Raw genomic sequence first — 50484 nt, forward strand, 5'->3', positions numbered from 1 at the left:
ACTCATGGATAGAGATAAGTCTCGTGTCAAATCAAAAATTGGAATTGTGTCTCAGCACACCAATTTAGAATCAGAACTTACAGCTAAACAAAATTTAGAACTTCATGGAAAGCTTTTTAGAATGCCTAAAGATGTGCTCACTAAACGAATAGATGAATCGCTTGAATTTACCAATTTAAGCAATAGAAAAAATGACATTATCCGGCATTTTTCAGGTGGAATGAAAAGAAAACTTATGATTGCAAGGGCCCTATTGCACAGTCCGGAGGTCTTATTGATGGACGAACCTACAATTGGGTTAGACGTGACCGCAAGACGAAAATTATGGGATTTGATGAAAAGATTGAACAAAGAAGGGATGACCGTAATTTTAACAACTCATTATGTTGAAGAAGCAGAAGCTCTTTGTTCAAGAGTGGGTTTTCTTAACTTTGGCAAAATCATTGCTTTGGATACACCGACTAACCTTATTCGAGCTTCCGGCGAATTTGCATTGGAATGCTTTGATGAACGGGTGAATGAAACAAAAAACATGTTTTTCAGTGATCGAGAAACTGCCTTGGAAAAAGCCAAAAGCCTTTCAACCAGCGTGAACATCCGTCCCACAAACTTGGAGGATACGTTTGTACTACTAACTAATCGAAAGGTAGGAGAAAATCATGAATGTTTTAACCATTCTCTGGCATGAACAAAAAATCTTCAAACAAAAGTTTTGGACTATCACCAGCAGTTCAATGATTTCTCCTCTTCTATACCTTATTGCTTTCGGGTGGGGTCTTGGAAGTGAAGTCATCATCTCCGGTACCAGTTATATGAATTTTGTAATGCCGGGCATCGTAGCAATGACTACCATGACTGTAAGCTTTGGAACCGTCGCAAACAGCCTAAACATTTCCAGGACTTATGACAAGACATTCGAGGAGTTCATGACATCACCTATTCGCATATGGGAATATGCAATTGGAAAAATTACAGCAGGCGCTCTGCGTGGTATGTACTCCGCAGTATTAATAATTATAATCGCCCTCTTTTTTAAGGCAAATATAATCGTAACAGGGTTCTTTGTGTTAGTGGCATTTCTAAATGCACTGGTCTTTTCTTCCTTGGGATTTGTTGTTGGAATGGTCATTGACTCTCATTTGGAAATGAGCAAATTTACTAGCTTTATCATTACTCCTATGGCCTTTTTGAGCGGAACCTTTTTCCCCATCGAAAAAATGCCTTTTATCCTAAATGAACTGATACGAATTTTACCACTTACCCAATCGACTATTGGAATGAGGACCGGTACCCCATTATCACAAAATGCATGGATATCTCCCTCAATTTTGATCACATATTTCCTTCTATTCCTGTTTTTAAGTATTCGATTATGCAAAAGAGCAGAATGATAAATAACCAAAATAAAGAAATGAGGTAAAAAAATGTCAATAGAACGAAACATCTATCCTTTCACGGCAATTGTGGGGCAAAACAAAATGAAAACAGCCTTAATTTTAAATATCATCAATCCATCCCTGGGAGGTGTTTTGATTAGAGGAGAAAAAGGAACTGCAAAATCAACCGCTGTCAGATCTTTAGCAGATCTCTTGTCCAAACGGGCTCAAGTTAAGGACTGCCCTTTTTCATGCAATCCGTATGATTTGGATCATGCCTGCCTAAGATGTTCTGAACTGATGAAAAACGAAAAAAAGCTGGATACTATAAATACCAAAATGCGTGTCATTGAATTGCCCATCAGTGCAACAGAAGATCGTGTCGTTGGGACAATGGATATTGAACACGCCATTCAAAAGGGAGAAAAGAAATTTGAAACCGGTATTTTAGCACAGGCAAACAGAAATATTTTATATGTGGATGAAGTGAACCTTTTGGATGACCACGTGGTAGATATACTGTTAGATTCAGCCGCAATGGGAGTCAACACTATAGAACGGGAAGGAATTTCTTATACTCATCCGGCAAAATTTACTTTGATTGGGACAATGAATCCTGAAGAAGGTGATCTACGTCCACAACTACTAGATCGATTTGGTTTAGTTGTTGACGTTACAGGGGTCACAGATACTTCCAAACGTGTCGAACTGATCAGGAGAAGGATCGAGTTTGAAAAGAATCCGTCAAACTTTTTAAATGATTATACATTTTCCCAAGAACAATTGGCTCACAAGATTCAAGAAGCCATAGCCCTTCTTCCCGAAGTAACTTTCAGCGATGAACTACTGGAAATGGCTGCTAAAATCGCCGTTTCTCTTGGCGTAGATGGTCACAGAGCCGACATAGTCATGATTAAAACTGCCATAACCATAGCAGCCTACAACGGAAAAAATTCCGTCTCTGAAAAAGAATTGGAAGAAGCTGCTTCATTTACCCTGCCTCATCGAATGAGAAAAATGCCCTTTGACGATTCTTCGATCGACTCGCAATTTATTTTGGAAAAAATCCAAGAAGCCATTCGCTAAAAGTGGCGCAAAGGAGTACTATGAATAAAGTTTTTATTGTCCTTTGGACAACTAGTGAATGTAATTTATCGTGCAAATACTGTTATGCTACGCAAGTTCAAGAAAAAACACATATGGATTTTGAAACTGCAAAAAAAATAATAGACTATTTTAAAAATAGTAATATGAAAATTCAATTTACAGGTGGAGAACCACTACTCAACTTTGATTTGATTAAACAAGTGTATTCTTATATACAAGAAAAAAAATACAAGGCCTCTTTCCAAATGCAGACCAATGCGACTTTGATTGATAACCTTATGGCCCGAGAACTAAAGCAAATGAATATTTCAATAGGAGTAAGTATGGATGGCCCACCTGAAATAAATGAGGTTTTGCGCGGAAAAACAAACCACTTAATAAAAGGAATGCACCACCTTGCCCAAGCAGGAATAACCGTCAATTTGAACAGTGTAGTGACATCAATCAATGTATCTCGCCTTTCCGAGTTAGCCGATGTAGCTTTATACTTTGGTAACGTTGCAGGAGTCGGATTAGATTTGCTGCGCCATACCGGCAGAGCAAAAGATAGTGATTCAACAGTTAAAGACGTTACCGAACGGCAGTTAACAGAGGGTCTTGTAGCATTACATGAGCGGTGCGAAATATTATACAAATATTCGGGTAAAAAATTATATATTCGATCCATTCAAGAGGCCAAAAAACGTCTGACATCAAATGCCTGTGTTTACAAAAAAGCATACTGCTATGCTTCTACTGGACAATCTTATGTTGTTTTGCCAAATGGCAAAATATATCCCTGCGGCTCTTTAACTGATCACCCAGAGTATTATATAGGCAACTTAAACATTGACGAAAATATAAAACAAATTTCTTTGCCGAGTCCGACAGCAAATGAATGTGAAAAATGTAAGTATAACTATTTTTGTACAGGAACTTGTCCTTCAAGATCCATAATTAATGGTAGTTTCCGCTTAGAAAATTCACTAGACTGCGCATTGAAAAAAATATCTTTTAAAATAGCTGAAAAGTTGATCTCCAGTTAGATAGTGTTGAGACTTTTACGTGCATATTGCTAAATTGAAAATGGCATCATGAATTTTAAATTACTTTAGTCTCCCATTTACAATGGGATGATCAAAACAGAGCCTGAGGGGGACAAAGTGTCAGCTCCAGGCTCCTATTTATATCATTGATAAATTTATTTTTTTATAGGACCGATTTTCCCTTTGCGATAGGCATTGGAATATTTTCTGCATAATTTGTCATTTCCCATCAAGGCTTCAGTTGCATAAATGGCTCCCATCAAATCTCTGCTTAACGGATCCAATACTGCAGAATCCATTCCTACGAACATGGAAAGAGTCATGAAATTTTGATTCATCAACTTTCTTACGGGCATACCAAAGGAAATATTACTTAGGCCTGATGTTATATGAATTTCCGGATATACTTCCCTGATTGCTTCGATCTCTCTTTTAAAATTCAGAAAACTAAGATTATCGGTAGACAAAGCCATAATACACGGATCTATGTGGATCCTGTCAGGAGTCAATCCGTATTTCTTCGATTCTTCAACCATCATTTTTGTCAATTCCAGCTTTTTTTCCACAGTATTGGGTATGCCTTGATTGTCACAAGTCATTATTACCAATTCCCATTTTGGATCCGCTTCCTTAAAGAGTGGAAGCAAAACTTCCATCTTGTTCCCCTCTCCGGACATGGAATTTACCAATCCAGGTTTATTGCACCTGGGAAAAACGGCCTTTAGTATCTCAGGATCCGGGCTATCGATGCACAGTGGCGTTTCCACTGCTTCCTGCACAATGTCTATCATCCAATTAAGGGTCCTCAATTCAACATCAGGAGCCGTTCCTGCACAAACATCTATGAAATTGGCTCCCGCCTCTGCCTGTGCTATGGCTTTCTCTCTTATAAAATTTTCATCTTTTGATTCTATTGCCGATTTTACGGAAGGAATGGCTCCGTTCAGTTTTTCTCCGATTATGATCATCTAAATCCTCCTTGTTTTACTTTATATTCGTTGCATTGGTTTCAACTTGCTATTTTTTCGCTCAGGTTCTTCTCTTTTGATTTTTTAAGATATCTCATGGTCAAAACGCTGAAACCTATTGCAGCAAGAGCGCTTGCAGTCAATATTCCAAAGATTATCGTATATCCATCATTGGCATATTTGTCTATGTAACTTCCAAAAAGTTGGTGCATAAAGCTTTCCGGCAAAAATCCTATTACTGACAAAAGTCCGGTAGCGGCACCAAATATATGTGCTGGCACGTGTGTTTCAGTTAATACCGACGAAGCTATGCCATAACCGCCATTTGCAACAAATCCCAAAAGGATTATTATTACAACCGCTGAAGTAAGGAAACCGGCAGCTGTCGGCAACCACAACAGTGCTCCGCAGCATATTCCCGCTGCAATCATGGAGTATGCAATTATCCTCGAAGGTGATCCGGTCTTCTTTGCAATGCCGCCCAGTATGGGTGCGGATATCAACGCTATACCGTAGTAACGGATCATTCCTACTATTCCTGTAACTGTCAGTGATGCAGAAAATACATCCGTTAAATATGGAGTTGTGTAGTTCATCCCCATATAGACGATCATCACGAAAAACAATATCGAGCTTGACATCCAGACTCCCGGATGCTTCATCGCTTCCTTCAATTCGTTGACATTGAATTTTTTATCGGGATCAGTAATTATTTCATCTTTAAATTTCGGGATAGCAAAGTATGCCAAGACACCAAGAGCAAGAATAACGCTTCCTAAAAACATCAAAGCGTACTGCACGCCTTTTACATAGTCAGGAGTCATTCTAAAAATCAAAAGGGCCACCGCATTGATAGACAATCCACCAAGCCCATATAATGCATAGCTAAAACCCACTACAGCCGGATAATTCTCTTCAGAATCCGCAAACCTCAGCAGTTTGTACCGGCACCCCCACCAGATCAGGATAGTAGTCACTGCAAACAGTGCAAAAATCAATACCAGCGTCGAATAGGAAGGCATGGATGAGTACCAGAACACCAGTACAGCCGTGCTTGCAAATCCCACCCAGCACATGGTCCTGAGCCGTAATTTATCCGCAACGATCCCACAAGGTATATACAGTATGGTAGCCATTATTCCATACATTCCCGATAAAAATCCAAGTTGAGCATTGGTTATGTCAAGGCCTACCAATAGAGGTTCGTAGAACACATTTTTCATATATATGGGTACATAAATTATTCCGCTTCCACACCCTGAAAGAAATATCAGCAACAACCGATGCCATTTACTAAGGTCTTTATACGTTATTTCGTTCTTATTCATATAAATTCTCCTTTGCGGTTTGATCCCCGGGGCAGTCAACATGCCCCAGGGAGTTTTGAGATTTTAGTATTGATACTTCTTGGGGAGGTGTGCGTTAAGAATATCTTTTTGTTTCTTGGTCACATCTGGAAGCTGATAGCTGGCTATACGCTCATCGTAAACAGCTTTTGCCCTTGTCAATATGTCTCCGGCTGCGGCACGGCCCTGTTCATTGCAAGTACCTCGATTGAAAACGGGAGAAGTAAGATAAGTCTCTTCTCTGTAGTCTTTAGGAGTCCTTCCCTGAAGGAAATTACCTCTAGGTCCCACTTTTTTCAACAGGTCTATGCTTGCCTTTTCTTCAGAAATCATGACTCCCTGTCTCAATCTCTTCATGTATCTCAGCATTTCTTCATCCATCATAAATTTGGGGAAGCTAAGAAGATTGAAGTTCGACAAGTCTCCTGAGGCATGGGGCAAAATACATCCGTTTGTCAATGTTATGGTCAGGGCTCCCAAGGTGCTCTCTACTCCAGCCTGGTAATCATAGGTAAATCCATCAGCCAGTGCTCCACCGCATCTTATCGGGATCTGATAATAATCTCCCATGGCTATATGTCCAAGACACATCATCAGAAACTCAGGTGCTCCAGTCATCAATCTTACTTCACGCATGTCTGTAATGGACGAGAACGGACTAAATATTATGGGCAATCCGGGTTCTTTCAATTGTATTAGAACACCTACTGCCAGCATGTTGGCAAAGTCTGCAACTATGGATCCCATGAGTGAAGGCGGCGCAGTCATATTTGTCATTGAACATGTCGTGATCGTAATAGGTTGCTTTTCTTCTGCAAATGCCATGTAGTGTTCTATTGCATCTCCTCCTACTGTAAGCGGAGGCAATACACACATTCCACTATAGCAAACATAGTCGTCGAAATTGTCCATATATTTCTTGATCAATTGTATGCATTCGCGAGCGCCTTCCTTGGCACTTCCTCTTTTGTAGTTGTGCGGTGTTACACCCAGTATGTTATATACAGGCTTTTTGGAATACTTTGCCAGCATGGCCATTTGTGCCAAAGCCGACTCTGTAGGGCTGTCTTCAAATCCTGGAATGTCTGCCGAAACCATGCTGGAAATTCCATATACGTCACTTGTGTTTATGATTTTATAGAAATTTTCCAAATCATCGGAGTTTACTCCCCTGTATGTACCGTCCCAGTCTTCAAGGTAAGGACATCCGTTTGTTGGAGCAACAACGAGATCTTTTCCAATTCCTATCTCCAGTTTGTTTTCCAACCCTACAAGTTCAAAAGATTTTGGAACCGTAGACAAGGCTTTGTCCAGCAACTCTTTTGAAATGAAAACCAGATCCCCTTCAACTCTGGCACCGTGTTTCCTAAAAATATCCAGTGCTTCTTCATCTTCGATCTTGATCCCAATTTCTTCAAATACCCTTAAAACGCTTTCGTGTATCAATTCAATGTCATCTTTTGAGTAAAACGTCGTAAACATATTGCCTTTTAACATTTCTCTTCCCCCTTGAATTTTATTATACGGTCCAGCTTTGAATTATTTTTACTCCTTCAGCAGCGTTTGTAGTAAATGCGTCAGCACCTATGTGTTCGCAAGCTTCTTTAGTTACAGGATTACCTCCTATGATCACTTTCACATCATCCCTGAGCCCTGCTTCCTTGAACTGTTCTACTGTGTCTTTCATGGATTCCAGTGCTAGAGTCAACACCCCGCTCATTCCAACTATCTGGGCATTGACTTCCTTGACTTTATCTATAAATGCTTGTGTTGGAGTATCTATGCCTAAATCGTAAACCTCAAATCCTGCGGCTTCAGCCATGCTCTTGAATATGTTCTTTCCTATGTCGTGCAAATCTCCATGCACCGTACCGATCACCATGCTGCCTGCTTTTTTTGTTTCTCCCGAACCCAACACCGGCTTTAAAATATCTATGGCTTCTGTTAAAAGCTCTCCTGCAAAAATCAAATCTCCTACAAAATAATCTCCCGTTTCAAATAATTCCCCAACGCTGGCCATTCCTTTTTGACATGCCGCCACCGCTTCTCCCGCTTCCGCTTCGCTTGGATTTCCTGCAACAAATTCCTTTAGTATTTCGATTACCCTTTCCTCTTCCAATTCTCCTACTGCTTGTGTTAATTTTGTCCAATCCGCCATCTACTTTTACCTTCTTTCTTTTTTTTATGATTTCTTGGTTCACCATTTATATAGCAATTATCGTGCCAACTTTGATTGTTCGTTATTTTGTCAATGGAGGAAATCCTTATCCGAAGGATCTTAATAATGTTCTATCATTAAAATAATTCTTTCACTTCGCTCAAGATAAACAACTTTGAGTCAAAACCACCTAAATCCCCTTATTTTTATAACATTCACGAGTCGTTTTCAACTCACTTTTTCTTTTGGTTTGAAACACAGCGCCCTTTATAGTACAATGACTTTGAATTATAAATTTAAACTTGAAGAATAGAGGTCGGAATGTATTTATGGAGAACACGGAATTTCGTCACTGTAAAGAATACTTGGAATATTTGGATAGCCTTGGATCGGATTTTTATCTTGAAATTCTTGAGAATAGCCACAACGAAGTATATGTTACTGACAAAGAAGGCAAAATCATTTACGTCAATCCAAAATCCATCAGCAACTACGGCCTAAAGCCTGAAGATTTGATAGGTAAATATAACTCCGACATCTTTAAAGGAAAGTGGAATCCTGAAGTGATCCCCATGTGTCTGGAAAAAAAGAGAACCATTTTTGCAGAACAGACATATCTTTTGACAGGGAAAACCATCGCTACAATAGTTACACCCATTTTTGACAAAGAAGGCGAGATCAAGTACATTTCCTGCATCGTACAGGAACCTCTGTCCCAGTACGATATTAGCTATAAGAACTTAAAAGCAGAATATTTTGAAAAGAAAAACCTGGAAAAGTCAGAAAGCAAAAGTAAATTTGAACACGAAATAATTTCTTACGATTATGACTTCTGCAAAATTCTGGTTCACTTGAAGCGAATTGCAGACTCTTCGATCCCAGTGCTTATTTTAGGAGAATCCGGAACCGGAAAGAGTCTTTTGGCGGGATATATACACGAAAACAGCTCTCGTAAAGATAATCCCTTCATAACCATAAATTGTTCTGCAATACCTGAGAATCTGTTGGAATCTGAGCTGTTCGGCTACGCACCCTACGCATTTACCGGAGCCAACCCCAAAGGAAAGATCGGTTTGGTTCAATTGGCTCACACCGGCACTTTGTTTTTAGATGAAATAGGAGATCTTGCTCCCAGTTTGCAAGCAAAATTACTTGACGTACTGGAAAACAAGCGTTTCATTCCTGTAGGCGGAAACGAAATGAAATACGTGGACATCCGAATCATAACGGCAACTAATAAAGACTTGAAAAAATTGGTGGCAGAAAACAAATTCAGGGAAGATCTATTTTGGCGCATCAGTGTCAGCACTTCTACGATCCCCCCTTTGAGAGACAGAAAAGATGACATACTACCCTTATTTTCATTTTTTCTTAAAAAGAACGGTGCAAAATACGGAAAGATCAAAGACTTCTCGGCAAGTGTTATCGAAGTTATGATTCAGTACGACTGGCCCGGCAATATCAGGCAGTTAAAAAATCTGGTGGAGCTAATTTACATCACAGCCAGCGGAAATTTAATAACTACAAATCATCTGCCCGAATATGTTTTTGACGACAATAAAAGAGTTGAAAACTCCAGTTCCTCATCATACGATGGTATCATGTCAAGCATGGAAAGATCCGTAATAAGGCATTATTACAAAAAGAACCCCAATAGCCGTTCTCTGGCCAAATCTCTAAACTTGAGCCAGACTAAAGCAAACAGATTGATCAATATCCACTGCAAGGATTTGGTGGGTAAAAAATAACATTGATCGAACAATTGCTAATCAACTGCATTTTTTGTAGTTGATTATTTTTTTAGCTGGTATAAAAATTAACATAAATTCTTAAATATTGATATTTATTTGTGATAAAATAGTTAATGTTGCATTTAAATTCGTACTGAATGGAGGGACATATGGCTTTCAAAGACTTAAAAGAATTTATGGACGAACTTAACAAAAGAGGAGAGCTGCATATTGTTGACTTGTCGGTTTCATCCTACTTGGAAATAACCGAGATAACAGATCGCATTTCAAAATCCTACGGTCCGGCGTTATTGTTCAAAAAAGTGGAGAACTCACCCTATCCTGTTTTGATCAACGCAATGGGCACATATAAGCGTATGAGTCTTGGGCTGGGAGCCGATTCTTTGGACGAGATCGGCAGCAAGATGGAAAAATATTTGAATTTTAAACGATATTTTTCTATCAAAGGATTGATAAGCAGCATTCCAATGTTTTTTCAACTTTTACACGTTTTTCCTTCAAAAAGTAAAAGAACGGGGCCTTGTCAGGAAGTCATTGACAATGAGGTGGACCTGTCCACATTGCCTGTATTGCATTGCTGGCCCGAAGATGCAGGACCCTTTTTCACTCTTCCACTGGTATTTACCAAGGATAGAGATAATAAAACACAAAATGTGGGCATGTACAGAATGCAGGTTTTGGACAAAACAACTACGGGCATGCATTGGCACAAGCATAAAGACGGCTCAAGGATTTATCAAAGCTATGCAACGCACAACGAAAAGATGCCTGTATCTGTAGCATTGGGTTGCGATCCCGCCATAACCTACGCTTCTACTGCCCCACTCCCTAAAGATTTGGATGAAATGATGCTTGCAGGATGGCTTAGAAAATCCAGGGTTAAGATGGTAAAAAGTCGAACCAATGATATTTATGTGCCCGCCGATGCTGAATTCGTTTTGGAAGGCTATATTGACCCAAACGAAGACTTGGTACTGGAAGGTCCTTTTGGAGATCACACTGGCTATTATTCCCTGGCAGATTTTTATCCTAAATTCCACGTGACCTGCATCACACATAAAAAAGAACCGATTTATCCGGCCACCGTAGTCGGAAAACCACCGATGGAAGATTGTTACATGGCAAAGGCAACGGAAAGGATATTTCTTCCCATATTAAAAATGCAAATGCCTGAGTTGGTAGATTTGAACCTACCTTTGGAGGGAGTTTTTCATAATTGTGCCATAATCTCCATAAAAAACAATTATCCCGGTTGCGCCCACAAAATGATGAATGCCATTTGGGGCATGGGACAAATGATGTATACAAAAATGATAGTGATCGTAGATGAGCACGTGGATGTACAAAACATCCGGGAGGTTTCGGATGAAGTACTTAAAAATGTAGTCGCCAGCGAAAATCTGATCCTTTCAAAGGGTCCTCTGGATGCCTTGGATCATTCGTCGAACGAATCTCTGTTTGGGACCAGGTTGGGAATAGATGCAACTTCTTCCGACAAAAGCAGAAGTGCTCCAGCTTCATACAAGATATTATCTGCCAATAAAACTGCTCCGTTTCAAGGGATCGAGATCTTAAAAGAAGCCATGGCCGCCGGTTCTGATGATTTCTTCATTTTGGTAGACTCAGACGTGAATACCTCAGATTTATCTACGGTTATGTGGAAAGTCTTCAACAACATCGATGCACAGCGCGACTTGGTAATAAATAACGGCAAATTCGGTATCGATGCAACGAAGAAGCTTAAAGAAGAAGGACTGAAACGTCCTTGGCCAAACGACATAGTAATGTCTGAGGAAGTAAAGGAAACAGTTTCTAAAAGGTGGGAATCATATGGTTTTAAATAGTATCATCAAGAAAATTCAAGATTACGGCATACTCGTCATGTTTTCTCATACCATTTTTTCCTTGAGCTTTGCCTTCGTTTCAATGCTGGCAGCGTCAAACGGTCTTTTGGAGGCAAGACTTTTTTTCTGGATTTTAGTATGCTTTATGGCCGCACGTACAGGAGCAAACGCCATAAACAGGGTCATAGATTCAAAATTTGATGCTCTGAATCCCAGAACAAACGGACGTCAAATCCCCCAGGGAACAATGGACCCAAGGGAAGTAGTTGTTTTTTCATCGATCTGCTTTGTCATATTACTTATCGGAGCTTATCAAATCAATTGGATCTGCTTTATATTGTCACCAATAGCCTTGTTTTTATTAGCCACCTATTCGTATACTAAACGGTTCACATACCTCTGTCACTTATACCTTGGTCTGACAAGTGCTTGTGCGCCCGTCGGGGCGTGGTTGGCAGTGACTGGTCGTATCAGTTTGATCCCAATAATCCTTGGTCTGGCAAATATGTTGTGGGTGGCCGGATTCGATATAATTTATGGTGCGCAGGATGTTGAATTTGACCGCAATAACGGTTTGAACTCGATCCCGGCAAAATTCGGGGTGAAGCGTGGATTGGAAATAAGCAGGGCTTTTCATTTCACAACCTTGATATTATTATCAATTATTGGTTCTTTGATCAACGATTTCGGAATAATATATTTTATCGGCATCGGCGTGATCGCCATGTTGTTTTTCCAAGAATACAGAATGGTCTCGCCAAATAATCTTAAAAACGTAAACATAGCCTCGTACAGCATCAACCAGTTGGTTAGCTTGGCCTTATTGGTGTTTGCGTCTATCGATATCTATTTATAGGGGGCAAAACAGTGAAAAAGATCATAGTGGGTCTTACAGGAGCAAGCGGAAGCATCTATTTTTCGAGAGTAATGGATTTATTGATGGATTTTGATTTGACCATACATGTCATTTCTACAAAAACCGGAAGTGAAGTTTTTGAATTTGAAACTAAAAATAAGCTTATGGACAAACTCACCTTGTGGAATAAAGGACGGGCGACAGTTCTTCTGGAAGATAACGAAGATCTGTTTTCAAAAGTCGCCAGCGGCAGTTATCGGTCTGATGCAATGGTGATAGTTCCATGTTCCATGTCGACTCTGGGAGAGATTTCGAACGGAATAACCAAGAACCTGTTGACTCGGGCGGCAGATGTAATGATCAAAGAAAAGAGACCGCTGATCTTAGTCCCTCGGGAAACACCTTTATCGAGCATACATTTAAAAAACATGAGTATTTTGTCTGATTTGGGCGCTACGGTACTGGCAGCCATGCCCGGATTTTACGGCCACCCCCAGACACTACAGGATATAGTTGACTTTATGGCCGGAAAAATTTTGGACGCTTTGAAAATAGACAATGAAATTTATAAAAGATGGGAAGGAAAATTAAAATGAAAAATAAATTTACATGGTTTTTTATGATATTGATTTTAGTTGCATTAATGGTTTCAGGATGTGCAGGAGAAGATACCAATGCATCTGGATCTGAAGGATCGGACCTTGTGGAACCAACCACAATTAACATTGGCATGATGTCTTCTTCCGACGTCATTCCCTACGTTTTGATCAATGAATTGAAACTATACGAAGATTATGATTTTAAACTGAATTTGGAAGTATTCATGTCTGCAATCGATCGCGATGCTGCATTTCAGGCAGGAGAACTGGATGGTGTATTGACTGACTACATAGGGGTCACCATGTATCAAAATGCCGATTTTGACGTAAAAATAACCGGGATCACCGATGGTGATTACATCCTTATGGCAGGCAAAGACACCGGTATCCAATCCTTGGATCAACTTAAAGATAAGTCCATTGCAATTTCCCAAAATACACTTATAGACTACAGCTTGGATTACATCTTGACTGAATCAGGCATCGACCTGGACAGTATAGAACGTGAGGTAGTGGCAAGGATCCCGGACAGATTGGAGCTGCTAAGAAACGGCCAGATCGATTTGGGCTTGATGCCCGAACCCTTTGCCACATTGGGTCTGAATAGTGGAGCAATTTATTTAAAAAGTGCAAACGATGTTGGTCTTTATCCAGCTGTTTCAGCATTTTCACAAAAAGCTCTTGATGAGAAAGAGGCGGCTATTCGCCAGTTATACCAAGCATATAATCGTGCAGTTGAATACATGAACTCAACACCTTTGTCCGAGTACGAAGCAATAGTCATAGAAGCGGTTCGATATCCTGAAGAGATGATCGGCCAGGTAGAAATCGATGAATTCAGACAAAGCCAGTTGCCCGATAAAGATGCCGTGGAAAAAGCAATCGCCTGGTCCATAGAACGTGGCCTGACCAAATCTGATCTTACATACGATGACATTGTTTATGATGTCTATGAATAATGGAACAATTTAAACTTTATTTGAGTGATCTGAACCTGTCATACAAAAGCAAGGATCTTTCAGTACCGGTTATCGAAAATTTAAATTTGACTTTGACAAGCGGGCGCATAACGGTCATCCTCGGACCATCAGGCTGTGGAAAAAGCACCCTGATAAATGCATTGGCGGGCAATCATCCCTTGGATGGTGGATCCATTACATTTGAATCCGGCAAAAACCGCATTCCCTTGCACCCTCAAACTCAACGAATTGGAATAATTCCCCAAAACTACGGTCTGCTTCCATGGAAAACCGTTGAAGACAATTGCGAGCTGTTACTGAAAATAAAGAATCTGGAAATAGATGAAAAACGTTCGGAATTTCTCGGTGAACTGTACGAGCGTCTTGAAATATCCTCTCTTTTAAAACGCTTTCCCAAGTCATTAAGTGGAGGGCAAGCTCAGCGGGTAGCAATCGCCAGAGCTTTTGCTCTCCAACCGGAGGTGTTGTTGATGGACGAACCTTTTTCAGCACTTGACGCCATAACTAGGGAAAATGCCCGTGAAATTTTTCTAAAGGAATGGGAAAAAAACAAACCAATCGCCCTTTTAGTAACTCACAGCATCGAAGAAGCATTGTATTTGGGCAATGAAATCATCGTTATGAAAAGTCCAAAGGGTCATGTGGGGTTTCGAATGGATAATCCATACTTTGGCGCTTATTCAAAAGAGTCAAAGTATCTTGAAACTGTTGATAAATTGCGAAATATGTTGAGAAACCCACAAAAGAAGGAGCTCGATGACCATGTTTAAAGAAAAAAATCAACAATATCGACTTTTTCTTTTTGGATTCTTAACGACGAACTTCATTTGGTTCCTTTTCTCCCTGATTTACAATACTTCTATAATTCCTGATCCTATTGAGGTTTATAGAAGGATACCAGTTCTTCTAGGCGATGGTATAGCCGTCCACATCGGATATAGTCTGTTTAGAATTGGCACTGGGATACTACTGGCTTTGCTTGTAGGAGTTCCCACAGGAATTTCAATGGCATACTCCACTCGAATTCAGCGCTATTTGTACCCGTTTATCTACTTTAGCTATCCAATACCCAAGACCGCCCTTCTTCCTGTAGCGATGCTCTTGATGGGTATGCGGGACGGATCCAAAATAAGTATTATTTTTTTGATACTGGTTTTTCAAGTAGTGGTCTCTGTAAGGGACAGTGTTGAACAAATCGACATCACCACTTATCAAGTGATTCGAAGTGCCGGAGCCACTCGCAGAGATGTCGTAAGACACGTTACTTTGCCTGCCATTTTGCCCAATCTGTTGACATCCATCAGGATTTCTTTGGGCACTGCCTTGTCTGTCTTGTTTTTCATAGAGGGATATGGAACCAAATTTGGTATGGGATACTATATCTTGGATGCATGGTCTAGAATCAATTACATTCAAATGTATTTGGGGATCTTAGTCTTGGCACTTGTAGGTTTTCTGTTGTTTTTAATGATGGATCTGTTGGAATCCTATTTATGTGTTTGGAATAAAAATTAACACAAAGGGATGTCTCCTTAACTGGAAACATCCCTTTAATTTACTCTATATCACTGACCGAGTTAATTTTTTCCTTCATCTTCATTGCTTACAAGGGCTTCATCTTGGACCGCTGCAGTTATGGCTTCATTCAAGAAATGAGCTTCCTCAACTTCCCGCAATCTTTTTCTGACTGCCTCTTCAACTTCGTATTCCTGGCTAAATCCTACATTCAAAGAATAAATCAAAAGCAAAAGTATTATAGCAAATGGAAGTCCGGTCAATACCGAAGCTGTCTGCAAAGCCGAAAGCCCTCCACCCATAAGAAGTGTTGCAGCTACTACCCCTTCCATTACTGCCCAGAAAACTCTTTGTGGCACAGGTGAGTCCAACTTGCCACCTGACGTAAGATGATCGACTACCAATGACCCTGAGTCTGATGAGGTAACGAAAAAAACCGTAACAAGGATAATTCCTATAACTGAGAGAAACTGGGTCCAAGGCAGATACTCAAGCATTGAAAAAAGCGCTATGGATACATCCTTAGACACTGCTGAAGCTATGTCCCCTATCCCATTGGTCTGAAGGTAAATGGCTGTTCCACCAAAAACGCTCATCCAAAGAAAAGATAAAAGAGAAGGTATCAATAAAACTCCCAGCACAAATTCTCTGACTGTCCTGCCTTTTGATATACGTGCTATGAACATTCCCACAAAGGGTGACCAGGAGATCCACCATGCCCAGTAAAATATAGTCCAGGCACCCTGCCAATTGGTATCCCGAAAGGTTTCAGTCCAAAGACTCATTTCCATTAGATTAGAAAGATAATACCCGATGTTTTGAGTAAATCCGCTTAAAATATATACTGTTGGACCTACTATAAGTATAAAAAACATGAAAACTCCCGCCAAGATCATGTTGATCTCGCTAAGGCGTTTTACTCCTCCATCCAGGCCCATAACTACTGAAGTCGTGGCTAATCCGGTTATTCCTATGATCAATGCTACTTGTACTCCTGTACTGATATTTATGCCGAACAGATAATTCAGACCTGCGTTGATCTGAGCTACCCCCAATCCCAAGGATGTTGCCAAACCAGTCAACGTTGCCAAAACCGACAATACGTCGATCAGATTGCCCCAAAATCCATAGATCTTATTTCCAATCAGCGGATAAAAAACCGATCTTATAGTCAAGGGCAATCCTCTGTTAAATGCAAAAAATGCCAATCCAAGACCAACTACCGAATATATTGCCCAAGGGTGGATCCCCCAATGGAAAAATGTAGTTGCCATTGCAGCCTGAACTGCTCTTGGTGATGCAGGGTCAATATTTCCAAACATGGGCGAAGGTGTTAGCAAATGACTTATAGGCTCCCCTACACTCCAAAATAGAAGGCCGATACCCATCCCTGCACTAAGCAACATTGCGTACCATCCAAACTTGCTAAATTCAGGTTGGGCGTCATTTCCCCCAAGTTTAATGTTTCCAAACTTGCCAAAGGCAAAGTACAATGCAGCAATTATAAAAACATTAGCCGCAAAGATAAAGAACCAACCTGCATTTTTAGTGATCCCATCCATCAATCCCGCAAAGGATTTTTCCGCCAATTCAGGATATAACAAAGTCAATGAAATGAAAACAACAAGTAAAACTGCTGATATCAAAGTTACCTGGGGATGAATGTCAAATCCAAATCCTGTCCAGTTGTTCTCCCCTGGCTCCTGTCTGCCTGCCTTGTCAAATAGTGACGTTGTAGGCCTGATTTGCAGCCCCTTGAATGGCTGTCTGTTTTTGATGGCTTTCTTTCTGGCTTCAATTTCCGCTTTTCTCAATTTATTGGCCAATTCCCGTTTGGAGTCCAATTTTCTTTGTCTCTCATCGTCCATAAATATTCCTCCCGCTTAGTTATTTTCCGTATTAAATATAGACTTTATACCCCTTCATTATTCTGCAAAACCGATATAACTCCGGTTATGCTTGAATTAAGATATTTTTTTGCCCACCTGCACCAAACCCTATAATTTTAACCTTTTGATGCCTCTTCTGTCAAATAACCATGGCCATATCATGTCTAATATCTATCTTCGCCAATGACTTTGTCATTTTTAAAATCCTCACCAAATATTTATTTTAATTTCATTTGATTTTACAATCACACTTATCTATAATTTAGATAAGTTACTTAAACGAGGAGGCCTATCCGTGTTAAAAGAATTCGTTGAGAATCTCGAAATGAATCAAATACGTAAAGAAGTGGATAAATTGCTGGCTGAAGGCGTCCATCCGAAAGAGATCCAGAGGCAGCTGCTGGAAGGCTTAAAGGAAATCGGCAAGAAGTACGAAAGCGGCGAATGTTTTATCGGCGATTTGATCGTCTCCGGTATGATGATGAAAGAGATCCTTTCCATGGATCAGATGAAGACCTTGCTGTATGAAGTCGACAAAACCTACACCGGCAAAGTCATTCTGGGCACCGTTAGTGAAGACATACACGATATCGGAAAAGACATAATGAAGGAGTTCTTGAGTGCCGAAGGTTTTGAAGTCCTGGATCTGGGTGTTGATGTATCACCGGAAAAGTTCTTGGAAGCCATTAGGACATTCAAGCCCGATATAGTAGGCATAAGCTTTATTTTAACTACCTGCCTCAACAATGTATTTAAAACTATTTCCGCCATCGAGAATTCCGGTCTGCGCGATAGTTTGAAGATAATCGTTGGTGGAGCGGCTATTAGTAAAAAATATTCCGCCATCAAAGGTGCCGATGCCTATACGGACGATGCCTACGAAGGTTTGAAAATCTGTGAAACCTGGATGCTTAGCAAGCAACTCCAATCCTAGATGGGGGAACTGACATGACAAAAGTACTTTATCTTTCTGTAGTCGAAGACATAAAAAAGAAAATAATCGCAGCTCAACTCAAACCGGGCGATATGCTAAAATCCGAATCCGAGCTTATGAAGGAATACAACGTTAGCAGGATGACTTTGAGAAAAAGCCTTTCCCTTCTGTCAAATGAAGGATATATTTACTCGATTCCGGGCAAGGGGAATTTTGTATGTCAACCGGATACGGACGTGTTCCAGTTCCGCTTTGATGATTACAGCAGCTTTATTCCACAAGTGGAAGATATCGAGTTGTTATCAGTTACTGTAGAAAATCCTGAACCTGCATCATCAACTTACGAAATTTTTAAAGACCGGCAACTTATAAGGATAGACCGTCTGATTTTGAGCGAACAAATCCCCGTAGCTTTGGAAATCGTATATACTCCTTACATTCCCAATAAACCGGTAGTTGAAGACAAGCTACATTTCGCCAACTATTCAAAAGCGATAGAAACAAAATATGCTTTTGCCCTTAAAAAGACACTCAAAATCACTTTTAACAATTCAGATGAGTATGTCTCCAAAAAATTGAATATCGATGAATTTTCAGAAGTTGCAAAACTTGAAAAAATGATCGTCAACAAGGAAACAAGTGTGCCTCTCACTTTTTCCATCTTGTACCTTAAAAAAGAGTATTTTTCCCTCACTGCAACCACACCCGAAGATGATTCCAGCAAAAAAATATTTTAAAGCACATTATTTTGTAAATATGATGTGCTTTTTATTTTTATATACGTATTGACTTTTACAATTAATGATGTTATTCTTGATTTAACTTATACGTACAAGTACAGATTAAAGAGGTGATAACTTTGAGCAAAGTATTTTTGGTATCAGGCTTTCTTGGTTCCGGCAAGACTACATTCATAATAAAGCTAATGAAGTATCTTTCCAAAAAAAATTTAAAGGTCGCTTTGATCGTCAACGAACTGGGAGAGATAGGCATAGACAATCAATTTATGACCCAACTCGGTTACAATGTCTGGGAACTCTTCGGCGGATGCATATGTTGCACTCTTTCATCTAATCTTGAGACCACTCTACAAGAACTGGAAGAGAATTATCAGCCCGATATAATTCTGGTTGAACCAAGCGGTGCTGCCGAACCAAAATCCATTTACGATTCTTTCTTGAACTTGGACATACCGGTTGAAAATATCCACAACTTTCTTATCCTTGATCCTACCAGGATAGACATGTTTGTTGAGATTTTGACGCCCCTGCTCACATCCAGTTTGAACATATCCGATACTGTCTTGATAAACAAGTTGGACTTGGCTGAAGAATCTGAAATCGAAAGATGCAAAAGCGTAATATCGAAAGCGGACAAAGATCTAACTGCATTTTTTCTAGATTTTCATAATGAAGATTATCCTGAAAAATTCAGAACCTTCATCGATCGATTGGTTCTTCCGGGAGGTGAATAAATGTATCAGTCGGAATTCAATCCTGTCACCATTGAAATGCAAATGACCCTCAGTGAAGAAGCCAGCTTAAATCATTGGGCTGAGATCAGCAGGTACTACTTCAACGCCTACGCACAAGAAATCACTAAAGGAGAAAAAATATATATCGGTCATATAAAGGTCTTTGCAACTGTAAATGAAAGTTCATATTTCAAGCTCAGCATTTTTAAACCCACTATCCCTGCTGAAGTAGACATTCAAGGAGACGCATGGACTTCAAAACTTTCCCTCCTGGTGAATTCATTCGTCTATGGGATCGATGAAGAAACAACAATGAAAGTATTGGAATCAGTTTCAGAAAAAATGGAAAAGGAATTTATGGTCAAAACCAAATTTACATTAAAACCGGTTCATATGCATGGTCATCACCACCATGAGCACGACCACTAAATAAAATGCCAAAAAGGAGGCTTTCCATGATATTTATTGGAGAGAAGATCAACGGAACCAGAAGCATCATAAAGGATGCCATTATTGAACGAAATTCAGAGTACATCAAATCAATAGCTGTCTCACAGGCGGAATCGGGCGCAGATTACATAGACATCAATGCTGGAACAGACCCAGACAGAGAAACCGAAGATCTATTGTGGTTGATCGATATGGTCCAGTCTGTGGTTGATACACCCATATGCATCGACAGTTCCACTCCCGGTGCAATCAAGGAAGCCATAAAAAAAGTAAATAAAACACCCATGATCAACTCCATTAACGGAGATCCTAAAAGATTGGAAGATTTTCTTCCATTCATCAAAGAAAAAAATTGCTCGGTCATAGCTTTGGCTCTTGACGAATCAAAATCCGGAATGCCAAAGACTGTTGAAGAAAGATTGACTGTTCTGGAATCTATATTTAAAGCCACCAGAAAAATTGGAATAGATGACGATAAAATTTATATAGATCCTTTGATAATGTCTGTAGCCACTGATCAAAGTGCTGGAATCGTTGCCTTTGACTGCATAAGACAGATACACGAAGCTTATCCAAAAGCTCATATCACCGGGGGACTTAGCAATATATCCTTTGGACTCCCCAACAGGGCCTTGATAAACAGGACATTTTTAACTCTTGCAGTTGCAGCCGGCATGGACAGCGCAGTAGTGAATCCTTCAAACACAGCATTGATAGAGTCTCTATACGCCACAGAATTGCTCCTTGGGAGAGACAAATTTTGCAGGAAGTATACGGTAGCTTCGAAAAACGGTTTTACAGTTAAAAAGTGATCTTTATGCAACAAAACATATGGATGAAAAATTTGAGGAGGTAATGAATATGAGTATTGCTGAAATGTTGGCAAATTTGGAAGACGAAGCGGTGATGGCAGAAGTCAAGAAACAAATATCTGACGGTGTGGAACCTATGAAAATTTTCGAAGCCTGTCAGGAAGGCATGAACATCGTAGGTAAAAAGTTTCAGGACGGAGAATATTTCGTATCAGACCTTATGATGTCCAGTGCTATCTTTAAGGATGTCAGTGATGTTATCAAACCCCTTCTTGGAACTGAAGGAGAAGCTACTATTGGCAAAGTGGTCCTTGGAACCGTTGAAGGCGACATCCACGATATCGGCAAAGACCTTGTACACGCTATGCTTAGCGCCGGTAACTTTGAAGTTATAGATGTTGGTATAGATGCACCTGTAGACGCATTTGTAAATGCCCTAAAAGAAAATCCTGATGCAAAAGTCCTTGCTCTTTCCTGCCTGCTCACTACATGTTACGATTCCTTGAAAGCTACTGTTGAAGCGGTAAAAGAGGCTGGACTTACTGATGTTAAAATAATGATCGGCGGCGGACCTGTAGATCAGAGCGTGGTAGATTTCAGCGGCGCTGATACTTATGGAGAAACTGCCCAGGATGCAGTTTTTATAGCAAAGGAGTTGATGTAGATGCAAACAAATAAATTATATGATGAAAGGCTGGAACTTTACAAAAAAACCATTAAATTCGAAAATGAGAGACCTTCCACAGCATATGGCGGTCCTGCTACTCCAGCCGCTCACATGGGAATGACCATCAAAGACTATATTTTTGATACGAAACGTGGCTTCAAGGCATATATAGACTACATAAATCTTCTCAACAACGAAGCTCCTGTGGATGTCATCAACACACCTTATGCTGGATTATTCCACATCCCCATCTCCATGATGTGGCTTTCCAAGGTAAAAGCTCCCGGCATAGAGTTACCCGACAACTCACTGTGGCAGGTAATGGAAAAAGAGATGATGAAGGTAGAAGATTATGACAAGATCCTGGAACAGGGTTGGGCTGAATTTCAACAAGAATTTCTTCCCAAAGTATTGGACATGAAAGATCTTCAGAAATTCATCGAATACCAAATGGCTGAAGGTCCGGAACAGGCAAAAGCCATGATAGACAATAGCTATCCACTAGTTAACTCTATGGGATTTACTCCTCCCTTTGAAGCACTTTGTGGCGCCCGTTCCATGACCAAGTTCTTCATGGATTGCTACAAGTTGCTTGATAAAATAAAGGATGTACAAGACGTTATGTTCCCAGTGCAAATCGAAGGCGCACTACAGGCGATGAAACAGTCTAATGCAATAGGCGGCTGGGTCGGAGGATGGCGTGGAGCTTCAGGTATGGTATCTCCAAAAATCTGGGATACTCTGGTATGGCCTTACATGAAGAAAGCCGGAGATAAATTGTTGGAAAACGGATTTATTCCCATATTCCACCTGGATCAAAATTGGGATAGGGACATTGAAAGGTTCCTTGAAATGCCTCGTCAATCTTGCATCCTAAATACTGACGGAATGACCGATCTGAAGAGAGCAAGAAAACTTTTGGGAGACCATGTGGCATTTATGGGCGACGTTCCCGCTCCCCTTCTTTCAAACGGCACACCTGAAACAGTTTCCGATTATGTTAAGGAATTGCTGGACAGTGTAGGACCAAAAGGAATGATGATAACTTCCGGATGCGACACTCCTGCCAATGCAAAATTTGAGAACGTTGTCGCAATGTATAAAACTGCAGTAGATTATAAGTAACCCCAGACAATTTGATCGATCCATCATAATAGAGCCGGTTATCAACTGGCTCTTGCTTGTTCAAAAGTTAGTTATTGACCATGAATGCATGGTAAAAATTTGAGGAGGTAATGAATATGAGTATTGCTGAAATGTTGGCAAATTTGGAAGACGAAGCGGTGATGGCAGAAGTCAAGAAACAAATATCTGACGGTGTGGAGCCTATGAAAATTTTCGAAGCCTGTCAGGAAGGCATGAACATCGTAGGTAAAAAGTTTCAGGACGGAGAATATTTCGTATCAGACCTTATGATGTCAAGCGCTATCTTTAAAGATGTCAGTGATGTTATCAAACCCCTTCTTGGAACTGAAGGAGAAGCTACTATTGGCAAAGTGGTCCTTGGAACCGTTGAAGGCGACATCCACGATATCGGCAAAGACCTTGTACACGCTATGCTTAGCGCCGGTAACTTTGAAGTTATAGATGTTGGTATAGATGCACCTGTAGACTCATTTGTAAATGCCCTAAAAGAAAATCCTGATGCAAAAGTCCTTGCTCTTTCCTGCCTGCTCACTACATGTTACGATTCCTTGAAAGCTACTGTTGAAGCGGTAAAAGAGGCCGGACTTACTGATGTTAAAATAATTATCGGCGGCGGACCTGTAGATCAGAGCGTGGTAGATTTCAGTGGCGCTGATACTTATGGAGAAACTGCTCAGGATGCTGTTTTTATAGCAAAGGAGTTGATGTAGATGATACCCGATCAGCTGTTCTTGGATAGAGTTGAAAGGATCAAGAGGACTATCGCTTTTGAAAACGACAGGGCCACAACCTGCTATACGGGAGTAGCTACCCCTGCAGAACACATGGGTGTGAAAATGGCTGATTTTGTGAGCAATTCTGACTTAAACTTGGATACTACACTTGCTTATATAAACGAATTGAATGAAATTGCCCCTATAGATTGTCTGAACATAGGAGCGGGTGGAAATAAAATAAATGTCATTTTAACAATGATTTGGCTGTCAAAAGTCAAGATGCCCGGAAGAGAGCTCCCTGAAAATTCCTTGTGGCAAATTGAAGAGAAAAAAGTTCTAAAAGACGAGGATTATGATCTGGCCATAGAGCAAGGCTACGATGCACTGGTTCAAAAAATATTACCCCAGGTTCTTGATATGGGAGAACTTCAGGAATTTATGGAGTATGCACAAAAAAATGGACAAAAGAATGCCGAAAAGGTAATTGCCAACATTTATCCTTCTGTAAACAGCAACAACGCCAGTCCGCCTTTTGAAATTCTCTGTGGTGCAAGATCCATGTCCCAATTTTTTATGGACTGTTACAAAATCCCCGACAAAGTCAAAGCTGCTCAAGATGCAATATTTCCAGGAGTACTTGAAAATATGGTGGCGACTACCAGGCAAACCAATGGAATGGGCAGTTGGGTCGGTGGTTGGAGAGGTGCCAGTGCATTGGTGTCCCCCAAGATTTGGGACGAGTTGGTTTGGCCATATATGTATAAAATGGGAATGACTCTTCTTGAAAACGGAATAACTCCAACTTTTCACCTGGATCAAAACTGGGACCGTGACATTGAAAGATTCCTTGAACTTCCCGAAAAGAAATTCATCTTAAATACCGACAGCATGACCGATCTTAGAAGAGCAAGAAAGTTATTGGGAGAACACGCCGCTTTCATGGGAGATGTTCCTCCACAATTGCTTGCCACAGGCACTCCACAACAAGTTACAGATTATGTCAACCGATTGTTGGATGACATCGGTACTAAAGGCGTCTTCATAACTGCCGGTTGTGATGCTCCAGGCAATGCAAAATTCGAAAACATGGCAGCGATGTTTAAGGCTGCTTACGAGTACAATTAAGAACCTTTTTTTCTATAATAGATGTTTCTTATTTGAAATATGTTTGCATATTCCTATTGATAAGGAGTTGAACTAATGAAAACAAACAAAATATTCGATGATCACTTAGTTAAAGCCAAAGATACCATTGCATTCAAAAATAACAAGCCAATGAGTTGCTTTTCAGGTTCTGCAGTCCCACCAACGTATATGGATATAACCCTAGCCGACTACATCTTTGATACTGATAAAGGATTTCAGTATTTTATTGAGTTTGTAAATAAGATAAACGACGAAGCTCCAATAGATTGTATGAATTTCGGCTATCCGGGGATGCTCCCCATAGGGACTATCCTAACCTGGTGGTCCAAAGTCAAGATACCCGGCAGAGAATTGGATGAGAATGCTCTTTGGCAAGTTGAAGAGAAAATGACCATGACAGAAAGTGACTACGATATTCTTTTAAATGAAGGTTTTGACAGCCTGTTTGCAAAAATCGTTCCCCAAGTAGGTGATATGGCAGATATTCAAACTTTCATAAAATATCATATGGAAAGTGATGTAAAAGAAGCTCAAGGTTATATAGACAATGGTTATCCAGTCCTTTGTTCCGGAGCGGTTGTGCCACCTTTTGAAACCCTATGCGGCGCTAGGTCCATGAGTCAATTCTTTATGGATTGTTACAAGTTCCCTGAAAAGGTGAAGGAAGCCCAGGACATTATGTTGAATAAAATGAAGGATGACCTTACGAATCAGCAGTTTCCCGAATTTGTTATCGGCAATTGGGTAGGAGGTTGGAGAGGTGCCAGCGCTCTAGTTGCACCTAAGATATGGGACAAACTCGTTTGGCCTTACATGCTCGAACTTTCAAAAATTCTTATAGAAAAAGGTATCACACCCATACTTCACCTCGATCAAAGTTGGGATAGGGATATCGAAAGATTCCTTGAGCTTCCCGAGAAAAAATGCATTTTGAACACGGACGGTATGACAGATCTAAGAAAAGCCAGAAAAGTTCTCGGCGAACATGTCGCTTTCATGGGGGACGTTCCAGCACAGATGTTGGCTACCTCAAAACCTGAAGCTGTAAGTGATTACGTCAAGCGACTATTGGATGACATCGGTGTAAAGGGTGTATTCGTAACCCCAGGCTGTGATGCTCCAGCAAACTCAAAGTACGAAAATTTGGTGGCATTGCATAAAACCGCATCTGAATACAATTAAAAATTGCTAAAGCAACAGCTCTTACCGATCAAGTTGAATCGGAAAGAGCTGTTGCTTGATTTATATTCGTTTTTACTCCACTCCACGTACTAGAAAATGTTGTCTCAACAACGGCAACTTTGGCCAAGCCCAAATGCTTACCTTCTCTTTTGTCTTCACAGCCTTCAGTATGTAAATGGTAATGCCCTGGTGCTCATAAATATCGTAGTGAAACTTATATCTGTCTTCCGGTTCTACCGCCCCTGACCAGAGGCGCGTAATGCAACCGCCGCTTCAGGTAGTGCCTGCAGGAACGATATCGATCACAAAATTTCCTCTATTGTCTTTGATAGCTTGCAATGTTCTCTCGCTTATCTGAAACGTCAAAGCTCCGCGCTTATAAGTCGCTTTTTTCTTACTCATGTCTTTACCTCCCAAATCGATTAGTGTAATAACTTTTTACCCGAAATATGGCCAAACAACCATATATTATATCTGACTACTCAAATCATCGGTACAAATCGATCACTCGCCAGGATCCATGTTGTCAAACTCTTCACTTATCACATTCCCCATTATTGTATAAGTAAAACTGTAATGGTCGGGAATTTGAGTTAACGGATCCGGATAGCTGATGATCCCGACAAAATCCATGCAACCGCCTGCATCGATTATAACTTTTTCCATATAGGCTTGATCCCCGTATCTGTTTAAAGTACTGTTTTGCGGAGTAATGTTATAGGCATTTGCCACACCCCCAAGTGCATCCCCTATTACGTGTCCTTCGTCAAGATCCCGGCTCTCGACTCCAAGAACTTTTGCTTCATCTTCATAATACCTGCCGTTTGCCAGGACCGGCTCCAATTTTTCATCTTGAAGGACAATTTCTTTTGCAACGACCTTTATCAGTTGACCGTATTCGTTTGTAAAACCATAGTACTCTCTTTCGCCAAAGCCTATATCTACAACTACATTTGGCTGCCTTGTTCCCGAGATGTCACCCCCATCAACTTCTAAAAGAGTATAACCTTCAAACAGAAGATCCTTGTTGTCAAAGTGGATGATCTCTTCAAAAACCGGATTTGTGTTTGAAGATAACAGGTATCTTCCGTTGATGAAATCGTCCTTTATATCGTTGCCGACCAATACTACCGACAGCAATATGAATATCAATATCCTTATTAGTTTTCCAATTCTTCTTATCTGTCTCACCTGCTTGCATCTAACTTTGTCTACGTAATTTTAACATGTTTTATTCATTTATAACCATTAAATATTTCTACCTGCCACTAAAAAAAAGCGCCCCCGCAAAAGCGAAAGCACCGATTTTACATCAAAGCGAATGACCTGATGTTTTTTCGTAATCTGAAAACATCTTGAAACAGCTGATGACGATTATCGTATATATAATGCAAGTAGGCAAAGCCAATACTACAGATAGTGCTTGTACGTGAGCCAATGACCCATTAAAAAGCATGATCACCATGGGAAGTGCCGCCAGAGTCAAAGCCCAGAAAATAGTGAGTCTCTTATCGGGACTTCCGCTGAGAGATATCTGTTTGGAAGAAACCATTGCCATGGTATATGCTGCCGAGTCAAAACTTGTAGCCATCGAAAGTATTGAAGCTACCAAAATTGCCAAAATGAATACCGTCCCAAAAGGAATTTTTGAATACATTTCGATTACTGTGGTTGGACCGCCGTTTTCCGTGACCCCCTTTACCACATCCATCACTCCACGCAAATGCATGTCCATAGAGAAGTTCCCAAGTACGGAAAACATAGAAAAAGATCCTGCAAATCCATATCCAAGCCCACCGAAGATCACCTGTCTGATAGTTCGACCCCTTGATATCCTGGCGATGAACAGTCCCATAAATATCGCATAAGACAGCCACCAAGCCCAGTAAAATACCAGCCAGCTTTCAGGATCTCCCCCATTGTTGACCGGATCCAGATAGGTGCTCATTTTAAAGTAATTATCGATAAGAAGTCCCAAAGATGTAGTTTGCATCTTTACTATAAAGCCCGTGTTGCCTATAAAAAAAATAAAAATCACCATCAAAAGCATAAGGATTATATTTGCATTGCTCAATACCCTGATACCCTTCTTTACTCCGTTGTAGGCGGAAATGGTGAATATCACCGTGACCACTACTATGACCCAGAAACGAAGGGACGGGGTGTCTTCTATTCCAAATAAGTGATTCAAACTTGCCGATACCAACGGTGACCCAATGCCCAATGCTGTGCCTATGCCACCCAATATGCCAAACAAGAATATTATATTGATTATTTTCCCACCGATGCCGTCGGCATATTTCCCAAGAAGAGGTTTACATGCGATGGAAACGTCAAAACGTTCATTTTTCAGATTATATCTCAAGAATGCAAAAGCTACCGCCGGTATCAGATATATTCCCCAGGCAGAAAACCCCCAGTAAAACAGCGGAATCGTTGCGGCGTATTCTGCAGCTTCAGCACTAAACGGGATTATCCCAAGTCCTGGTTTCATGTAGTGAAAAACCCATTCCATGCTTCCCCAGTATATAAAACCCGCTGCCATGGATGAACAGAACATCATCGCCGCCCAGGCAAACTCGCTGAATTCCTTTTTCTCTTCTCCAAGCTTGATATGCCCAAATCTTCCTGCACCCATGTAGACTCCTAGAAACAGGGAACCCAACACCAATAAAACATATACAAAACCCAAATTGCTTAAAATGTAATTGTTTATCAAATCAATGATTTGTTTCGATTGATCCGGAGAGATGAAAAAGTAAGCTACGACGGCAAAAACAAAGCCCAACACGATAACGATCATGCTAAAGTCGATATTCGATTTTTTTGATTTCATATTCTCATCCTATCAAGTTGTATTTTGTAAATTAACAGTCATATTAAAATTGATTATAACATATATTTTTCTAAATTTTAACATGAACAGATACTATTCTTTGTTATTTCATTATTCGATATATTAATGATAGAGGTTTTCACTTCGATTTTTGTTATGACTGATTTTGATAATGACAATAATCCCTTGTGATTTTTAGGATCATCATAGGGATTATCGTCAGTTTTTCTTTATAAAAATTAGTTGTTAAATTCTTTCTTTTCTAACAGCTGCATTGTACTTTCTTGTGTGCTTGTCTCTTCCAAGCAATGCTTCAGTTGCAAATATGGAACCCATTATCTCCTTGTTTAGAGGATCCATTATGGCAGAATCCATTCCTTCGTAAATTGCCAGGGTCATAAAGTTCTGATTGATGATCTTTCTCTTTGGCATCCCGAAAGAGATGTTGCTTAGTCCCGAGGTGAATTTTACTGTGGGGTAAATGGCCTTTACCTGCTTCATGGACTCTACAAAGTTCAGCAATGAATTGTTGTCTGTTGAAAGCGCCATTACCAATGGATCTATGTGTATCTTGTCTGGGGTGATACCAAATGTTGCGGCCTTTTCAATGATCTTCTTTGAAATCTCCACTCTGGTCTCAACGTCTCTTGGAGTTCCGTTCTCGCTGTCGCAAGTAAGGGCTATTACCTCCCACTCTGTTCCCTCAACCAAGGGAAAGAGCACGTCGCACTTGTCCTGATCAGATCCTTCGATCTTCTCTAAGTTGACAGAATTTATTAGTCCCGGTTTCTTGATGAAAGGAAGTACCTCTTTCAAGAAAAACGGATCCGGACTGTCGATGCAGATGGGAGTGTCCACTGCATCTTGTACTATGTCTATAAGCCATTTAAGGGTCTCAACTTCCACATCAGGTGCAGTTGAAGCGCATACGTCTATGAAGTCCGCTCCCGCTTCCGCTTGTTTTATTGCTCTGTCTCTTATGAAATCAGCGTCCTTTTCCTGAATGGCCTTCTTGACCGCTGGAATTGCTCCGTTGATTTTTTCTCCTATTATGATCAATGTCATACCTCCAATTTTGTATTTTTATAAACAAGTATTACTCAGACCAGCTTTGGATGATTTTTACACCTTCAGCTGCGTTTGTAGTATAAGCATCTGCACCTATGTGGTCACAAGCTTCCTTAGTTACAGGGTTTCCGCCGATGATTATCTTGACGTCGTCTCTAAGTCCCGCTTCCTTGATTTCTTCTACAGTGTCTTTCATTGACTCAAGGGCCAGGGTAAGCACTCCGCTCATTCCCACTATCTGAGCATCAACTTCCTTGATCTTGTCTATAAAGGCTTGTGCCGGAGTATCGATCCCAAGATCGTATACTTCAAATCCTGCAGCTTCAGCCATGCTCTTGAAGATGTTCTTTCCGATGTCGTGGAGGTCTCCATGAACCGTTCCTATGACCATGTTGCCTACTTTTTTAGTTTCTCCCGAACCGAGAACAGGTTTTAATATATCTATCGCTTCAGTCAAAAGTTCTCCTGCGAAGATCAGATCTCCTACAAAATAGTCTCCTGATTCAAACAACTCTCCTACTGCCGCCATACCTTTCTGACATGCTGCAACCGCCTTTCCAGCTTCTTCTTCGTTTGGGTTTTCTCCGACGAATTCCTGCAACATCTCGATTACTTTTTCTTCTTCCAGTTCTCCTACTGCTTGCGTCAACATTTCAAAATTCATTAAATTCATCCTTTCGATAGTATATTTTATGCAAATTTGTGATTAACAGATCGACTACATCGTTATTATGGATTTTTCTTCTTCTACTATATCCTCATCGTCCACGATTGCATCGTCTGAAGATACTTTCCAACCGTTTTTGTTGATGTCCTTAAAGAAGGATAAAGTCATCATTGCTATTATGACAAGTGCAGGTATTCCCGCAATTACAGTTATAGTCTGGAACGGACGTATTCCCCCGATCATCAGAAGGGCTATACTGATGACACCGATACATACTGACCAGAATATTCTTATCCATTGTGGTGGCTCTTGTCCCTCTTTCAATACTTTAGTTGTTGCCATAGCCATGCTGTATGCGTTGGCATTCAACAATGTTTGCATACAGATATTTGCAAATACGAAAAGTATTGGCATCATGATGGCTGCGAAAGGAAGGAATTTCCATACTGCTGCTATTGCCGCTCCCTGGCCGCCTGCTGCCATTGCCGCTCCAAGATCCAATCCTTCATTCAAGAATGTGTGGATGGAGAAACCCTGGAATACTGCGAAGAACATGTAGGTACCGATTACAGTTGCTCCCAATAGACCAAGTACAAGTTCTCTAACTGTACGACCTCTTGAGATCCTGCCGTAGAAGGCTCCGTTTTGTATGGACATTGTTATATACCATGCAAAATAGAATACTGTCCAGCCTTGGGGCATCAATGATTTGGCATATGGGTCCGTATTTGAGATAAGGTGCAGAGTATTGTTCATTACCATACCCAATCCGTCTGTAAATGAATTCAACATGTAAAAAGTAGGTCCAAACAACAAAACAAATACCAAGATCCCAAATCCAAGATAAACTCTTATATTACTTAAAAGTCCAACACCCTTTTTAAGTCCGGCAAACAAAATTACCGCCATTATCAAACTCCAAAGTAAGATAAGCACTACTGAAACAACAAACGGCGGTTCAGATCCTGTCATGTTGGCGATAATAGCCACCAAGGTAGGAATGTTTACACCAACACAGGTAACAACTGAAGCCAAAAGGGATATTACATAAATGATGTCGATCAGCTTTCCAAGTCCACCCTTTGTTTTCTTCTCTCCTATCAATGTAGTACAAGTTGTACTAGGCAATGAATCGTCCATTTTCTTGTTGTAGAATTGATACGCAAATATTACGGCGATCAAAGCATAACCCATGTAGAAAACTGGTCCCCAGTGGAATAATGGAAGCATTGCAGCTTGAGCAAGAGCTTGCGGCGATTCGACTTCTACGCCCCACATGGGTGTTTGATAAGAATAAAACCATTCAACTGTAGTCCAGGTCAAAACTCCAAGACCTGCGGCTCCGGTAAACATCATTCCCAACCATGAAAGAGTGGAGTATTCGGGTTTCTCATTACCGAATCTTTTCTTTCCATACGGGCCGAAAGCCAAATAAAGGACTACTGCGCTAAGCGCCATAAAATACCAACTGAACATCCATGCGAAGCTGTCTGTAGTAAAGGCAAATGCTGCTGCAAGTATCTTTCCGAATCCCTCAGGATTGGTCATTACAACTGCACTTAATACTACGGTAAAAATCAGTGGCGGAAAAAACGTCCATCCGTTGATCGATGAGAACAGGGAGCCCCCATTCGATTTTTTTGTTCCATTTGTCATAAAATTTGCTCCTTTCAATGTTTTACCACTATACATGCAATAAGCGTGCCAATATGCAAAACACGTAAATCCAAGCTTTTTTATAAAATGGCCTCCATCCCATGAGTGAAAATTACTCAACTGAGTGAAAATCGTTCACCTGTTTCCCGATCAATTTTATAAAACCGGCTCTCTATTCATTTATTATAAGGAAGTTTCTCGTTTTTGGAATATTGGCACGAATTATGCAATATAGAATGACAAATACTCAGGAGGTGCATTATGTATAAAAAACATTACACAAGAAACTTTGTTACAAAAGAATCCGTAGAACTTATTCATGAAAAATCCCTTCACCTGTTAAAAACAAAAGGCATCCGCTTCAGTTCCGAAGAATTGTTGGAGCTGTTCAAGGAAAGAGGATTGAAGGTCGACGGTGAAATCGTATACTTTACCGAAGAAATAGTTAATGAAGCATTGGCTTCCTGCCCTCGTAATTTTACATTCGTATCTCGTGGACACAAATTGCCCGTTGGCACCGTTCAGAAAAAAACCATTGGCCAATCTTCCCTGGGACCGATAAATGTTCTTAAGGAAGGCGAGCACAAACCTGCACAAGTGGAAGATTACACAAACCTTATAAAGCTTTTCCACACCAGTGATGTTATCGACATGATTGACTGTGAACTTGTTTACCCTCAAAACGTACCTACTGAAGTCAGAACCGACTTCATGACTCTAGCTCCCATGATGTACAGCGACAAACCAATTGCAGGACTTAACGGAAGCACAGAAGTCAGCAGAAGGACAATCCAACTTGCAAAAGAATTCAACGACATCCACGATCAAGTCCTTATGTCTACATTGATTACAAGTGCACCTCCTTTTGCCTGGGACAAGGCTATGTGCGAGTCCCTGATAGAGTACGCCAAAAACGGTCAGTGCTGCTGCATAGCAGGTGTAGGACTTGCAGGACTTACCGGTCCTCCGTCATTGGCAGGAAATATCATTCAAAACAACACCGAAAGACTTGCCGGTATAGTAGCCACTCAAGTAGTCAACCCGGGAGCACCTGTAATTTATCAATTCAGTGCACTTCAAACCGACCTTAGATACAGCCTGTGCGTATGCGGTGGAGCCGAAGTCGGAGTTGAGTGGTTTGTTGAAAGTGAACTCGCAAATTTCTACGGACTTCCAAAGAGATCTCACGGTTGTCTGTCCGATGCCAAGGAAGACGATTATCAATCAGGTCGTGAATCTGCCTTTAATGGCCTTTCAGCCCTGATGAGCGAACCTGAGGTATCTTACATGCTTGCGGGAATAATGGACTCATTCAACACTTTCGGATACGAAAAATTCATCTTAGACGAAGAAACCTACAAAGTAGCGGCAAGACTGCTTAGACCAGTGGATTTCAATGAAGAAACCATGTTAATGGCCAAGATGGAGGGCACCGAGCATTCAGGAAACTATATCGCAAGAACCACCAAGACATACAGAAACGACTTCATGTTCCCGGAGTTTGCAAATAGAAAAGCTTATTCTAACTGGTCGAAAGAGGACAATTCAATAAGCATCCAGGAAAGGGCAACCCAGGCTTGGAAGAAGAGACTTGAAGAATACGTAAGACCGGAACTTGACAGCAGACAGATAAAAATGATCGAAGATCTGCTTCCTGCAGAATTGAGATTCAAATAAACTAAGACCTAGGCATATAAAATCCACGGGAAATAACACCTGTGGATTTTTGCTTTGCTTGCATATTTGTAAAAATAATTGGATATGTTATAATTACTCTGTGTGCAATTAATAAAAGCGCTCTATCTATATAAAAGCAGGGAAGGAAGAAGTCTTTTTAATGATCGATCTAAATAAAGTAGAAAACAGCAAAGATTACAATGATTACCTGAATTCGATCCCTCGGGAAACTCTTCTTAAGATTTTGGAAAATTCATTCACCGAAATCTATGTCTTGGACAAGGACGGCAAAGTGGTCTACGCCAATCCGGCAATCACCAGATTGTACGGATTAAGACCGGAAGATGTGGTCCAAAAGGACAGTAGAAAAATCAAAGAGGGGCTTTGGGATCCATACAGTTTTGACCTGACGAAAGTCTCGAGGCAAGCCATCGTTACAGAAAATATCTATTACAAAACAAACAGAACCATAATCTGCATCAATGTTCCAGTGTACAATGAAAATGACGAATTTGAATACATGATATCCACCTCTCTTGACAATATTCGTTCCGTAGACTTGAGCTACCGTGATGTAAGAAATCCCATCGAATCCATCGATCTTGACTTTTCAGACATGGTCGTGGGAAAAAACGAACTGTTTAAGCAATGTTTGAGCGACCTTGAAAAGATATCCAAATCTGACTGCAACCTGCTCATACTTGGCGAAAGCGGAACGGGAAAAAGCTACATCGCCCAGACAGTTCACAATGAGAGCCGAAGAAGACACAAGCCTTTTCTTGCCATAAACTGTGCAGCCATACCGGATGGACTTTTTGAAAGCGAACTTTTCGGATATGTACCAGGTGCTTTTACCGGTGCAAATGCCAAGGGCAAAGTAGGACTTCTTAAAAATGCCGACGGCGGAACCATATTCTTAGACGAAATCGGAGATCTTTCTCTCAAGATGCAGGCAAAAATTCTTGACGTTCTGGAAAATCAGCGATTCATTCCTGTAGGTAGTGACAAACCCGAACACGTTAACATCAGGATAATAGCGGCCACCAACCAAAATCTGGTTCAAGCCATCAAAGACAAGACCTTCAGGAGCGATCTTTACTGGCGGCTAAATACTGCAAAGGTGGTGCTTCCACCCTTAAGACACAGACAAGACGACGTTATATTGCTGACAACGCATTTTTTAAACTCATTTAACAAGCGCCAAAATACAAAGAAATTCTTCAGCGAGTCGCTACTTGCCGCTTTCATAAGCTACGACTGGCCGGGAAACGTGAGGCAGCTTAAAAATGCAGTCGAAAGAATGTGCATCCTGTCCGACAAAACCATAGTTGACAAAAAGCTGTTCCTGCAGTATCTGGACCAAGAAGAAGACATCCACGAAGTCTACGAAGATTGCTTCAACCTTGAAGAGTTTAAAAAACGTACCGTTATAAAGCTTTATTCAAAATATAAATCCAGCAGGATAATCGCAAAAAAAATGGGAGTCAGCCAATCCACGGCAAACTCGTTAATAAACAAATATATTAAAAATACCGACGAAGATGATGAATAAAACACTGTAAAAAAAAGTAAGGCTAATGACTGATGTGTCGTCCGCCTTACTTTTTCAATGTCAATCTTCAAATATCCTTCCGTCATCTACCCGTATTATGCGTTTTGCTTTCGATGCTATGTCAAGATCATGGGTTATCATAACTATTGTTTTCCCCTGTCCGTTCAAGTCTTCGAACAGATCCAATATTTCTCCACCCGTCTTTTTATCCAGGGCACCTGTAGGTTCATCAGCCAGGATCAGCGGAGATTCTCCGACTAATGCACGAGCAATGGCGACCCTCTGCTGTTGCCCACCAGAAAGCTCATTTGGCTTATGGTGATGTCTGTTTTCAAGCCCCACCCTGTCAAGAGTAATAGCGGCAGCCTCTTTTGCCTCCTTGTAGCTTTTGCCTCTATGAAGGAGCGGAAGAGCTACGTTGTACAAGGCATCATACTTTGAAATCAGATTGAATTTTTGGAATACGAAACCTATCTTTTGGTTTCTAAGCTTGGAATACACTTTATCCGGCTTATCTCCCATATTCAAACCGTCTATATATAACCCGCCATCATCAGGTTTATCGATCAATCCAACAATATTCATCAGGGTTGTCTTGCCCGATCCCGAAGGGCCCAATATGGCGACAAACTCACCAGGATATATCTTGAACGACACGTCCTTTAGGGCATGGACCAGATTAGGTTCCCGACCAAATGTCTTGTTGATGTTTTTAAACTCTATTAAAGGTTCCATACATTACCCCTTATCTTCCAGATGTTTGGACCATGATTTTTTCAATGATTTCAGGGTCTTCATCGTCGTAGTATATCTTCAATATTGAACCTTTGACCAATTCAGACAAAGAGACTTCTTCTTCTACAGGACCCGTACCAGTTCCTGTCTCCCCAGTTGAACTCTGTTGAACACGCTTGACCATGGGAGTGCCTACCGGAATAAGCAAGGTCGTTTCTTCCCCAGTGTATTCCCTGACTACATCTTCCCCCATATTTCCCCTTTTCATGCCGGACCCCGGAACCTGTTCCTGTTCGTCCGCATTTTGTATGATCAACAGGGTCACTTCATTACCGACTATATCTTTTATCTCTCCAAATGTATCAGGGATCCCAATAGAACCTGCACCCGTACCTTCCGTTTGTTCAACTGGTGATTCTTCTGTTTCACTCTGCGATGCATTTGTGGAAGAACACGCAGTAAAGGCTATCAGAACCAACACTACCATCCCCATGGAAATTATTTTTTTCATTTTTTTGTCCTCTTTTCTTATTCGTAGTTTAATGCTGTTATGGGTTCAAGGCCGGAAGCTTTGGCTGCAGGATAAAATCCGAAAAATATCCCTGTCGCCACGGAAAATCCCATGCCCAATGCTATGCCTCCCAATGAAGGTTCATAGGCTATAGTGCTCATGGAAAAAATCCATGGAGCACCCAGACTGAGTAGTGCACCCAAAATTCCTCCAAACACACTTATCATGGCGGCTTCCAACAAAAATTCTGTCATTATGGTTTTTCTTGATGCTCCGATGCTTTTTAGTATTCCGATCTCTCTCGTTCTTTCCTGTACTGCAACCATCAAGACATTCATGATACCTATTCCGCTTACTGCAAGAACGATCACCGCTACCGCAAGAAGCAGCGATGAAAGAGTTTTAGCAGTAGCCTGGGCAGATTCCAGCACATTACCTGCATCAGTTACCGTGTAAGCCGCATCTGTCCCTATGGTTTCTTGAATGTAATCCTTAATTTCCGCTACTGCCATTTCAACGTTGCCTATGTCGTCAGCCAAGGCGACATACGTCAGCTGATTCCCACTCGAACTGCTGCGGCTGACAGTGCCTGAGGTATATTTTACTGCCACATCGTAAGGTATGAATGCCATGTCATCTACGCTACCCGAGTCTGCTTGAGATGTGGATATCCCTCCAGATCCGCCCACACTGTCCAATACGCCCACCACTTCAAATGTGGAACCTTTTATCATGACTTTTTCACCTACGGCTCCCGCCGGATCACCATCAAACAGCGAATCAGCAACATTGCTTCCCAGCACCACATATTTGTTTCTCATAAGTGAATCTTCATTGGTAAACATATCTCCATGAACGACTTCAAGCCTAGTTATATCGGCATATTCTTCATTTATTCCCTGTATGGTGATGGCCGATGAAACCCCATTTGTTCCGATATCCGCCACCACCCTGGTACTGACACCAACACTTTTCACATACGTCAGTACTTCTGCCATATTCATGGCGTCGTCTTTTAATAAAATCTCCGTACTGGTCGAAGACTGACCCATGCCTTTTGTCTTGGCTATTGTAATGCTTTCAACAGACAATCTGCTGTATTGTTCTGAAACAGCAGTCTCGCCTGCCTTCCCTATTCCCACCACCAGGATTATCGTGAGCGATCCTATAATTATTCCCAAAGAAGTCAAAAATACCCTGAATTTATTTGAAAGGATGCTTATTATCACCATCCTCATAATCTCCAGTTTTTTCATTTGTCCATACCGGCAGTAACTACACTCTCCCCGACAGCAATACCTTCAACTATCTCGCTTTGAGATCCGTTGGTCAACCCAGCCGTTACCGCTCTCTTTTCATATTCATTATTTTCAAGTTCCACCCAGACGTACTGCTTTCCATCTTCCATGAATATGGCCTTGTTGGATATCAATGTCACATTTTCTTTTTCTCTTTTGATATATGATGTAAATGCACTCATACCGTCTAAGATCCTCTCGTCGACCTCGTCCAATTCAGATATAACTTGATAAGTCACGATTCCACTGTTATCTACCTTTGGCAAAGAGTCGATCTCGGTGACCTTGCCGGGTAGTCCCATTAGTCCTACAGCATCTACGTTGACCTTGACTGATTGTCCGATTTCCACCCCTGTAATGTCCCCTTCGTTTATGCTTCCTGAAACCATTATTTTATCGGGGTCCGTTATCACAACAAAACCTCCATTATCAGTCTGGGAAGAGACAGATCCGGTCTTCCCTGTCATCCAGTCGCCTACAGAACCATTCACTTGTGCGATCTTTCCTGAAACAGGTGCATATAGATACGCATTCTCCAGATTTTCCTTGGCCACTTCAAGTTTTGCCTGGGCTGTTTCCCAGTTGTATTTGGCGTTTACTATGGACATGTTTGAATTTACCAGGTTTTCGTATTTTAATTTCTGCAGATCATAATTTTCCTTAGCGGTTTTCTGCTCTGCAGTAAATTTTTCCCTTGCTGCCGCCAGGTTATAATTTGCAGTTTCCACCACCGCTTCTGCCGACGCTACAGCAGATTTAGATTCTTCGATGGAACTGGAGAGCTTGCCAAGCACTTCCTGCTGTGCACCATCTGCAACTGCCTTGGCATGATCCTCTTCAAGCTGAATAAGATTTGCCATCTTTTCAGAAAGTTTTGAATTGGCATCTTCAATAGCTCTCATAAATGTCGTATCATCAAAACTCAATTTTGTTTTTTCGTACAATGAATCAAGCTTGATTTTTTCGGAAGCAACGCTATAATCCAATGAACTGACTGCGTCCTCGTAAGCAGACTTGGCTTTGGCAAGATCTCTCTCAGCCGCTTTAAGTGCATCTGAAAGATCCTCAAGGTCAAGAACTGCTAAAAGATTTCCTTTTGAAACTGTTTGACCCACTGTTACGTTGACTTTGTCCAACTCGCCTGAAACCATAAAATCTGCGTTCACAGAAGGTATGGTTATTCGGCCGTCTGCATAAAGCCCTATCACCAGATTTCCCTGTTTTACTTCCTGGGTGCTTATCTTTGCTTCCTGTTCCTGTTCGCTTCCACTGCATGATGACAGAACAAGCGCAATCGATATGACTAGAATAAAGACGATTATTTTTCGGGCAACTTTCTTATTTGTCATTTTTATGCCTACCTCTCTTTGGGATAATTGATTTGTTTGTATATTTTATTGGATTTATATGGCAGTTCTGTGTCAAAATACAAAAAATAAAAAACTCGTCGGAATCTCCAACGAGTGAATGTTTCATTCAAAATATGTATCCCAGTATCGCCGCCACAGAAACAGCGCTTACAGCCACTTTAAACAGACCTCTTTCACAATATGCGGTTATTATTGCCGCCAAAGTTCCCGCCATGGAAAAGTAAATATTGCCGGTGGAATACAGGATGCCGGGGAAAGTCATGGCTCCCAATACGGCAAAGGGAGTATAAAATAAAAAAGATTTTACAAACTTTGATTTGATCTTGCTGGTAAAGAGCGCTATGGGCACCAGTCTAATGGCATAAGTTATTACAGCCATGACAATGACCGCTTTTAAAACCTCACTCAATGTTTTCATCCTCCCTGGGGAAAAGTACGGCGCCTGCGGCTGAAGCAAAAATTGTAGAAATAATAATTGCCCACCCGCCTGACACATGGTTTAAAACAGGCATCCATTTGAAGATGGAGCTTATAATAACTGCAATTGCTATGACGATCAATGCAGCCTTGGAATGTTTTGCAGCGGGAACCAACAGCGCTATGAACATGGCATAAAGGGCTATTCCCATTGAATTTTGAAGCAAAGGTGGTAAAAGTGATGTAGATACGGCACCCAGCAGCGTTCCAAAGGCCCAACCCCAGTAAGGCGTTAAAATCAATCCCATCATATATGGAAAAGTGATTACTCTTTTTTCTAAAGACGCTATGGCAAATATCTCGTCCGTGATACCGAATGCAATGGCACTTCTTTTGAAAATCGACAACATTGGAGCTAATTTTTGCGACAAAGACAATGACATCAGCATGTATCTTATATTAATCACAAACATTGCTGCGCTTATTTCCGTCAACGAGGCATTGGATACTATCAGATTCATTCCTGCAAACTGTCCGGCGGAAGTAAGGTTCGTCATGGAGATCAAGACTGCCATCCAGATGTCCAATCCTCCTTGAACTGCCAAAAGCCCAAAAGTAAATGAAACAGGGATATACCCCATCATTACCGGTATACCCTGCCTGAAGCCCAGTTTAAAATCATCCAATGAATTTTTATCGAGTCTTGATCCTATATTGTAATAACCGTTCAATCATGTCTTCCTTTCTACAATGGCGCTAATTATAATTATAATGGAAACCACTATAAAACAGAAGTCTTTTAGTCGAGTATCACCAAGCAGTACAGATTAACACATTAGTTTGTTTTCACGAACAATTCTTGTTTGCCCTTATATTCATGTACTTTTAATATTAAATTCGTGATTTTAAAAATCATTAACTCCTTATCCATTCCACAATAATCGAACTTTTTCAAATAACTTAGGTGTCGGATCACCTAGATTTCCTCTCGCAGATATGTGATAATTGAACTAATGGTACAAATAGAGATTTCATTAAACGTATAAATGCCAACGAAAGCGAAGAATGAATATAATGAATAAATTGAGACTTCACGGAAAAGAGATAGTAACAGGCCCAGGAAGTTTAAACTATTTGCAAAATTTAAATTTTAAAAAATATATCATTGTAACGGGACAAAGTTCAATGTTTAAAAACAAGACCATAGACAGGATTGTCGATATACTAAAAAACAAGGATGCCAGCTACACCATCTTCTCTGGAATCGGTGCCAATCCTGACACCGATACTGTTCTAACAGGAGTTGAGGAATTTAAAAAGTTTGAACCCGAATGCGTTATATGCGTAGGAGGGGGTTCCGCCATAGACGCTGCCAAGGTAATGACATTGATGTACGAATATCCGCAACTCGACTTTATAAACATCAAATCCGATATTCTTGATATGGAAAGAAAAAAGACTACATTGATTGCAATTCCTTCCACTGCTGGAACTGGAACGGAAGTAACAAAAACTGCTGTGATAACCTTCAATGACATCAATCTAAAAATTGGCTTAAAATCCTATGCATTCATACCGGATGTGGCTATTTTAGACGGCGAAATCACATTATCCATGCCCAAGTCTGTCGTTGCCCATTCCGGAATGGATGCACTGACTCATGCGGTGGAATGTTACATTAATCATAATCTTGAGGAATTTAGCGAAGCTCTCTGCGCTGGGGCCATCCAAGGTCTGTTTAAATACCTTCCAAAATCTTATTCAAAAGGGGATATCACAAGCCGACAAAAGGTCCTAACATATCAGTCAATGGCAGGATCCGCATTCCATAACATTGGTCTTGGCATGGACCACGGTATTTCTCATGCCTTTGGTGGAAAATACGGATACGGCCATGGTCTTCTAAATGCTGTAGGCCTTCCTTATGTGCTAAAGTACAACAGCAGGGACAATAAGGTTAAGGAAAAGTTAGACAGGCTTGCAAAGCTGATAAATGTGGATGATTTTATAGAAGCCATAAAACAACTCAACAGCACACTCAACATACCCTCATCCTTCAAGGAAATGGGAATAACAGAAGAGGACTACTTGCACGACTTTGAAGAACTTCTAAACAATAGCTTGCTGGGATCTACAAAATCAAACCCTGTGCCAATGACGAAAGTAGAAATGAGAAAAGTTCTTGATTCGATATTTTATGGGGAAATAAGGTTTTAATTCCTAAACCTAAAAATGGGCTCTCGAATTTTAACGAGAGCTCATTTTTGATTTTAAATTTAATTTGGCTCACTTTTTCGTTTAAAACTGATCCACCTAGCTTTGATTAACGGTGGATCAATTCAACCTGTAAATATCTATTTTAACACTCAGAATTGACCCGCTTCAGAAAGAGAATTACTACTCTTTCTGCGTGTTAAACATCAGGAACTCAACCTGACCCCGTCCCCTTGTCACCTGACTTTTAATCTAATACAGATAACCATAGTTTTTCAGACTCTATAACAAGTTCCGATACCAGTTCTATGAATGGCTCATAGTTCATAGTTGTATGTGCCAGATCAAGAACATCATAATATCTTGCTCGCTCCTTATTCTTTATTATGATTGGAGGGTATCCATTTTTCATTAACTCAAAATTGAGAAGCAACCTGGCAGTCCTTCCATTCCCATCAATAAATGGATGAATTTTCGCAAACTCTCCATGGATCAGTGTTGCCCTAACAACGGGATGAAATTCTTTCCATTCATTCTGATATTCTGCCATAAGCTTTTGCATTAAATCCCCAATCTCATAATGCTTCGGCGGAATGTGTTTTGCACCGCTAATTACAACATTTTCCCTCCGATATTTACCGGCATTTGTATTATCTATTTCTTTTAGTATCAATGAATGTATATTCTTTATGTTCCATTCAGAAAGAGGTTCCTCATTAGCAATTAAATCTTCAACAAAAAGGATAGCTTCACGATGGTTAATTGCTTCAAGATGTTCCACCATACTTTTCCCACCAATGGTAATTCCTTCAAGAACAACTTTAGTCTCTGACAGCGTTAGAGTATTTCCCTCTATGGCATTGCTATTATATGTCCATTCAACAATAAGTTTCTCCTGCAGCGAATTGGCAAGTCCTTTGGAAAAAGGTCTGTGCTCGTCGATAGTTTTTTTAAGTGAATCTATATAACTGAATTCAAATTCCAATCCATAGTATTTCTTCTTACTTGATTCCCTTGCGTCCGCAGGTTTAGCCGCATCCTTAGGTATTGACCAATTTCGTCCAATTTTAATAGCACCTTCTATACGACCCTCATTACATAGCACCCGGATTCGACGATCGCTTATTTTCCACTTCTCACTTGCTTCTTTAGAACTCATATATTTCATGAAACTCACCTCATTGATATGTTATACCGATATCGGTATAATGTCAAGATTGTTCCGATATCGGTATAATTAAAAATTTGTTTTTCCTTAAACCTTTTCGCAAAGTGCACTTTGAATGGATTATCAGAATGTACCAATGAAGAAATGAAAAAAGTCCTTGATTCGATTTTTTACGGAGAAATAAAGTTTTAATTCCCAAACCTAATAAAATAATCCCCGACTCCAGCGGGGATTATCAATTATGAACATGAAATTAAAATTCAAACAACTTCTTTTCTTGTGGGCAATGACGGTTGAGCTCCTGCTCTAGAGACCGTAATTGCTGCAACCCGGGATGCAAAACTAATGGCTTCAGCTTCTGGCTTTCCTGCAGCGATTTCTGTGGCAAAAGCCCCCACAAAAGAGTCCCCCGCAGCAGTTGGATCAATGGCTTTTACGCCTTTAACGCTGGGGAAATGTTCGAATCCTGACTTTGAAGCACATACTGCACCGCTGTCACCAAGAGTTATAATGACCGTCTCAACACCACGATCTAGTAGCAAATCAGAAGCTTCCTTTGCCTTATCAAAATCGATCTTGCCGTTTGCCTGACGGATTTTGACCCCAGTTAGTAACTCAGCCTCAGTTTCATTAGGCACCAGGTAGTTCAGCTTTCCATAGACATCGTTTTCTATTTTGTTTGCAGGTGCAGGATTCAAAAGAACTTTTACCCCTGCACTGTAGGCCATATCTATGACAGCTTCATTTACAGACATGGGGACCTCCATCTGCAAAACCACAATAGAATAGTCTTTAATTTTGTCTTTCAAAAATCCTATTGATTCAGGAGTTATCTCCATGTTTGCTCCAGGTACTACGATTATCCTGTTCTCGCTGATTCCATTTTCATCCGTATGTATCAAAATATTTGCTATACCGGTTGATGAACCGACGTTTTCCGTAACAAATCCAACGTCAACTCCAGCCGATTTCATAGACTCCAATATTTCCTGTCCGTGGATGTCTTTACCAATAGATCCTACCATCTGGACTTTGGTTCCAAGCTTGCCTATCTGAACGGCCTGGTTGGCACCCTTTCCACCCGGGGCAGTACTGAAATCTTTCCCCAACACAGTTTCACCGGCGGATGGAAACCTGTTGGTACTAACGATCAAATCCATATTCAGACTTCCTACAACCAATATATTCGGTTCTTTAACCATATCATATTTCCTTCCTTGCTATAGATTTTTTCACTCGCAACCTACTCCTCTTTTTTCGAACAAAATTTTCAGATCCTCCCAAGTTTTGTCAGGCAGATATAGCTCTTTTTTAGATCTTTCTTCATGTGTTCTACTTTCAAGTTCCCCAGGCATCAAAACTTCTCTGCTTGGATCCTTTGATTTGGAACTTTTCATATATCTTATAAATTCACTCATCTTCTCTTTGTAGTCATCCAACCCGAAAAATTTTTCAGGATCTATTGCTATCAAGGTAAGGGTATTGTTCCATTTGTCTTTTTCCTGGCCTATTCTAGATTGCCCCGATAAAAAAGTACAGAAGGCCTCGCACATTACAGACAATCCGAATCCCTTGTGTCCACCTGCCATACCTCCAAGCTGCAACAAGGCTCCACCGTCAAAGAGATCATTGGGGTCAATGGAAGGACTGCCCGATTTGTCGATTATTATCCCTTCCGGCAAGCTTTCCCTTTCATCTCTGGCGATGTATATTTTGCCTTTTGAGTAGGTCGTAGTTGCAAAATCCATTACAACGGCTTCTCCTTCACTTGGTGCTCCAAAAGATATGGGATTTGTTCCCATTCTGCCCTCAGATGAACCAAAAGGAGCCACTATTACATATGATTGAGATGCCAAGGCAAAAGAAACAAGTCCCTTTTTTGCCAGTTGTTCTGTATAAGAACCAAGTCGTCCCACATGGTTGCTTCTTTGGCTCACAACAGTTGCCATCCCAAACTGGAAAGCCTTGTTTGCAACTATTTCAACGGCCTTTGTTGCTCCAACCTGTCCAAAGTTCAAAGCAAAATCTACAACCGCACTGCAAGGTGTTTCTTTTACTACAGATATTGGTGCTCCGGGTATCAACCAACCTTTTTCTGCAGCACTGGTATATTCAACTATCCGCAACACTCCATGAGAGTCCACACCCCTTAAATTCCCCCCTATCAATTCTTCCGTCATGATAGACGCCTCATCGTCGGGACAACCAAGTTTTATAAAATATTCTCGTGTTATTTTTCTTAACTTTTCAACAGAAATTTTCATTGGTCACATCAATCCTCTCTCGTCGTGCATAAACACGATTATCGATTCAACCAATTGACCGGATCTTTTTCCTTTTCAATCACATCTATCATGGCTTGCGCCGTAATTATTCCTATGGAATGATAGGTCTCATAAGTTTCAGCTGCAGTATGGGGAAACACCAATACATTGTCCAAGGTGAACAATTTGTTATCCTTAGATGTGGGTTCCTTTTCAAACACATCCAATACTGCTCCAAAAATACGCTTTTCTTTCAAAACTTCGTATAAGGCTTCTTCATCAACTATGGGTCCCCTTGCAGTGTTCACCAACAATGCATTTTCTTTCATCATCTCAAAAGCATCTCTGTTTATCATTTTTTTCGTAGCCGGAATGCATGGAATATGGAGGCTGATAACATCCGAAGTCTTGATCAGATCTTCAAATTCCACAAATTTCACACCCAACTTTTCAGCTGCCTTCTCATCCTGGTAGACATCGTATGCAACCACTTCAGCATCAAAGGCCTTTACAAGCTTGGCTACGTATTGTGCTATCGCTCCAAACCCTACAAGTCCCACCTGCTTGTTTCGAAGAGTGTGACCTACATATCTCTCCCACATACCTTCACGAGTGGTTTTATCCAGGTAGTTGAATTGTCTAAATGACGCTATTATCCCACCCAATACCAGTTCTGCTACTGCATCGGCATTAGCCCCCCTGGCATTCATAACTTTGACGCCGTGGCGTTTTGCAGCTTCCAAATCGATGTTGTCAACGCCCACTCCGAAACGACCGATGACTTTTAAGTTTGGCGCAAGCGAAAAAACCTCCTCGTTCCAAGCATCTACACCAGCCACTACTCCGTGTATCACAGGGAGATACTCCTTTAATTCTTCAAATGTCATAGGCCGATTATAAGGATTCTCCAAAACCTCAAAACCTGCCTCTTCCAACATTTTTTTTGCAGCACTGCAATTCTCAGAATATTTTGTGGCTGTCACCAATATTTTCTTATTTTCCAAAATAAATTTCTCCTTTCATTGCATAAATAAACTTAAATCCGACATTATCCCATGAACATATTTGGGATAGCTGTTATAAGTGGTGGGAAATATGTGATAAGCAGCAATACTACTATCATCAACGCAACCATGGGAATGGCTTCCTTAAACACGCTTTGCACCGGGGTTTTTGCTATGGCACTAGACACAAAACACAGCATTCCATAAGGCGGTGAAGACAGTCCTATCATCATATTAACTACAATCACTACTCCAAAGTGGATCATGTCGATATTAAGTGCTACTGCAATGGGTATGACAAGGGGCAAAAATACAAATTGCAGCACCTGGGTATCAAACAACATCCCCAAAAACAAGAAAAGTACGTTTACGATCAATAAAAATATTATTCTGTTTGTTGTCAGGCTGATAAATAGATCTGCGATCTCTCTGGCCAAGCCTGATGAAGTAACTATAAACGAAAGTACCCAGGCCGACATGGCTATTACCATGATTTTGCCTGTCTGTATAACAGTCTCTCTAACGACCCGCACAAAACCTTTAAAGGAAAGACATTTATATGCAAAGATAGAAATAAATATGGTGTAAACAGCTGCCAATGCTCCAGCTTCAGTCGGTGTAACAACACCTGAATATATCCCACCAAGCAGAATGATCGGAGTCATCAGTGCAGGAAGAGCCTTCAGGGTATAATCGATAAATTCCGCTCTGGTAAATTGTACGCCTCTCGGGTAATTTCTTTTCTTAGATATGTACCAAACGTAAACTCCCAGCACAAGGCTTATCATCAAGGCCGGTATCATTCCCCCCATAAACAATTTTCCCGTAGAAGTTCCCGTAAGCATGGCGTAAATGACGAGAGGTATGCTTGGAGGAAATATTGGTCCTACGGTAGATGTCGTTGAAGTAAGAGCTGCACTAAATGGTGCGTCATAGCCGTCTTTTTTCATTTCATTGATCTCCATGATCCCTATTCCGGCCGCATCAGCCATTGCCGAACCTGTCATTCCAGAAAATATCAAGGATACAATAATATTTATGTAAGCCAATGCTCCTTTCTTATTACCAACAAGCGCCTTGGTGAAAGTGAATATTCTTTCCGTTACTTCTCCCGAATTCATTATGTTTGCAGTAAATATAAACAGGGGGATAGCAACTATGGTTGTATTCGAAAATAATTGGCTCATGGCCACGTCCGATACGATGCCTATGTTTTTTCCATCCAGAAGCAAATACAAAATGCTCGCACTGAACATGCTCAAGCCTATTGGAACTCTTATCAAGAAACTAAGGGCAATTACCACCATTGCCAAAATAATTAATGTATTCATGAATTATCCTTCTTTCTGATGAAGCTCAAAGCCATCCTTAAATCTTTAATGAATAATATCGCCTGATGAAAAATAACCAGTAGTACAAATAATATAAAAGGGGCGTATAAGATGTTGTATGGGATCTTCATCACTGAAGACTTTTTCATGGCCATGTCGACCACAGCCTGATATGCATTGGGAAGCAAAATTATGAATGTGACCAAAATCATCACGCTTCCGATCAAACGAAAAATCAATTGCCATTTTTCAGACACTTTCTCGTACAATATTTCAAAGGAGACGTGTTCTCCTGAGCGGCCTCCGTATGCTGCCGCAAATATGCTGCTCCAAACAAAAGCGATGGCATTAAGTTCATTCAGCCACCCTATGGAATCCTTGAGTACATACCGATAGAAAATCAAAATCACGAATGAGATGAACATAACCATAAAACTCAACATGGACATGTGGATTTCAAAAAAGTCCAATATTTTACTTATCGTATTATCAAATTTTTTCAATTCTGTTTCATTTTTCATTTAAGTATCCCCTATTTCCAAAAAGCAGCGTCAAGCATCCACTACAGAGCTTCAGGCGCCGGCAACGAATACACCGCTTTTTTAATAAAAATACAATGCTGTCTTTTTTATAATAATTGCTATTTTACCATAGATGCTTTGCAAAAAAGATACCATCGCATGAAGATTTGTATAATATTATCGGGCAGTAGCCCGCCCGATAATATGTAATGTTTGTTTTGCTATTGCAGATTTTGGATCCTTTCGTAAAGATCCATATCCCACTCTGCAGTCATGCTGTCGTCTGCAAAGTAATAATCAACCACTTCTTGTCTGTAACCAGCCAGTTCTTCGTCAGTAAGTTCATAAACCGTAACGCCTGATTCTGTCATAAATTCTTTAATGCTGTCTTCTTGAGCCTTGTATCCTTCAGTTGCAAGTTCCATGGCTTCAACCGCAGCATCCTTGAATATTTGCTGAAGTTCAGGAGTCATTTCGTCCCATTTCTTTTCGCTTATAGCCAACCACTCAGTCGAAAACATATGCTGAGACATCGTAATGCTTTTAGTTACTTCTTGAAGACTTATTTCTTTGATGTTTGCAAGCGGATTGTCTTGTCCGTTAACTACACCTGTTTGAAGAGACACATACAAATCTGAGTATGGAACTCCTACAGGGTTTCCACCAAGAGCCTCACCCATGAACAACCAAACGTCTGAATTTGGAACTCTGAATTTTACGCCGCTTAGATCGTCTCTTGTAGTTACTTTCTTGTCTTCTGTAAGGTTGATCGTTCTTGATCCAAGGTTGCATACTCCAAGTACCCTTACACCGTTGTCGGCAAGTTTTTCAAATAATTCATCAGCTATGTCGCTTTTGTAGAATGTATCCCAATGATCGCTGTTTTTAAAGATGTATGCCGAACTCAACATGTTGAATTCAGGAACGTAATCTGTCAGGAAAGAAGACTGGGTATTCGCCATGTCAAGATTATTGCTGATAAGAGCTTGAGCTGTTTGATCTTGAGCAAACAGTGAACTTGACCAGTAAAGATCTACAGTCACTTTGCCTTCTGTCTTTTCTTCAACCAATTCCTTGAACTTCTTGTAGCCTTCGCCCAAAGGAACCGAATCTATACCTGAAGACTGGAGAGATATGCTCATTTCAGGGATACCACCCTGATCATCCTGTCCCCCGTCACCATCATCGGATGAACATGCCGCAAAACCAAGAGTTAATACTAGAACCATCAATAACGCTAAAATCTTTTTCATACTCTTCTCCTTTTTTTATAGATTGATTTTCCAACTTGTCAAGAACCTGTATCTTGAACCGTTTACATTTCATTAGATTCGCACGATCATCGGTTTGGATAACTCTGGTTTTCACCGACTCGTGCGCTTGATCTTCACCCCCCAGCTAACAAGATCTTTTAAATATATGCAGAAAGTTCAACTTTCAGGTCTTCTATTTCCAAATCGCTTATATCCATAAGCGGGTGTCTCATATGAGACTTGGGCAATCCTCTCAGTGCAAGAGCTTCCTTGAAATAGCTGATGTTTGTGCCCGCTTTTAAGATATCTATAATATTGCTCGCTTTTCTCTGTAGCTGCAAAGCTTCTTCCATATCTCCCTTTTTGTAGGCATCGTAGATCGAAACGAAAATTTCCGGGAAAACTCCTGCACACCCTGAAACCGTTCCGTCACATCCGCTGATCAAGTACTGAAAGAACAATCTGTCAGCACCCACTAGAACTGAAAAATCATAGTCTTCATTTTTGAGATATTCCATTACTCTGCCCGGATCTCCACCGCTGTATTTAATCCCTACGATGTTGGGGCAAGTCTCCACAAGTTTGCTGCACACTTCTGGAGTAATATCGTTTGTACTGCATTGAGGTATGCTGTAAAGATAAATCGGGAAATCTTCCGGCAAGCTCTTTGACACTTCCGTGTAATACTCTACCATGGTATCATCGTTTATCCCGAAAAATGATGGTGTGACTACTCCTACTCCGTCAGCACCAATATCAAGGGCATGTTTTGACAGCCTGATAGTGTCTTTTGTAGCCAGTGCTCCCGTATGTATAAAGACTGGGATCCTTCCTGCTGTCGTCTTGACGACGGTTTCCGCCACCAGTTCACGTTTGTTGATTTATACTTAAAACTGACCCGGGATTAATGGTTAATACTGACCCACCTTGAGGTGCAAAGATTAACCAATCCTAATCTTAAAGTATGCTGAATCTTAAAAAATTAACGTTGTGAATTGACC

49 protein-coding genes (1 of these 49 only partly in view) are annotated in these 50484 nt (G+C 40.7%); 24 read left to right on the top strand and 25 right to left on the bottom strand.

The features are described from left to right. The 4 genes in view from IWB18_RS00760 to IWB18_RS00775 are tightly spaced (at most 33 nt apart) and all read left to right on the top strand, a layout consistent with a single transcriptional unit that may run on beyond the window. A protein-coding gene (locus IWB18_RS00760; RefSeq protein ID WP_195681668.1) for an ABC transporter ATP-binding protein crosses the window boundary here: on the top strand, positions 1-688 show its 3' portion. It extends 188 nt beyond the left edge of the window; 688 of the gene's 876 nt are visible here — the last part of the coding sequence; its start codon lies off the left edge, out of view; it ends in the stop codon at positions 686-688. Further along, entirely contained in the window at positions 660-1391 is a 732-nt protein-coding gene (locus IWB18_RS00765; RefSeq protein WP_195681669.1) for an ABC transporter permease, read from the top strand. The genes IWB18_RS00760 and IWB18_RS00765 overlap by 29 nt, the downstream gene beginning before the upstream one ends. Before the next feature lie 33 nt (positions 1392-1424). Continuing rightward, positions 1425-2462 (top strand): ATP-binding protein, encoded by a 1038-nt coding sequence (locus tag IWB18_RS00770; protein WP_195681670.1) that lies wholly within the window; start codon positions 1425-1427, stop codon positions 2460-2462. Between the two features lie 20 nt (positions 2463-2482). After that, the gene (locus tag IWB18_RS00775; RefSeq protein WP_195681671.1) at positions 2483-3508 is read left to right on the top strand and encodes a radical SAM/SPASM domain-containing protein; all 1026 of its coding nucleotides are present in this window, start codon (positions 2483-2485) and stop codon (positions 3506-3508) included. Positions 3509-3663: 155 nt separating this feature from the next. On the opposite strand, the gene IWB18_RS00780 is transcribed toward IWB18_RS00775, so the two are convergent. From IWB18_RS00780 to IWB18_RS00795, 4 genes are all read right to left on the bottom strand, one after another. Beyond that, positions 3664-4476: a methyltetrahydrofolate cobalamin methyltransferase gene (locus IWB18_RS00780; protein ID WP_195681672.1), complete on the bottom strand. Its 813-nt coding sequence runs from the start codon at positions 4474-4476 to the stop codon at positions 3664-3666. A gap of 41 nt (positions 4477-4517) precedes the next feature. Beyond that, positions 4518-5804, bottom strand: a complete 1287-nt coding sequence (locus tag IWB18_RS00785) for an MFS transporter (RefSeq protein WP_225877716.1) — start codon at positions 5802-5804, stop codon at positions 4518-4520. Between the two features lie 63 nt (positions 5805-5867). Next, positions 5868-7319: a trimethylamine methyltransferase family protein gene (locus tag IWB18_RS00790; RefSeq protein WP_195681674.1), complete on the bottom strand. Its 1452-nt coding sequence runs from the start codon at positions 7317-7319 to the stop codon at positions 5868-5870. Positions 7320-7341: 22 nt separating this feature from the next. Continuing rightward, entirely contained in the window at positions 7342-7980 is a 639-nt protein-coding gene (locus tag IWB18_RS00795) for a cobalamin B12-binding domain-containing protein (RefSeq protein ID WP_195681675.1), read from the bottom strand. A gap of 329 nt (positions 7981-8309) precedes the next feature. On the opposite strand from IWB18_RS00795, the gene IWB18_RS00800 reads away from it, so the two are divergent. The 7 genes from IWB18_RS00800 to IWB18_RS00830 all read left to right on the top strand — a co-directional run bounded on the left by IWB18_RS00800 (position 8310) and on the right by IWB18_RS00830 (position 15525). Beyond that, complete coding sequence (locus IWB18_RS00800; protein WP_195681676.1) at positions 8310-9728, top strand: sigma-54 interaction domain-containing protein; 1419 nt, start codon at positions 8310-8312, stop codon at positions 9726-9728. Between the two features lie 152 nt (positions 9729-9880). Beyond that, a complete protein-coding gene (locus IWB18_RS00805) occupies positions 9881-11575 on the top strand; it encodes a menaquinone biosynthesis decarboxylase (RefSeq protein WP_195681677.1) in 1695 nt (564 codons plus the stop codon). After that, positions 11562-12431: a 4-hydroxybenzoate octaprenyltransferase gene (locus IWB18_RS00810; RefSeq protein ID WP_195681678.1), complete on the top strand. Its 870-nt coding sequence runs from the start codon at positions 11562-11564 to the stop codon at positions 12429-12431. Before IWB18_RS00805 ends, IWB18_RS00810 begins: the two co-directional genes overlap by 14 nt. 11 nt (positions 12432-12442) lie before the next feature. Then, positions 12443-13027, top strand: coding sequence for a UbiX family flavin prenyltransferase (locus IWB18_RS00815; protein ID WP_195681679.1), 585 nt, complete (start codon positions 12443-12445; stop codon positions 13025-13027). Then, the gene (locus tag IWB18_RS00820) at positions 13024-13989 is read left to right on the top strand and encodes an ABC transporter substrate-binding protein (protein ID WP_195681680.1); all 966 of its coding nucleotides are present in this window, start codon (positions 13024-13026) and stop codon (positions 13987-13989) included. The genes IWB18_RS00815 and IWB18_RS00820 overlap by 4 nt, the downstream gene beginning before the upstream one ends. Continuing rightward, positions 13989-14780, top strand: coding sequence for an ABC transporter ATP-binding protein (locus IWB18_RS00825; protein ID WP_195681681.1), 792 nt, complete (start codon positions 13989-13991; stop codon positions 14778-14780). Before IWB18_RS00820 ends, IWB18_RS00825 begins: the two co-directional genes overlap by 1 nt. Beyond that, the gene (locus IWB18_RS00830) at positions 14767-15525 is read left to right on the top strand and encodes an ABC transporter permease (RefSeq protein WP_225877717.1); all 759 of its coding nucleotides are present in this window, start codon (positions 14767-14769) and stop codon (positions 15523-15525) included. Before IWB18_RS00825 ends, IWB18_RS00830 begins: the two co-directional genes overlap by 14 nt. Before the next feature lie 62 nt (positions 15526-15587). Here the strand turns inward: IWB18_RS00830 and IWB18_RS00835 are convergent, their stop codons facing one another. Continuing rightward, positions 15588-17393: a BCCT family transporter gene (locus IWB18_RS00835; protein ID WP_195681682.1), complete on the bottom strand. Its 1806-nt coding sequence runs from the start codon at positions 17391-17393 to the stop codon at positions 15588-15590. A gap of 316 nt (positions 17394-17709) precedes the next feature. Here IWB18_RS00835 and IWB18_RS00840 point away from each other — a divergent pair, with 316 nt between their 5' ends. The 10 genes from IWB18_RS00840 (at position 17710) to IWB18_RS00885 (ending at position 25941) form a co-directional block, all read left to right on the top strand. After that, positions 17710-18348: a cobalamin B12-binding domain-containing protein gene (locus IWB18_RS00840; protein WP_332310640.1), complete on the top strand. Its 639-nt coding sequence runs from the start codon at positions 17710-17712 to the stop codon at positions 18346-18348. Positions 18349-18362: 14 nt separating this feature from the next. Then, on the top strand, positions 18363-19085 hold the full coding sequence (locus IWB18_RS00845) for a GntR family transcriptional regulator (protein ID WP_195681683.1): 723 nt from the start codon (positions 18363-18365) through the stop codon (positions 19083-19085). A 122-nt stretch (positions 19086-19207) separates the two neighbouring features. Beyond that, positions 19208-19822 (top strand): GTP-binding protein, encoded by a 615-nt coding sequence (locus IWB18_RS00850; RefSeq protein WP_195681684.1) that lies wholly within the window; start codon positions 19208-19210, stop codon positions 19820-19822. Continuing rightward, entirely contained in the window at positions 19823-20251 is a 429-nt protein-coding gene (locus IWB18_RS00855) for a hypothetical protein (RefSeq protein ID WP_195681685.1), read from the top strand. A gap of 26 nt (positions 20252-20277) precedes the next feature. Beyond that, positions 20278-21084 (top strand): dihydropteroate synthase, encoded by an 807-nt coding sequence (locus tag IWB18_RS00860; protein ID WP_195681686.1) that lies wholly within the window; start codon positions 20278-20280, stop codon positions 21082-21084. A 49-nt stretch (positions 21085-21133) separates the two neighbouring features. After that, positions 21134-21748, top strand: a complete 615-nt coding sequence (locus IWB18_RS00865; RefSeq protein ID WP_225877718.1) for a cobalamin B12-binding domain-containing protein — start codon at positions 21134-21136, stop codon at positions 21746-21748. Next, positions 21749-22876 (top strand): uroporphyrinogen decarboxylase family protein, encoded by a 1128-nt coding sequence (locus IWB18_RS00870; protein WP_195681688.1) that lies wholly within the window; start codon positions 21749-21751, stop codon positions 22874-22876. Positions 22877-22992: 116 nt separating this feature from the next. After that, positions 22993-23607, top strand: a complete 615-nt coding sequence (locus IWB18_RS00875) for a cobalamin B12-binding domain-containing protein (RefSeq protein WP_225877719.1) — start codon at positions 22993-22995, stop codon at positions 23605-23607. Further along, positions 23608-24738 carry a uroporphyrinogen decarboxylase family protein gene (locus tag IWB18_RS00880; RefSeq protein ID WP_195681690.1) on the top strand — a complete coding sequence of 377 codons (1131 nt, stop codon included), beginning with the start codon at positions 23608-23610 and terminating at the stop codon, positions 24736-24738. 75 nt (positions 24739-24813) lie between these two features. Then, positions 24814-25941, top strand: coding sequence for a uroporphyrinogen decarboxylase family protein (locus tag IWB18_RS00885; RefSeq protein WP_195681691.1), 1128 nt, complete (start codon positions 24814-24816; stop codon positions 25939-25941). Positions 25942-26214: 273 nt separating this feature from the next. Here the strand turns inward: IWB18_RS00885 and IWB18_RS12540 are convergent, their stop codons facing one another. From IWB18_RS12540 to IWB18_RS00910, 6 genes are all read right to left on the bottom strand, one after another. Then, positions 26215-26343, bottom strand: a complete 129-nt coding sequence (locus tag IWB18_RS12540) for a hypothetical protein (protein WP_269747885.1) — start codon at positions 26341-26343, stop codon at positions 26215-26217. A 102-nt stretch (positions 26344-26445) separates the two neighbouring features. Further along, positions 26446-27132: a DNA/RNA non-specific endonuclease gene (locus tag IWB18_RS00890; RefSeq protein WP_195681692.1), complete on the bottom strand. Its 687-nt coding sequence runs from the start codon at positions 27130-27132 to the stop codon at positions 26446-26448. A 121-nt stretch (positions 27133-27253) separates the two neighbouring features. Then, on the bottom strand, positions 27254-28777 hold the full coding sequence (locus IWB18_RS00895) for a BCCT family transporter (RefSeq protein WP_195681693.1): 1524 nt from the start codon (positions 28775-28777) through the stop codon (positions 27254-27256). A 246-nt stretch (positions 28778-29023) separates the two neighbouring features. Next, positions 29024-29836: a methyltetrahydrofolate cobalamin methyltransferase gene (locus IWB18_RS00900; RefSeq protein WP_195681694.1), complete on the bottom strand. Its 813-nt coding sequence runs from the start codon at positions 29834-29836 to the stop codon at positions 29024-29026. 37 nt (positions 29837-29873) lie between these two features. Next, the gene (locus tag IWB18_RS00905; protein WP_195681695.1) at positions 29874-30509 is read right to left on the bottom strand and encodes a cobalamin-dependent protein; all 636 of its coding nucleotides are present in this window, start codon (positions 30507-30509) and stop codon (positions 29874-29876) included. A gap of 54 nt (positions 30510-30563) precedes the next feature. Continuing rightward, positions 30564-32168, bottom strand: a complete 1605-nt coding sequence (locus IWB18_RS00910) for a BCCT family transporter (protein WP_195681696.1) — start codon at positions 32166-32168, stop codon at positions 30564-30566. A 261-nt stretch (positions 32169-32429) separates the two neighbouring features. On the opposite strand from IWB18_RS00910, the gene IWB18_RS00915 reads away from it, so the two are divergent. Continuing rightward, positions 32430-33845 (top strand): trimethylamine methyltransferase family protein, encoded by a 1416-nt coding sequence (locus tag IWB18_RS00915; protein ID WP_195681697.1) that lies wholly within the window; start codon positions 32430-32432, stop codon positions 33843-33845. A 160-nt stretch (positions 33846-34005) separates the two neighbouring features. Then, positions 34006-35397, top strand: coding sequence for a sigma-54 interaction domain-containing protein (locus IWB18_RS00920; protein ID WP_195681698.1), 1392 nt, complete (start codon positions 34006-34008; stop codon positions 35395-35397). A gap of 60 nt (positions 35398-35457) precedes the next feature. On the opposite strand, the gene IWB18_RS00925 is transcribed toward IWB18_RS00920, so the two are convergent. The 6 genes from IWB18_RS00925 to IWB18_RS00950 form a co-directional block, all read right to left on the bottom strand. Beyond that, positions 35458-36132 carry an ABC transporter ATP-binding protein gene (locus tag IWB18_RS00925; protein WP_195681699.1) on the bottom strand — a complete coding sequence of 225 codons (675 nt, stop codon included), beginning with the start codon at positions 36130-36132 and terminating at the stop codon, positions 35458-35460. A gap of 10 nt (positions 36133-36142) precedes the next feature. Continuing rightward, on the bottom strand, positions 36143-36643 hold the full coding sequence (locus IWB18_RS00930) for a hypothetical protein (protein ID WP_195681700.1): 501 nt from the start codon (positions 36641-36643) through the stop codon (positions 36143-36145). Between the two features lie 17 nt (positions 36644-36660). Continuing rightward, complete coding sequence (locus IWB18_RS00935) at positions 36661-37899, bottom strand: ABC transporter permease (protein ID WP_195681701.1); 1239 nt, start codon at positions 37897-37899, stop codon at positions 36661-36663. Then, complete coding sequence (locus IWB18_RS00940) at positions 37896-39290, bottom strand: HlyD family efflux transporter periplasmic adaptor subunit (RefSeq protein WP_195681702.1); 1395 nt, start codon at positions 39288-39290, stop codon at positions 37896-37898. Before IWB18_RS00940 ends, IWB18_RS00935 begins: the two co-directional genes overlap by 4 nt. Positions 39291-39417: 127 nt before the next feature. Beyond that, the gene (locus IWB18_RS00945) at positions 39418-39720 is read right to left on the bottom strand and encodes an AzlD domain-containing protein (protein WP_195681703.1); all 303 of its coding nucleotides are present in this window, start codon (positions 39718-39720) and stop codon (positions 39418-39420) included. Then, entirely contained in the window at positions 39713-40372 is a 660-nt protein-coding gene (locus IWB18_RS00950) for an AzlC family ABC transporter permease (protein WP_195681727.1), read from the bottom strand. The genes IWB18_RS00945 and IWB18_RS00950 overlap by 8 nt, the downstream gene beginning before the upstream one ends. A gap of 430 nt (positions 40373-40802) precedes the next feature. On the opposite strand from IWB18_RS00950, the gene IWB18_RS00955 reads away from it, so the two are divergent. Continuing rightward, positions 40803-41945: an iron-containing alcohol dehydrogenase gene (locus IWB18_RS00955; RefSeq protein ID WP_195681704.1), complete on the top strand. Its 1143-nt coding sequence runs from the start codon at positions 40803-40805 to the stop codon at positions 41943-41945. Between the two features lie 244 nt (positions 41946-42189). Here IWB18_RS00955 and IWB18_RS00960 read toward each other — a convergent pair whose 3' ends face one another. From IWB18_RS00960 to IWB18_RS00995, 8 genes are all read right to left on the bottom strand, one after another. After that, positions 42190-43110 carry a Fic family protein gene (locus IWB18_RS00960; protein WP_207740703.1) on the bottom strand — a complete coding sequence of 307 codons (921 nt, stop codon included), beginning with the start codon at positions 43108-43110 and terminating at the stop codon, positions 42190-42192. A gap of 260 nt (positions 43111-43370) precedes the next feature. Further along, positions 43371-44312 carry a ribokinase gene (gene rbsK / locus IWB18_RS00965; RefSeq protein WP_195681705.1) on the bottom strand — a complete coding sequence of 314 codons (942 nt, stop codon included), beginning with the start codon at positions 44310-44312 and terminating at the stop codon, positions 43371-43373. Between the two features lie 30 nt (positions 44313-44342). After that, on the bottom strand, positions 44343-45374 hold the full coding sequence (locus tag IWB18_RS00970) for an Ldh family oxidoreductase (RefSeq protein ID WP_195681706.1): 1032 nt from the start codon (positions 45372-45374) through the stop codon (positions 44343-44345). Positions 45375-45412: 38 nt separating this feature from the next. After that, on the bottom strand, positions 45413-46378 hold the full coding sequence (locus IWB18_RS00975; protein ID WP_195681707.1) for a phosphoglycerate dehydrogenase: 966 nt from the start codon (positions 46376-46378) through the stop codon (positions 45413-45415). Between the two features lie 44 nt (positions 46379-46422). Beyond that, positions 46423-47709 carry a TRAP transporter large permease gene (locus tag IWB18_RS00980; protein ID WP_195681708.1) on the bottom strand — a complete coding sequence of 429 codons (1287 nt, stop codon included), beginning with the start codon at positions 47707-47709 and terminating at the stop codon, positions 46423-46425. Further along, positions 47706-48230 carry a TRAP transporter small permease gene (locus IWB18_RS00985; protein ID WP_195681709.1) on the bottom strand — a complete coding sequence of 175 codons (525 nt, stop codon included), beginning with the start codon at positions 48228-48230 and terminating at the stop codon, positions 47706-47708. Before IWB18_RS00985 ends, IWB18_RS00980 begins: the two co-directional genes overlap by 4 nt. Positions 48231-48451: 221 nt before the next feature. Continuing rightward, positions 48452-49483 carry a TRAP transporter substrate-binding protein gene (locus tag IWB18_RS00990; protein WP_195681710.1) on the bottom strand — a complete coding sequence of 344 codons (1032 nt, stop codon included), beginning with the start codon at positions 49481-49483 and terminating at the stop codon, positions 48452-48454. Positions 49484-49641: 158 nt separating this feature from the next. After that, positions 49642-50346, bottom strand: a complete 705-nt coding sequence (locus IWB18_RS00995; protein WP_195681711.1) for a dihydrodipicolinate synthase family protein — start codon at positions 50344-50346, stop codon at positions 49642-49644. Positions 50347-50484: the final 138 nt, after the last annotated feature.

Origin of the sequence: Alkalibacter mobilis (genome assembly GCF_015594845.1) — a bacterium.
Classification (GTDB): domain Bacteria; phylum Bacillota; class Clostridia; order Eubacteriales; family Alkalibacteraceae; genus Alkalibacter; species Alkalibacter mobilis.

Bases quoted from the DNA above. Each gene is read 5' to 3' on its own strand.
- IWB18_RS00910 (WP_195681696.1), bottom strand. From the start codon at position 32,168: ATGACAAATGGAACAAAAAAATCGAATGGGGGCTCCCTGTTCTCATCG.
- IWB18_RS00855 (WP_195681685.1), top strand. From the start codon at position 19,823: ATGTATCAGTCGGAATTCAATCCTGTCACCATTGAAATGCAAATGACC.
- IWB18_RS00960 (WP_207740703.1), bottom strand. From the start codon at position 43,110: ATGAAATATATGAGTTCTAAAGAAGCAAGTGAGAAGTGGAAAATAAGC.
- IWB18_RS00860 (WP_195681686.1), top strand. From the start codon at position 20,278: ATGATATTTATTGGAGAGAAGATCAACGGAACCAGAAGCATCATAAAG.
- IWB18_RS00950 (WP_195681727.1), bottom strand. From the start codon at position 40,372: ATGATGGGGTATATCCCTGTTTCATTTACTTTTGGGCTTTTGGCAGTT.
- IWB18_RS00765 (WP_195681669.1), top strand. From the start codon at position 660: ATGAATGTTTTAACCATTCTCTGGCATGAACAAAAAATCTTCAAACAA.
- IWB18_RS12540 (WP_269747885.1), bottom strand. From the start codon at position 26,343: ATGAGTAAGAAAAAAGCGACTTATAAGCGCGGAGCTTTGACGTTTCAG.
- IWB18_RS00805 (WP_195681677.1), top strand. From the start codon at position 9,881: ATGGCTTTCAAAGACTTAAAAGAATTTATGGACGAACTTAACAAAAGA.
- IWB18_RS00845 (WP_195681683.1), top strand. From the start codon at position 18,363: ATGACAAAAGTACTTTATCTTTCTGTAGTCGAAGACATAAAAAAGAAA.
- IWB18_RS00885 (WP_195681691.1), top strand. From the start codon at position 24,814: ATGAAAACAAACAAAATATTCGATGATCACTTAGTTAAAGCCAAAGAT.
- IWB18_RS00780 (WP_195681672.1), bottom strand. From the start codon at position 4,476: ATGATCATAATCGGAGAAAAACTGAACGGAGCCATTCCTTCCGTAAAA.
- IWB18_RS00810 (WP_195681678.1), top strand. From the start codon at position 11,562: ATGGTTTTAAATAGTATCATCAAGAAAATTCAAGATTACGGCATACTC.
- IWB18_RS00795 (WP_195681675.1), bottom strand. From the start codon at position 7,980: ATGGCGGATTGGACAAAATTAACACAAGCAGTAGGAGAATTGGAAGAG.
- IWB18_RS00865 (WP_225877718.1), top strand. From the start codon at position 21,134: ATGAGTATTGCTGAAATGTTGGCAAATTTGGAAGACGAAGCGGTGATG.
- IWB18_RS00930 (WP_195681700.1), bottom strand. From the start codon at position 36,643: ATGAAAAAAATAATTTCCATGGGGATGGTAGTGTTGGTTCTGATAGCC.
- IWB18_RS00825 (WP_195681681.1), top strand. From the start codon at position 13,989: ATGGAACAATTTAAACTTTATTTGAGTGATCTGAACCTGTCATACAAA.
- IWB18_RS00880 (WP_195681690.1), top strand. From the start codon at position 23,608: ATGATACCCGATCAGCTGTTCTTGGATAGAGTTGAAAGGATCAAGAGG.
- IWB18_RS00830 (WP_225877717.1), top strand. From the start codon at position 14,767: ATGACCATGTTTAAAGAAAAAAATCAACAATATCGACTTTTTCTTTTT.
- IWB18_RS00920 (WP_195681698.1), top strand. From the start codon at position 34,006: ATGATCGATCTAAATAAAGTAGAAAACAGCAAAGATTACAATGATTAC.
- IWB18_RS00985 (WP_195681709.1), bottom strand. From the start codon at position 48,230: ATGAAAAATGAAACAGAATTGAAAAAATTTGATAATACGATAAGTAAA.
- IWB18_RS00990 (WP_195681710.1), bottom strand. From the start codon at position 49,483: ATGAAAAAGATTTTAGCGTTATTGATGGTTCTAGTATTAACTCTTGGT.
- IWB18_RS00800 (WP_195681676.1), top strand. From the start codon at position 8,310: ATGGAGAACACGGAATTTCGTCACTGTAAAGAATACTTGGAATATTTG.
- IWB18_RS00955 (WP_195681704.1), top strand. From the start codon at position 40,803: ATGAATAAATTGAGACTTCACGGAAAAGAGATAGTAACAGGCCCAGGA.
- IWB18_RS00935 (WP_195681701.1), bottom strand. From the start codon at position 37,899: ATGAAAAAACTGGAGATTATGAGGATGGTGATAATAAGCATCCTTTCA.
- IWB18_RS00925 (WP_195681699.1), bottom strand. From the start codon at position 36,132: ATGGAACCTTTAATAGAGTTTAAAAACATCAACAAGACATTTGGTCGG.
- IWB18_RS00790 (WP_195681674.1), bottom strand. From the start codon at position 7,319: ATGTTAAAAGGCAATATGTTTACGACGTTTTACTCAAAAGATGACATT.
- IWB18_RS00870 (WP_195681688.1), top strand. From the start codon at position 21,749: ATGCAAACAAATAAATTATATGATGAAAGGCTGGAACTTTACAAAAAA.
- IWB18_RS00785 (WP_225877716.1), bottom strand. From the start codon at position 5,804: ATGAATAAGAACGAAATAACGTATAAAGACCTTAGTAAATGGCATCGG.
- IWB18_RS00895 (WP_195681693.1), bottom strand. From the start codon at position 28,777: ATGAAATCAAAAAAATCGAATATCGACTTTAGCATGATCGTTATCGTG.
- IWB18_RS00875 (WP_225877719.1), top strand. From the start codon at position 22,993: ATGAGTATTGCTGAAATGTTGGCAAATTTGGAAGACGAAGCGGTGATG.
- rbsK (WP_195681705.1), bottom strand. From the start codon at position 44,312: ATGGTTAAAGAACCGAATATATTGGTTGTAGGAAGTCTGAATATGGAT.
- IWB18_RS00770 (WP_195681670.1), top strand. From the start codon at position 1,425: ATGTCAATAGAACGAAACATCTATCCTTTCACGGCAATTGTGGGGCAA.
- IWB18_RS00775 (WP_195681671.1), top strand. From the start codon at position 2,483: ATGAATAAAGTTTTTATTGTCCTTTGGACAACTAGTGAATGTAATTTA.
- IWB18_RS00915 (WP_195681697.1), top strand. From the start codon at position 32,430: ATGTATAAAAAACATTACACAAGAAACTTTGTTACAAAAGAATCCGTA.
- IWB18_RS00835 (WP_195681682.1), bottom strand. From the start codon at position 17,393: ATGGACGATGAGAGACAAAGAAAATTGGACTCCAAACGGGAATTGGCC.
- IWB18_RS00940 (WP_195681702.1), bottom strand. From the start codon at position 39,290: ATGACAAATAAGAAAGTTGCCCGAAAAATAATCGTCTTTATTCTAGTC.
- IWB18_RS00820 (WP_195681680.1), top strand. From the start codon at position 13,024: ATGAAAAATAAATTTACATGGTTTTTTATGATATTGATTTTAGTTGCA.
- IWB18_RS00970 (WP_195681706.1), bottom strand. From the start codon at position 45,374: ATGAAAATTTCTGTTGAAAAGTTAAGAAAAATAACACGAGAATATTTT.
- IWB18_RS00980 (WP_195681708.1), bottom strand. From the start codon at position 47,709: ATGAATACATTAATTATTTTGGCAATGGTGGTAATTGCCCTTAGTTTC.
- IWB18_RS00905 (WP_195681695.1), bottom strand. From the start codon at position 30,509: ATGAATTTTGAAATGTTGACGCAAGCAGTAGGAGAACTGGAAGAAGAA.